This window comes from Micromonospora sonneratiae (assembly GCF_042679305.1).
In the GTDB taxonomy this organism is placed as follows: Bacteria; Actinomycetota; Actinomycetes; order Mycobacteriales; family Micromonosporaceae; genus Micromonospora_H; species Micromonospora_H sonneratiae.
Map to the genome: position 1 here is coordinate 1 of NZ_JBHTMP010000050.1, position 46415 is coordinate 46415.

The window sequence follows — 46415 nt, forward strand, 5'->3', positions numbered from 1 at the left end:
ACGACATCCTCGCCAAAGTCCAACTCGTTCAAACCAACATCAAGAAACTCGTGGCAAACAACTCAAAGTAAACCGATCAGGATCACGAAACACTAGGGGTTGGGCAACGACCTAACCCCCTTGCCGCGTTTGCCGTACCGTCGGCCTGGTGGAGGTGCTACTGCGGGGCGGTCCCGGTGCCGGCCAGGTGGTCAACGGCGGCAGTGAAACACTCGTGTGGCCTGCCTGCCTGTACGAGCGGACCCTGGAGTGGGAGCGGGTGGCCCGCCGGGAGTTGCGGGTGTACGCGCACCGGCCGGACTGCTGTGAGCCGTATGGGCGGGGCGCTGAGGACCGGTGCGAGTAACCGGATGTTCCGCACCGGGTTTGATGGAGACATCGCAACCTGCGAGGTACACCAGCGATGCCCGCACCGAAGAAGTACCCCGATGAGTTGCGTGAGCGTGCGACCCGGTTGGTCCCTGAGGCCCGCCGTGATCCAGCCAGCGCGGTAGGCGCGACGGCGACGCAGGGCCCGTTCGGTCTGCGTCGAGGCGGGGCCTCCCGGTGCGCGGGCGATGTGCTCGTCCAGCACCGATAGTGCCACGTTGCTCAGCAGTGGGGAGAGGATCGACCCTTGTGGGGTTCCGGTGTCGGTGTCTCGCAGCACACGGTCCTCACCGAGGATTCCCGCCTTGAGGAACGCCTTCACCAGTGCCAGGACGCGGTTGTCTGTGATCCGTTGCCGCACCCGGTCCATCAGCGCCGGGTGCGAAATCTCGTCGAAACAGGCCGTGATGTCGCCCTCCACGATCCACTCATACGATTTGGACGTGAAGTAGCGGACCTCGGCCACCGCATCATGGGCTCGCCGTCCGGGACGGAACCCGTAGCTGCACGGGTAGAAGTCCGTTTCCTAGATCGGTTCGAGCACCAGCTTCAAGGATTGCCTGGACCACCCGGTCGGTGATGGTGGCGATCCCCAACCGGCGGAACTTGCCGCCCGACTTGGGGATCATTCTCCCGCCATCTGACCTGCGTGTTCAACCTGAGATTGATCTTGCTCAAGGCGGTAAGTGGATCTTGTTCAAGGGTTACGCGCGTCGTCGGCATACGCCTTCCAGCCGCGCCCGTTTCCAATCCGGGGCTCGGATTTGTAATCCCCTAGTGTCAGCGCTCGTCGGCGGACGTGGCCCACACGCCCATGCCGAAGCCCAGTTCCACCGCCCCCGGTGACCGGCCCCAGCCGGCACCGGTCGGCCTGCTCCTTCCACGTACCCGCTTCCCACGCATGCCCCGACCGGAAGTGCCGGCCTGGCACGGGCTGTCCCCGAGCCACCTCGCCTACCTCATCCGCCGCTACACCCACGTCGGTGACGTGGTGCTCGACCTCGACGCGCACCCCGCCGCCATCGCCGCGAGCGCCTACCTGGACCGGGTACCGGCCCGGCTGTTCACCGGTCGCCACGGCCTGCACGTGCGGCTCCTGCCGCCCGCGCCCGAACGCCGGACACGCCACGCCCTGCGTCGTCCCGGCCCACGTGTCGACCTGATCCTGGCGACCTTGCCGAAGGGCGCGCAGCGCCTCACCCGGGACGACGCGGCCACAGCGATGAGCACCTGGCGGCCTCTGCTACGCCCCGGCGGGTTCCTGCTGGTCGGACTCACCGTGCCGCACCCGCAGCCGGGCGAGGTCAGCCTCCGCGCCACGGTCATCGCCGCCGCTCGCACCGCCGGACTCTTCTACCACCAGCACATTCCCGCCGTCCTCGTCCCGCTGCCCGAGCACGAGCCGCGCACCGCCCCGGAGCGCCCCGACGAGGCCGACGACGGCCGACGTCTGCGCGACGGCCGGCACCTGCCGGCCTTCCGAGACCTGCTCGTGTTCGCCACCACCGCCACCGGTGAGGAGAACGCCCGTGCCTGAGCCCCGCCTGCCGCTCCACACCTCCGAACCTCGCGACCTCGAACCGTCGTCCCCCGACACGTCTGACCTGGCCGCCCTGCTCGCCGAGGGCTACCTCGGTTCGGTCTGGCTCACCGGCCAGACCGCATCGCGCGACCTGCGGCGCGGCCGATACACCCCCGAGTCGCTGGCCCACCCCGGCAAGATGCTGCCGACCATCCCCCGGTACACCATCCGCACCTACACCAACCCCGGTGACATCGTGCTCGACCCCATGGCCGGCATCGGTACCACCGTCATCGAGGCCATGCACCTCGGCCGTCACGGCGTCGGCGTCGAGTACGAAGCTGAATGGGTCGGCAAGGCAGCCGACAACATCCGCCACACCATCGCGGCCGGGGCACCGGGCCGGGGCGAGATCTACCACGGCGACTCGACCGTGCTGCCGTCCCTGCTACCGGCAAGCCTGCACGGGCGAGTCTCTCTGGCCATCACCTCGCCGCCGTACGGGCCATCCACCCACGGCCACGTCCGCACCCCCGGACCGAGACGCGGCAAGGTCCGCAAGATCCACCACAAGTACGGCGGCGTGGACAACCTCGCCTACCGCAGCCCCGGCGAGCTGGCCGACGGCTTCACCGCGATCCTCGCCGGATGCCGCCAACTCCTGCGTCCCGGCGGACACGTCGTCGTCACCGCCCGGCCCTACCGCCGTCACCGCGAACTCATCGACATCCCCGGCATGGTCGTCGCCGCCGGCATCAACGCCGGCCTCGAACTGGTCGAGGAATGCATCGCCCTCATCTGCGGCGTCCGCGACGGCGTGATCATCCCCCGGGCCTCGTTCTTCCAGCAGAAGAACACCCGAGACGCCATCTCCACCGGCGACCCTCAATGGCTCGTCCAGCACGAAGACGTGGTGATTTTCAGGGGTTCCCGCTGATGAATGACCGCCCGCAGGACGAACCAGCCTACACGAACGCGACAAAACCCACACCAACGGTCGAGTTTCGTACCGAACCGGAGCTGACCGACACCGTGGCCCGCGCCCTGTTGACCTTGCTGCAACGCTCGTCAGTCAACCGTCGTCAAGGTCCGGGCGAGTCCGCCGACGCTTGATCCCTTCATGCCAGTATGCGTGGATCCGTGCAACAGCGCGTCCGCCGGCCACCCAACCCTGGGACGGCCGGTGGACGCGTACCTACTACACCCGGAAGGCACGTTCCGTGACCATCGACGTACCCCGCATCGAAGAGCCTGCCGCCGCCCTGCTCGCCCACCACAAATACCAGCGTTTCGCGTTCTACGGCCGCGTCTCCACAGAGGACCAACAGGATCCAGTGGCGTCGAGGAACTGGCAGCTCACCCGCGCTACCAGCCTCATCGAACCGGCGGGCGGCATTATCGTCACCGAGTTCTTCGACGTCGGCCTGTCCCGTTCCCTGCCGTGGAAGCGTAGGCCCCGCGCCGCCCGGGTGCTCGACGCCCTCGCTGACCCGAACCGTGGGTTCGACGCGGTCGTGATCGGTGAGCCCCAACGCGCGTTCTACGGCAACCAGTACAGCCTGACCATGCCCGTCTTTTCGCACTACGGCGTCGGCCTGTGGGTGCCCGAGGTCGGCGGCGCGATCGACCCCGAGTCCGAAGCCCACGACCTGATCATGAGCGTGTTCGGCGGCATGTCCAAGGGCGAGCGAACCCGCGTGAAGGTCCGTGTGCGCACGGCGATGACCTCGCAGGCGAAGATCGAGGGCCGGTTCCTCGGTGGGCGCCCGCCGTACGGCTACCGCCTCGCCGACGCCGGGCCGCACCCGAACCCGGGCAAGGCCGCTGACGGCCGTCGCCTGCATAAGCTGGAACCCGACCCGGCCACCGCGCCCGTTGTCCGGCGAATCTTCGCCATGTACCTCGCCAACAACGGCTACTTCGCCATCGCCGAGGCACTCACCCGCGACGGCATACCTTCCCCATCGGCCGCCGACCCCGCCCGCAACCCCCACCGCACCGGCGAAGGCTGGGCCAAGAGCGCCGTCAAAAACATCCTGTCCAACCCCCGCTACACCGGCCGCCAGGTGTGGAACAAACAGCGCAAGGACGAAGTACTACTCGATGTCAATGACGTCGCACTTGGCTACGAAACCCGGATGCGCTGGAACGACAAGGACTCCTGGGTGTGGTCCGACATAATCGCGCATCCGCCGCTTGTCACCGTCAACGACTTCGAGCTGGTTCAAACGATCATGGCGGCCAACGGCCGGGGCCGCACCGGCACCCGACAACGGAAGGTGCGCCACCACTACGTGCTTCGCGGTCTCATGCTCTGCGGGCTGTGCGGACGCAAAATGCAGAGCCACCAGGCACACGAAGTCGCCTACTACCGATGCCGCTACCCCAACGAGTACGCCCTCGCCAACCACGTCCAGCACCCACGCAACGTCTACGTCGCGGAACGAGACATCGTCCCCGCGCTCGACAGCTGGCTCCTCAAGGTGTTCGCCCCGCACCGGCTAACCGATACGATCCGCCGACTCCACGCCGCCCAACCCGACGCCGGACATGGTGGCACCGTCGCGCCGGAGATCGCCGCCGCAAACAAGATCATTGCCATGTGCGACGCCAAACTCGTTCAGTACCGCGCCATCGCAGACGCCGGAGGCGACCCCGCCACCGTCGCAACCTGGATGACCGAGGTCAACGCCCAACGCGCCGCCGCCGTCGCCCAACGCGACAAAGCAGCAGCACAAAAACACACTTCCCGTCGCCTCGCCGAGGACGATATCCGACGCCTCGTCGGCAGCTTCGATGACATCCGCAACACCTTGCGTGACGCCCGTAATGAGGGCAAAAGCAACGTCTACCGCGAACTACGGCTCGCCCTCACTTACGACCCTGGTCAAAACAAAATCAGCGTCGAGGCTACGCCTGACGCTGATTACTGTGGGGTAACTGTACGTGTCCGAGGGGGGACTTGAACCCCCACGCCCTATACGGGCACTAGCACCTCAAGCTAGCGCGTCTGCCATTCCGCCACCCGGACCTGCCTGTCTAACCCTACCCTGTGCCTCCGAACGATTTCTCGCCCGTCGGCACCCTCTCGGGCCGCACGGAGGATTACTGTACACGGCCCTCGTGGATCATGCACAACGCCCGGTCCCGGCCCTGCCTCAGTGTGTCTTCAGCCAGGTCAACTTGCCGGCGCCTGTCCCTGTACGACTCGAGAAACAGCAGGTGAGGCCGGGGGTACCGCACCTTGATCGAGGCGCAGGTCTCGGCGGGCGGACCGGGCCCTGCCGCCCGCCGTACGGTCGCCCGGAGCGCTGGTTCGAGGGTGGGTCGTCTGGGTGGGCGGGGCGGTGGCCGAGGAGGAGCCCGGCCGCCGCCACCGGTCGCCGCGTACGGCGAAATGCCTAGTATGTGACCTTCACTTGCATCTTGCCCCAAGTGAGCTTGCCGACGACGCCGTCAGCGGTCAGGCCCTGCATCCGCTGGTACCAGCGGACCCCGGCTTCGGTCTTGCTGCCGAACTTCCCGTCGGGCTTGCCGCACCGTCGCTCGCCGATGAAGCGCTGGACGAAGGCGACGTCCTCGCCGGTCATGTCGCGGCGCAGCGTACGGGAGCCGGGCTGGCGCTTGGCGGGGGAGGAGATGGGTACCGGGGCGGCTGTCGCCGCACGCAGGGCCGTCAGGGTCTTCGATCCGACCACGCCGTCGACGGTGAGCTTCTTCGACTTCTGGAACGTACGTACCCAGGCTTCGGTTTTGCTTCCGTAGGCTCCGTCGACGGTGAGCTTGGCGCCCAGCTTGTTCGCCAGGATCTGGAACTCCCGTACGTCGCTGCCGGTGCAGCCGTTGCTCAGGGTGCGATCGCCCAACTTCGGTACCTGTGCCGTGGCGATGCCCCAGGACCTGGTGCTCTTCTCCTGGGCCGAGCTGTGCCCGATGCTGACGTGCAGGTGCTTGTCGTGTGGGTTGGAGCCGGTGTACCGCGCGGACTTGAATCCCCGGGACCGACTCCAGATCGTCCGGTTGAAGATCACGTACTCGGTCGACGGGTGGGCGATGCACTTACGGATCACCAGCGACGGATCGATGCCGTCCTTGTCGACGTCGAGCGCGTTGACGGACCGGTTGTCCTTGTCCGGGTTGTGGTCCGACTTCCTGTTCTGGTGGGCGGCATCGCCGATCCAGCCGTCGGAGGCGCGGTCACGCTTCGGCCAGCGCGCGTTGATCTCGTCGCGCAGCAGCTTCAGGGCCGGTGCCAGGTGTACCGCCGGGACGAGGCCGGGCAGGAGGCTCGTCTGACCGTCGTCCGGTGCCTCCTCGTCCAGCCCCAGGTCGTACTCGACCTCCTCTCCGATCATGGTGCCCGCATCGTCGTCCTCGTCGGAGTGGGCGACCTCGGGTTCATCGACGCCGGGTGCGGGGTTCATACGTTCCTCCATGGTGGTTGCGGTTCGATCCCGGAACGGGGGCCCGGTCGAGAGTCGGGGTGGCTGTCGTCGACCGACCTCGCCGGCCACCGCAGGGCGTGTCCGGCTGCTACGAGGTGTGTCCGGCCACTGCGAGGTGGTGGTACGCGACATCCGCCGCCGGTTCCGGGTTGGGTGCCGGTCTCGACGACTGTCGACCGGGCTTGGAAAGCGGTTCTGTGAACCTGTCGAAAGGGTGATCCACCGAATTCCCCGTCGACAAGTAGCAGTCGGATTCCTTGCATCAGACCTGTCGGTCAGGCCGACCGCCGGCACCTGATCCGGCGAGGCCGCCGATGCGTTGGGCTGATGGTTGCCCCCCGATGAGGTGAAGTCCGCCGTCTTTCGCACGAGTCCACTGTCGAGGGTGCTCGTCACCGGCGGACGATGTCGTGTCAACCGGTTTGACCGCTGCCAGGGTGTCGTCCGTCACTCGTTCGCCCCCGCCACGAACGGCCTGTGAGCTGCGACTCAGCCTGTCCCAGGATGATGTCGGAAAGCTTCAACCGCTTGACCTGCGGCGGAAATTACCTTCCTGACCGTTTGTCTAAATCGGATAGTCGGGATCTTGCCAGGAAGAATGCCGAATCGTCCTGCCGGTCGCGCCGACCCGGCAGTCGATCAGCGCATTGTGGTACCGGTTGTCCAACGGGCAGCTGAAAAGATCTCGGCTTTCGCGCGATGCTGTCCGATCTCGTCTTCGCCTTCAATTGGGCTCCTGAAAAGTGGAGAACCTTGGAGTGGGTGGCGCGTGATCGGATCCGATGCGAAGGAAGCCTCAACCAGGAGCGCCCCGGGCGCGGCCGGTGCGGGCAGCTCGAATCTCTTGTGGAGGGTGGCATGAGCTGGCAGCCACGTCCGCTGGCCAGCCTGCCCCTGGTGCTGGCCGGTCCGCTGTTGCGGCGGGTCGACAACACGTCGGTCACCGTCTGGTTGGCGCTGCGCGAGGCACGCAAGGCGACCCTTCGGGTGTACGCCTCGGACGCCGACGGTGCCGGAGTCGACCAGGTCCTGGTGGGTACGCGTAACTCGGTTCAGGTGGCCGTGAACTGCCACCTGGTGGCGGTCACCGCGACGGGTACCGCCCCGCTGACCGCCGGCACCCTCTACCGGTACGACGTGTTCTTCGGCGACCCGGGTGACGAGACGGTGCCCGTACCGGCCACGGAAGCGCGGTTGTACAGCGAGAACGTGGTCGCCGCCACGCAGGCTGCCGCCCGGGCCGCCGTCACCTACGCCGGCACCGGAGCACCGAGCCTGCCGAGCTTCGCCACGCCGCCGGCCGACCTCAACCTGCTGCGCATCGTGCACTCGTCCAGCCGGAAGCCGCACGGCGGAGGCGAGGACGCCCTGGCGATCCTCGACGAGATCCTGCGTACCGATGTAGCCGACCCGGCGGCCCGACCACAACAACTGGTGCTCACCGGCAGCCAGATCTACGCCGACGACGTCGCCGACCCGGTCCTTGCCGTCATCAGGGAGATCGTCCCGACGCTCGGGGCCGACATCGAGACGCTGCCCGGCGTCGTGGACGCCACCGATCCCCAACTGTGGCCCGGCCGCCGTCAGGAACTGGTCGCGACCTCGGCTGGCCTCACCGCCCCGGCAGCCAAGAGCCATCTGCTGTCGCTGGCCGAGTTCTGGGCGATGCACCTGCTGGTCTGGTCCGACGTCCTCTGGCCGGAGGCGCTACCGGAGTTCGCCGACGTCTACCCGGACGACCACGCGCTGCTGGAGCGCCTACCGCTCGACATGAAGCTGTCCGAGACGTGGGAGACACTGACCGGGTACGGCCCGGCATCGGATCGGCGCGACGCGTTCCTCGACGAGCGCGCGGCCGTCGAGGAGTTCAAGACCAGCGTCGGTGCGGTACGTCGGGTGCTGGCCAACACCCCCACCTACATGACGCTGGGCGAGCACGAGGTCAGCGAGGACTGGTACTCGACCCAGGCCTGGACGGAGAAGGCGCTGGCCACCACCGGAACCGCCAGTGGACTCGGTCGCCGGGTGATCCAGAACGCGCTGACCGCGTACGCACTGTGCCAGGCATGGGGGAACACCCCGGAGCGGTTCGCCGCCACCGGCCCGGCCGGTGAACACGGACGGCAACTGCTGGCCGCCGTTGCCGCGTGGGACGGCACCGAGAACGCGCAAGCGGCCACCATCCGAGCCCGGGTCGGCCTGCCCACCGGCTTCAACAGCGGCGTGCCGGTACGCCCGGCAGAGGCGCTGAAGTGGCACTACGACGTCCGGTGGGCCGGTCACCAGCTCATCGTGCTGGACACCCGTACCACCCGGGTCTTCGTCGGCGGCAAGGAGGATCCGCCCGCCCTGCTGTGGGGGGACGCGGCGATGAAGGAACAGGTCGCCGACCCGCCGGACCTCGGACCAGAGGCGGCCACCTTCGTGGTCTCGGCCGCGCCGGTGGTCGGCTATCCGTTCCTCTCCGACGACGTGCAGAAGCTGCTCGGCAGATATCACCGGGGTCGGGCCAGCGCGGACGTCGAGGCATGGGGACGGCAACGCGCCGCGTACGAGAAGTTGCTGTCCAGGTTGTTGACCCGGGCGACCCCGCAGGAGGGTGTCCGCCGCCAGCGGATCATCCTGCTCTCCGGCGAGGTGGGCTACGGCTTCGCCGCCCGACTGCGATACCAGGGCGCGAAACCGTTCCGGGCGGTCACGCCGGGGCAGACCCGTGGAGTGATCGCGCAGTTCGTCTCCAGCGCGGCCAAGAACGAGGACGGACTGACCCTGTTCCTGCACGGCACCGGCTTCGACGTCACCGCCGACGCGCTGCCCCGGAGCCGCCGCATCGGCTGGGAGAACCCGGGCGGCGGCCAACTCGAGGTGGGTACGGAGATCGTCCAGACGCGCTTCGGCGGGGCGACGAGCGTCCCGTGGCGGGTGAGCGGTTCCCCGGCGACGGCGGAACCGAAGCCGCTGCGTACGGTGACCCGCACCCCGGACTGGTCCTACGACCTGACCTTCGTCAAGCACGACGCGGCGGACCCGACGATTCCGCCCCGGCCGGGGACGCCCCGGCCGGTCTTCCCGCCGACCGGGGACCGGTCGGCGGCGCTCGGGCAGTACCTGGCCGCCGCCGAGAACCACGACGACTACCTGGGAAAGTGGGGCGACGGCAAGGAGGTGGTGGGCCACGCCAACATTGGCGAGGTCACGCTCTCCTGGCAGCCGGGCGAGGCCAAGAAGGCGGTCCAGACGCTGTGGTGGCGCATTCCCGAGGCGGGCTCCGCGGCACCGCTGACCCGGTGTGTCGTGGACCTGTCGACCCGGGCGGTCAGCCCACCGCGTGACCCGGAGCACCTTGCCCTCATGACCGAGCGGGCCGATGCCGAGGACAGCGAACCGGCCATCAACCCCGCCGCCGACACCTGGGTCTACTGGCGCGCCGGTGGCACCACGCAACGGCTCCGCGGCGGCACCGATGGCTACCTGTACACCAGCACCGTCGCGAACTCCGCGGATCCCTGGGACTACACCGAGGCGTTCAAGCCGGCTGCCGGCACCACTGCCGAGGTCGCCTACAGCACCGGGGCGCGCCCGTTGCCGGATGCACAGCTGACCACCGAGGGCCTGTTCCAGCAGTGCAGCGTGCCCGCCGTACCGCCGGCCGGGGCCGAGCGGCCGAGGTCGGTCACCGTACCCGGCCGTCTGCTGCGGCTGGTCGCCCCGGAGGAACTGGCACTGTGGCCGGTGCTGTGGGAGCTGCCCGAGGAGTATTCGACCGCTGGACTCAACCAGGGTGCTGCGGTGTGGAACAACCCGGCGGCGAACCCGAGCGGGATGACCGTCAACGAGGGGGCGGCACCACCGGCCGTACCCGCCGAGCACCGGCCCCGGGAGCGGGGACTACGGGTCGAGGGGGAGGTGGACGGTGCCGCCACCGAGGTACGGCTGCGGCTACGGTCCGCCGCCGGTACCGATCTCACGCTGCGTACCGGTATTGCCGCCGACGCGCCCACCACCACGGAGCTGACCGCCGAACTGGGACCGGTCACGGCCGGCGTACGCAAGTTCACCGCGACCGTGTTCCTGGCCGACGCCGCTGCGGCATTCGGTCGGGTGGAGGTGGTCACGACCGCGGTGGGGCCGGCGGTTCCGCACGTCGACTCGTTCACCGTCCACCTGTGTGGCGCGCAACTGGCCCTGGTCGACGACCCGGAGCCGGCCGTGCGCGGCCCGCTGCTCGGTGCGGCGGACGAACGGGTGGTCGTGGACTTCCAACGCTCGCCGCAGGCCGCCCCCGCCGCCAACAACCTCAATGCACTGTCCCAGCAGACGCGGGTTCGCCGGATGGTCCGCTACTCGATCCGTAGCCGCCGCCGGCCGATGGTCGCCGGCGGAGACGACCTCCTGCAACCGCAGATGCCGATGTGGATGGGCGAGGTGCAGTTCGTCGGGGTCGCCGGGGACCAGTTGCAGGATCTGCTGCGCCGCCGGTACGCCCGCCGGGCGGTGGCCGACCCGCCGGACCCGGCGGTTTCGCCGCCCACGCCGCGGCAGCTGCGCATCGACTGGGACTGGCGACTGGGGTTGAGCTGGGATGGCCCGGACTCCAACTCCGGCGCCTTTCCCGACCCGATGCCCCGTCCGGCGGTCAGCCACTCCTACGCCCTGGACTTGACCGCCAACCCGATCGCGTTGCTGCACTACGGCGAGCGGGGACAGTTCACCGACGCCAACGGAGCGGACCTGACGCTGGACGACCAGGGTCGACTGCCGAACGCGTTCAACCCGGCCCCGACCCGGATCTCGTTCCCGGCCGACGATCGCCGGCTACCGGCGGTGGTGGTGACCGGGCAACAGCGACCGTGGGGGCGGGCGACCGGTGCCGTACCACGTCCGACGCTGGTGCTGGAGTTCCAGCCGGCGGTGACGGTGGCCGATGCCACTGCGGCCGGTGGTCGGCGGGAGGCCATCCGTGGTGGTAACGGGGAACTGCGGGTGCCGGCGCTGCGCTTCGACCGACAGCCGCTGGACCCGGGCCTGGTGGCCGATGACGAGGGGACGCTCGTGTCGCCCCCGGCCGCCGTGCCCCTGCTGCGGTTGCCGGGCTTCCGGGTGATCGGCGAGGATCCCACGCCGAATGCCGACATCGAGGCCGTGATCCTGGCCCTGGTGGACGAGTACTACACCGACCACCAGACCGTGCCGTCGGTCAACATCCTGAGCCAGGAGTGCTGGCGGCAGACGGTTCTGCTGATCTTCACGCACGAGAGCGGTATCCGGGGCGGCTACAGCCAGTTCGACAGCCGGGCCTCGGCCCGCCGCCGCTGGTCCCGGCAGGGCGGGGCCTGGGCGTACGGCAACGAGAAGGAGATGCCGCTGTTCGGCCCGCCGCACGGCTACGGCATCGGCCAGCTCGACGACATCTTCAACCGGGGAGCCAATCCCGACGAGGTCTGGAGTTGGTTGGAGAACATCCGCAGTGGCATCCGTCTGCTGATGGAGGAAAAAGCCGGTCTGGCCTACAACATGGTCGACGACCACCTGCCCAACCCGATCGACCAGCGCACCCGCGCGGTGTTCCAGCGTGAGGTGGTGCGCCGCTACAACGGCGGGCGGGAATTCCGCTGGATCGATGACGAATGGAAGATCCGCCCGCACCTGCAGTACGCCATCCCGTTGAGTGGCAACAACCCGAACTCCGGTCCACCGTCGGGTCCCCACCCCAACATGCGCTACCCGAACCAGGTGTTGAACACCAACATCACCTACTTCACCAACGCCGCCGGTGCACCGCACGTAGCCGACGCGGCCGCCACGGTGTACCCCTGGCCGATCGACTTCACCGAGGACGACTATGGACCGGAGACGGCATGACCGACCAACTGACCGGCGCTGACAACGGGAACTTCCAGGCGCAACTGCTCGGCGAGGTCGAGTCGATACTGTCCCCGATCACCATGGCCGCCACCAGTCCGTGGCGTCGAACCCAGATCCTCGACGCGCTCGGCTGGGACCTCGCCGCGCTGGCCGGCATGCCGGCCGAGGAGTTCGAACAGTGGCTGGCCTCCTGCGCCGAGGCCGTAGCGGGCATCCGCAACCTGGTCGAACAGGGACCACCGGAGACCCTCGACGACCTGACCTCCGCCCTGGACACCGCCGCCGCAGCGGTGGAGGCGGTCAGCGGCCTGCCGCCGGCGTTGGCCGCCGGGGGCGCGAACCTTCCGCCGGTCGACGTACTGGCCCGGGACCTGGTCACCTTCCTCACCGTCAACTACCTGCAACGCCAGCACCCGGTGGCGTACCAGGTGGCGATCCTGCTGGGGCTGGTCACCCCGGCCGGGGAGACACCGGTGAGCCCGCCGATGCCGGACGACGGCACCCCGGTACGGCTGCCCCGGTCCCGGCCCGAACTGCACCTGGACCGGATCGGTGACCTGCTGCGCGACCCGGTCGGCACACTGCGGGCCGAGTACTTCCCGGACGGGCTGGCCACCACCGCCGCAGCGGACGCCGCCTCGGCCAAACTGTTCCCCCGGATCGCCGCCGTACTCAAGGAACTCGGCGTGCCCGCGCTGTACGGCGTCAACCCCGCCGACGGACCGGATCTCGGCCCGGTGGGTACCGCGCTGGCCCGGAACATGCTCACCGTCGCCGCCCCGATCCGGATCGGCGACGCCCAGGTCACCGTCGGCGCGACGGCCGCGCTGTCCGCCGCCGACCAGGGCAACCTGGGCCTGGTCCTGGGGCTGCGGGGTGCCCTGGAACTTGAGCGGATCATCGCCGGCTGGGCGTTCCAGTTGGCGGTCTCCGGCGCGGCCGGCGGGTTCGCGATCGGCCCGGACGGGCTGACCCTGCCGGAGGGCCTGGCGGGCATGGTTCGCGTCGCCCTCACCGCCGACCGGGTGCCCGACGAGACCGGTGTGGCCCTACGGATAGGCAGCGCCACCGGAACCCGGCTGGAGGTACAGGGGCTCCGGCTGGGCATCGGCGCTGCCCTCGGGGGCGGCCTGGACGACATCGAGTTGTCGATCTCCGCAGCCCGGGCGGCCCTGGTGGTCGCCCCGGGCGACGGTGACGGGTTCCTCGCCCAGGTCCTGCCCGCCGACGGGCTACGGGCCGAGTTCGAACTCGCGTTGACCTGGTCACTGCGCAAGGGGCTGACCTTCCGGGGCGGGGCCGGGCTCGACGTCGACCTGCCGCTGCACGTCACCGCCGGGCCGATCGAGGTCTTCGGGGTGCACGCCGCCCTCGGTGCCGGCGAGAACGGGCTGTCCGCCGCCCTGGCCGCCTCGGCCACGCTGCGCCTCGGCCCGGTGAAGGCCGTCGCCGAACGGATCGGCATCACCGCCGGGCTGACCTTCCCACCGGAGGGGGGCAACCTCGGTCCGGCGCAGACCGCGCTGGCCTTCAAACCCCCGTCCGGGATCGGGCTGGCGATCGAGGCCGGCCCGCTGGTCGGTGGCGGATACCTGTTCATCGACGAGAAGGCCGGCCAGTACGCCGGTGCGCTGCACCTGCAGTTCCAGGCGATCGCGGTCACCGCGGTGGGTCTGCTGGCCACCCGCAACCCGGACGGCTCGTCGATCCGGATGCCGGACGGCAGTGAGGGCTTCTCGCTGCTGGTCATCATCTCGGCCGAGTTCACCCCGATCCAGCTCGGCTTCGGGTTCACCCTCAACGGCGTCGGCGGCCTGCTCGGCGTACACCGGACGGTCAATGTCGACGCACTGCGGGCCGGCGTACGCACCGGGTCGTTGAACTCCCTGATGTTCCCGACCGACCCGATCGGTCGGGCCGCCGAGGTGGTGGCCACCGCCGGCTCGGTCTTCCCGGTCGCCGTCGGCCGGTACGTCTTCGGACCGATGGCCCGCATCGGCTGGGGTACACCGACCCTGCTCACCTTCGACCTCGGTCTGGTGCTGGAACTGCCAGCGCCACTGCGGCTGGTGGTGCTGGGCCGGCTGCGGATGGTCCTGCCCGACGAGAAGACGCCGGTCGTCAAAATCAACATGGACGTGCTGGGTGTGGTCGACTTCGGTGCCCAGCAGGCCTCGATCGACGCCTCACTCTACGACTCCGAGGTTGCCGGCTTCCCGATCAGCGGTGACATGGCGATGCGCCTGTCCTGGGGCAGCGAGCCGACGTTCGCCCTGGCCGCCGGGGGGTTCAACCCCCGGTTCCAGCCACCGCCCAACTTCCCGACCCTGCGCCGCCTGGCCATCGCCCTCTCCGACCGGGACAACCCGCGCCTACGGCTCGAGTCGTACCTGGCGTTGACCTCGAACACCGTCCAGTTCGGTGCCCGCCTGGAGGTGTACGCCGAGGCAGCCGGATTCAACATCTCCGGCATGCTGTCGTTCGACGCACTGGTGCAGCTGGCACCGTTCGGCTTCGTCGTCGACATCGCCGCGGCCGTTGCCCTGCGCCGGCACAAGCGGGAGCTGATGGCGGTCTCGTTGAGCCTGACGCTCAGCGGCCCCCGGCCGTGGCGGGCGAAGGGGCGGGCCAAGTTCAAGATCCTGTTCGTCAGTGCCTCGGTCTCCTTCGACGTGTCGATCGGCTCGCGCAAGCCGCCACCGCTGCCGGCTGCGGTCGACGTCGGGGCCCTGCTCGACGACGCGTTGGCCGATCCGCGCAACTGGACGGCGCAGCTCCCGCCGCTGGGCGAGTCCCTGGTGACGTTGCGCCGGATCAAGGCCGCACCGGGTCAGCTCCTCGCCCACCCGCTCGGCGCGATCGCGGTCACCCAGCGGGTCGCGCCGCTCGGCGTGACCATCGAGCGGTACGGCAACGCGCCGGCGACCGAGAAGACCGAGTTCACGATCGACTCGGTCCGGTTCGGCGACGTCGAGGCCCGCGACGCGGGCAAGGTGACCTACGAGCACTTCGCCCGGGCGCAGTTCCAGGACATGACCGACGACGAGAAGCTCTCCACCCCGTCGTTCGAGCTGATGGAGGCCGGTCGCGGCTTCGCCTCGCCGGAAGTGGAGTACGACCTCGACGCGCCGCCGCCGGTGTCACTCGGCTACGAGGTCATAGTCATCGACGAACCGGACGTCGCCGCGCGTACCGGGGCCTCGGCCGGGTTCGTCAGGTCGGCCGGTTCGGCCGAGTCGCCCGGCTCGGTGCCGATGGACGGGGCGACGTTGAAGCGCCTGTCCCGGTCCAGCGCCGCGGCACTGGCCCCGACCCGGACCAGCGGCCCGGCCGCGTACCGCACCGGCCGGGCACCACTGGTGCGTTTCATCGAGCCGGTAGCCGGTTCGCGGACCCTTGAGGAGGCACGCCGGTGACGGCGCAACTGCATTTCCTGGCGTACGTACGTCAGGGGCTGGCCGCCGCCGGCGTGGCGGCGGACCCGCTGGACGAGGACATTCCAGCCCGTCAGCCGGTCAAGGTGGGCGTACGGCTCGCCGGTCGCGACGAGCACCAGTTCGACGTGCGGCTGTACGGTCCCGGCGACGTCCGGGGCATCGACACACGTCAGGTGATCCGGATGGACCCGCCGCCGGGTGCGAGTGACTTCGAACCGAACAACCTGGTCACCGTCGAGTTCGACCGACCGGACCTGCCCTGGCTGTTCACTCCCGCCGCGCCCGGCAGCCACCAACGGCTGCGCCCCTGGCTGTTCCTGGTGGTGGTGCCGGTGGCCGACTCCAACCTGCGTTCGGACACCGGAGCACCGCTGCCCGTGCTGGAGTGCGACCTGGCCGACCTGCCCAACCTGGCCGAGTCGTGGGCCTGGGCGCATGCCCAGGTCGCCACTGCGGGTGACGGCGAGTCGGTCGCCTCGGTGCTGGCCGGTGACCCGGCACGCACGCTGTCCCGACTGATCAGTCCGCGTCGGCTGGCTCCCGGCGTGGCGTATCGGGCGTGTCTGGTCCCGGCGTTCGAACCGGGCCGGCTGGCCGGGCTGGGCCTCACCGTCGACGAGGACGCCCCCCTCGCCCCGGCCTGGGTGGCGGGACAGGGGGCCGCGCCGCCGCTGCCGGTCTACCACAGTTGGGAGTTCTCCACCGGCGCCGACGGTGACTTCGAATCCCTGGTCCGGCGGCTGCGTCCCCGTTCCCTGCCCACCGACGCGGGGCTGCGTCCGGTGCTGCTCGGCCGGGTCGGGGTGCCCGAACTGGATCCCACCGTGCCGACCGTCTCCCTCGGGGCGGAGGGCGCACTGCGCGGCGCGCTCACCATGCCCACCCTTTGGCCGGCCGAGTCCCGCGAAGCGTACGAGGCACTGCTGCGCTCACTGATCGCCGGCACCGGCACCCGGCTCGGACCGCCGCTGTACGGTGGCCGCTACGCCGGTGTGGACCGGGTGCCCGACGACACCGGACTGCCCCGCTGGCTGCGTGAGCTGAACCTCGACCCTCGGCACCGGATCGCGGCGGCCCTCGGCACCCGGGTGGTACGCGAGCAGCAGGAAGCTCTGATGACGGCCGCCTGGGAGCAGGCGGCGGCCGTCCAGCGGGCCAACGAGGCACTGCGTCAGGCGCAGTTGGCCGCCGAGGCCAGCCGCTCGACGTACGAGCGCAGGATCGCCGGCAGTCCGACGGACGCCGCACTGGCGCTGGCCGCCGCTGACGCGACGGATGCCGGCGGCCCGATGGGCGCGGGCCGGTTGTTGCAGGTCTCGGCAGCGGTTCTGGGCGCGGTGACGGTGACGCCGCGCAGCAAGCGACTCGTCGGTAGCGAACTGGACCACAACCCGACCGCGTCGGCGACCCTGTCGACGACGTTCCGCCGGATGACCCGACCCGGGGGACCGTTGGCCCGCCGGCTCGGTTCGTCGGTGGACCTCGGCTCCGTGGTGGAGGCCGCCGCCCGCAACGAGATCACCGCGACGCCGCCGCCGAGCCCACCCGCCGGCACGGTGCTCTTCGACGACGTGGCCGGGGACGACATCTCGTTCAACCGGATCAACCGGCTGCGCATCGACGGTGCCGTGCCCTGGTGGCGTGGCACGACCACCGCTGCCACCGGCCTGGCCACGGATGCGGTAGCGGACGCACCGGAGGCAGCGGACACCCCGGACAACGCAGCTGGGGCGGACAACGCAGCTGGGGCGGACGTGGCTGCCGTCGAGCCGGCTCCGGCACCCGAGGCCGCCGTGGCCGGCAACGCCATCGTGGCTGACGATCTGGCCGCGCTGCTGGCCGAACAGAGTTCGCAGTTCAGCAACCTGCTGCCCAGGGAACCCAGGGATCCACCGACCGACCCGTGGCCGGAACCGGAGCCCGAGCCCGAACCCGAGCCGCCGGCTCCGGAGGAGCCGCTGCCGGTGTGGTACCCGGACACCAGCCCGCTGCCGGCCGGTGTCCCGAGCACCCCAACCGGAGTGCCAGGAACGCTGCTCAGTCCACCCAGCCCGGCGGTCGACGACCGCCGGATGTACGCCACCACCACCAACGGGCGGCTCTTCGAGCGTTACTTCGACGGCACCGGCTGGGTCTGGCTGGATCGGGGGGCACCGCCGGGCACCCAGGCTGCCGGCGTCGAGCCGGGCGGATTCATGGACGGCGGCAAGCGGATGTTCGTCGCCTCCATCTACGGGCGACTGTTCGAGCACTACTGGGAGGGTGACCGCTGGCTGTGGCGGGAGCACCCGATCCCGCCGAACAGCTACGGACTCGGCACCGCACCTGCCCTGGTGCTCAACAACCAGAGCCTGTTCCTGGCGACCACCACCAACGGCACGGCCAACGCCGGGCGGCTGTGGGAGCGTCGCCGCGACGGCGACAACTGGACGTGGATCGACCACGGCAACCCGGGTGGCACCGAGAAGATCACCGCAAACCCGGGAGCGGCGCACGGCAACACCCGGTTCTTCGTCAAGACCGACGCGGGCAAGCTGTGGGCCCGCCAGTGGAACGGCACCCGGTGGATCTGGGTCGACCACGGCCGACCGTCCGGTACCGGTATCCAGGACCTCGGCCCGGCGCTCGGGGACAGCGTGTTCGTCAAGACCTACGACGGGCGGCTGTTCGAACGGCCCGCGCTGGGTGCGTACGGGGTCTGGGTCGACCACGGAGTGCCGACGGGCAGCGCGATCGCCAACATGACCTACGGCCTCATGCGGGCCGGCAACGAGAACTCCCTGTTCGTCGGTGCCACCAACGGACGGCTCTACCAGCGGTTGTGGAACGGGAGCTTCTGGGCCTGGCACGACCGGGGGAGTCCGCCCGGCACCAACGTGATGCAGCCACCCGGTGCGGTGATGGCGTCCCGGGAGACGGTCTTCGTCACCGGTAGCACCGGCGAACTCTTCTCCCTGCGTAAGGAGGCCGGCACCTGGAAGTGGGAACCGCACGGCAATCCGCTGGATTCGCGGGGCACCGGCCTGGCCAACGCGGAACCGGTGGCCAACACCAGGTGGGCGCTGCCGTTGGGGTTCCTGTCCAACCTGGTCACCGCGCACGTCGACAACGGGGCCACCGACAACTACGTCTACCACCGCATCGGTCGGAACCTCGGGTTCGAGGCCGAGGTCCGGGGCGGCTGGTCCGGGCAGATCAGGAAGCCCGGCGCGATCGGGTGGGAGACCCAGGGGCTCGGTATCGCCGTCGCCGACATCGACGGCAGCGGCCGGCCCGACCTGATCACGATGTGGGTGGACAACCCGGGTGGGGCCAACGCCATCCACTACCAGATCGGGTGGAACCTCGACGCCACCGGTGCGGTGACCGGTGATTGGAGCAGCCCGATCCGCCTGCCCGCCGACGTCGCCAGCGAGGTGCAGGGCGCGGACCTGGCCATAGCGGACCTCGACGGCGACGGCCGGCCGGAGCTGATCCTGGTCTACGTCACCGCCGGGGCCGACCCGACCATCTACTACCGGATCGGCTGGGGGCTCAACTCGCAGGGCCTGGTCACCGCTGGCTGGTCCGATTCCGTACCGGTGCCCTGGACCCTGTCCGGTCCGGTGCAGGGGGTCGGGGTGGCCGTCGCCGACCTCAACGACGACATGAAGCCGGACATCGCCGTACTGGTCATCGAGCAGCAGGGGGCCAGTAGCCAGGCGCTCTACCGGATCGGTTGGCAGATCAACCCGCGCGGTCGGGTCGTCGGTACCTGGACACCGGTCAAGACCGTCGGCGGCGGGCCCCTGCCGGCCGGGCACCAGGGCGCGGGACTCGCCGTCATGGACGTCACCGGCACCCGCAGGGCCGACCTGGTGCTGTTCCACGTCGCCAATCCGGTCAACGACAACCGCGGCTACTACCGCGTCGGTTGGGACCTCGACGGCTACGGCATCGCCAGCCACTGGTCGGCCGACGCCGAGGTCACCGGCTGGTTTGGCTGGGAGGGGCAGGGTGCTGCGGTCACCATCGCCGACCTGAACCCGGCGCTGGCCAACGTACGCGCCGAAATGGGCAACCAGTTCGTCGCCGCCGCCGGACGGCACCAGGACAAGGTCCTGGCCGCCCAGGAGCTGGTCAGGCCCCGGGGCCTCGTCTCGGTGGACGCGGACGCGCTGGCCGCCCGGGTGAGCGTCGCGCTGCAACCGGTCGACGGCATCACCGAGCGCATGGTCAGCCGGCTCGAACTGCCCGGTACACAATCCGTGGAGACGCTGCGCCAGCTTGTGGTCGTACCCCGGTTCCCGCAGCCGATGTACGAGGCGCTGCGGGACCTGTCCCAGGACCTGCTGTTCCCCGGGGTGTCCCAGATCCCGCCGGACACCGTCACGTTGCTGCGGGTCAACGCGTCCTTCGTGGAGGCGTTCATGGTGGGACTCAACTCCGAACTGGGTCGGGAGATGCTGTGGCGGCGGTATCCGACCGACCTGCGGGCCACCTTCTTCCAGCAGTTCTGGGACGTCCGCTCCGCCGAGGCGTCCGCCGGCCCGCTGTCGGACCTTCCACCGATCGCGAACTGGCAGGCCGATCGGGAACTCGGTGGGAACGCCACCGCCGTGGGTACCGGGGACATGCTGGTGGTGCTGGTCCGAGGGGAACTGCTGCGCCGCTATCCGGGTACCGAGATCTACGTCCAGAAGGCGGGGTTCGGTCCCGGGGGCAGCAGGATCCCGGTCGGGGAGACCCGGCAGCCGCAGTTCAGCGGCCGGCTCCAACCGGACATCCAGTTCTTCGGTCTGCCGTTGAGCGTCGCCGAGGCCCGCGGTGTCCCGATGGTCGACGCCGGTTGGTTCGTCGTACTGCGTCAGCCCCCCATCGACGCCCGGTTCGGGCTGGACGCCCCACCCGACGATGCACCGTACGGTGGCACTCCCGATCGGTGGGCGGACGTGCACTGGCGGCATCTGCTGGCCGGTGCGGCCGACGAACAGCACCTGCGGCACGTTCCGGCCCGGGGCAGCCTGACCAGCCTGCGCCTGGGCGGTCTGGAGTGGGGCTACAACAGCGCCCACCAGGCACAGATCGTGTTGCAACGGCCCGCCATGGTGGCGGTGCACGCCAGCGAAATGGTGCCGGCGATCGACGACACCTGGCAGGTCGAGGCGACCGTCCAACGGGCCGGTGGGGTGGACCAGCACCGGATCGTGGCTCTGGCCGGTCGGCGTAGCGACGGCACGCTCTGGCGGATGAGCACCGAAGAGGTGATCGCCGCGATCAGCCGACACGAACGCTTCCTGGTCGAACGTCCCGCCGGTGACCAGGTGAAGGTCCGGGTCTCCCGAACCGGAGCCGGCCGTCCCTACCTGACCACCGAAGCCGACGGCGACATCCCCAACAACCTGCTAGCCCTGCCCGAACTGGCCGAGGAAGCGTGATGAGCACACCCCCCAACCCAACGTGGCAACTGCCGACCGAGTGGCCGATCGCCATGTTGCCGGTACGCGTCGAGACCCGGTTCGTCGAGGGCGGTCCGACCGGCACCGAACTGTGGCTGCGGGTGCTGCCCGACGTCCTGCACGTCGACACCCACGAACCGGAGTTGACCGACGACGAGGTGACCTGGGGCAAGCAGTACTGGATCGACGTGTGGCGGGCGGGCCGCAGGGCCGAGGACGAGGTCGTCGCCTGGCGTCGCCTGTGTCAGCTCGTCGACCCGCCCCGGGCCGCCTGGATCGCCCGGGTGCTCGAACCGGACGAGACCGCCCGGCCGACCAAGCCGGTACCGCCGGACGTGTCGATGCCGGAGCCGCCCTTCCCACCGGTGGAAGGGGGCGCGGATCCGTGGAGCCGGGCACCGTTGGCCCGGGCGCTGCCGAGCCAGTGGGAGGTGACCCTGTGGCAGGCCGGTGTCGAGCCGGTGTACTGGCAGTCCGCGCCGGTACTCCGACCGCTGGTCGTCGGGCCGCCGCCCAACCTCGACCTGTCCACGGTCGACGACGACGAGCCGCCGGTCGACGACGCCAGCCGATGGCTGGTCGACTTCCAGGCCGCCGTCGACGCCGGGATGGCGATGCGGATCCCGTTGCCGCCGGCCATGGCGCAGGGCGGTATCGACCGGCTGGTGGTGTTCGGCGTCGACACCGATCCGGTGGCGGCCGACGACACCCACGCCGCCCGGGGCGGGCGGATCCTCGCCGAACTGATGGATGCCCACTTCCACACCCATGGTCTCGGGTTCGTCGCGCCGGGCACCCCGACCAACAACACCGCCGGGGCCCGCTCCGGCTACGACACCACCGATCAGGAGCCCACCGACCGGCTGCTGGTCAGGCACGGCCAGGCTGCGCTCCGGGAGGGGGAGGACGACTCCCCGGTCATCTCCCGGGCCCTGGGCGTGGTGCCGGCTGCCCTGCCCGGGGACGCGTTGCATGCGGTTCGTGGTGGGACGACGTCGTTCTCCCCCCGGGCTCTGGCCCGTGCCGGATACCGTCCGGCCGAGCCGGCCCCCGGTGTCACGGTCTCCCAGTCCGCCGGTGCCCGGCACATGAACACCGTCACCTGGGCGGCCACCTGGGGATACTTCCTCAGCGACATGCTCACCGACACGGTGTCCGAGGATGCCGTTCGGCACGGCCGGCAGCACTTCATCAACTACGTACGGGCTGCCGGCCCGGTGCCGACGTTGCGGATCGCCGAGCAGCCGTACGGTGTGCTGCCGGTGATCGCCCTGGACCGCTGGACCAGCACCAACACCCGCGACAACGAGTTGGTCACCTTCCTGCGGCTGTTGCGGGACCGGGTGTGGCGGCCGTCGGTCGACGAGATCGAACCCGAGACCGGCCTGCCCGGGGTGCCCCGGATCGGTGGGCCGGGCAACCCGGGACAGGTGCTGCTGCGGATCCTGGGGCAGGGGCCGCTGGGCCAGCAGTGGGAAGCCCGCAGCCTGCTCGGCATGGAGTACGTCACGCACCTGTGGCGGTTCCTGCGGCTACGCCTGGACGCGAACTGGCGCGAGCAGCAGGCCTTCGAACCGAACCAACTGCTGGCGCTGCTCAACCTCGCCTGGAATCCCCGGGTGGCCAGGGCGGTGTTCGCCGAGGGGGCGTACCCGATCGGCGGTCCCCTGGTCGTCCCGCCGTCGCCGTCGAGCGCGGCCGACTACCTCAACTGGCTCGGCGACCGGGCCCGTACCTGGACGGACCTGCGTGACCGGCCGGAGACCGATGGCACCGCGACCCCGCTGCTCTACCGGATGCTGCGCCAGTCGATGCTGGCCGAGTACGGCACCGGTGCCCGCCGGCTACAGGCGGCCCGGGCTCCGTTGCCCGCCGACGCCTACCGGGACGCCGAACTCGTCGACATCAAGCCCGACCGGACGAGTTGGACCCTGTGGGACCAGCTCGAACGGGTGATCACACTGCCCAACGAGAACCCCGGCCCGATCGGGGAGTACCTGCGTACCGCAGTTCCGGGCGTCGAACCGGCCGCTGCCCAGATCGAGGCGTTCCGGACCAGTGCCAAGGCGCTGGCCGCGTACCCGGCTGCCGACCTGGAGCGGCTGCTGGCCGAGGCGATGGACCTGTCCGCGTACCGGCTGGACGCCTGGATCACCTCGTTCGCGACCAAGAAGCTCGACGTGCTGCGGGCGGCCCAGTCGACCGGGGTGCACATCGGCGGCTACGGCTGGGTGGAGAACCTGCGTCGTCGCACCCACTCGCCGGTGACCGTCACCAACCTGCCGACCGGGGAGTCGGGGCAGCTGTGGGAGGGGGCGCCCAACGCGGGGTTCATCCACGCCCCGTCCCTGCCCCAGGCGACGACCGCCGCGGTGCTGCGGGCCGGCTACCGCGCCCATGCCAGCGGCGGGGACAATCCGCTGGCCATCGATCTCACCTCCGACCGGGTACGACTGGCCGCCTGGCTGCTCGACGGGGTACGCCAGGGCCAGCCCCTCACCGAACTGCTCGGCTACCGGTTCGAGCGCCAGTTGCAGGACCACCCGTTGGTCCTGGAGCAGTACCTGCCCAGGCTGCGGGAGATCGCACCGGTCATGGTCACCCGGATCGGGCCGGACCCGGACACCGAGCCCCGGGGGGTCGTCGCGGCCACCAGCGTGGTGGACGGCCTCGACCTGCACCAGCGCTGGCGGGCCGGTGGTATCGACTGGACCGGCGACCGGGAACTGCCGGACGTCGGTACCCCCGAACAGGCGGCGCTGGTGGCGGTGCTCACCTCGCTCGGGGAGGCCATCGACTCGGTCGCCGACGCGCTACTGGCCGAGAGCGTGCACCACGCGGCGCAGGGCAACCCGATGCGGACCGGGGCGACACTCGACGCCGCCTCGCGAGGCGACGTGCCCGCCAGCGAACTGGAGTTCACCCGTACGCCGCGGACCGGCCTGGCCATCACCCACCGGGTGGCGCTGCTGGCCAACGAGTGGGTGCTGGACGTCAACGCCTGGCCGACCACCGGCCCGAACCCGAGGGCGGAGGCGGAACCCCGGCTCAACGAGTTGGTCAGTGGTCTGTTGCCGGTGCCCGCGTCCGTGCAGTGCCAGGTCGAGTGGGCCGGGGTGGACGGTCCGGTGCCCGGCACCGTCACCCTCGATCTGCTGGGCTGCTCTCCGTTGGACCTACTGGCGTTGACCGACGTGGCGGAGGTGACCGCCGACTGCGAACTGGTCGCCCGCATCCTGGACGCGGCTGTCGCGGCCGGTCCGCCGGCCGGTGCGACCGGATCACGACCCGAGCGGGTGCTGCTCGACCGTGGTACGGACTGGCCCGCCGACCTGGTGGCGGTGGACGAGTTGGTCGAGGTCGCCCGGGCGGTCCGTGGCCTGTTGCGGTCGGCCCGTCCGCTCGCCCCGGCTGATCTGCAGTTCGGTGAGGTGGACCCGCCGGAGGGGGTCGCCGACATTTCGCTCGGTGAGCGGGCCGACGTGGCGGCTGCCCTGCTCGGACAACTCGTCACCGATCTGACCAGCGACGTGCCGTCGGTGCTGGCCTCGGCGCTGGCAACCGCCTCCGGTATCGGGGTGCTCGGGGCGTACGTCGGGCCGGATGCCAGCCCGGCGGTGTGGCAGGCGCGGGCCCGTGCCGTCAGCACCGAGGTGGCCACCCGTCACGCGGCCCTGGCCGAGCTGACCATCGACCGGTCGACGGCAACCGCCGAGCAACTGCGGGACCACGACGTGGCCCGGTTGCAGGCCGTGTTCGGTGCGGACTTCCGCGTCCTGCCCCGGTTCACGCTGGCCCAGCCCGCAGGGCTGGCTGCGGCGCTGACGGCCAGCACCGAGCTACAGGGCGGCAACCCGCACGCCGTCGAGGACTGGTTGGCCGACGGGGCGCTGGTGCGGCCCGGGGTCGAACGCCTCGACACCGTACGTGGTTACGGCCAGGCGCTCTCGCCTCGCCGGCAGCCGCCGCTACGGGTGGCGCAACTGCCCTATGCGGCCGGCGATCGCTGGCTGGGGCTGCCGTTCGACGGGGCTCGACCGAACGCACCCCGGTTGTCACTGGTCGTCGAGGCGGTGAGCAGTGTCGACCTTGGGCTGCCGTTGTGCGGGCTGATGGTGGACGAGTGGGTGGAGGTGCTGCCCAACGACGAGGAGACGACCGGGGTGGCCTTCCACGCCGAGACCCCCGGGCAGAGCGCACCGCAGTCGATCCTGCTGGCCGTGCCGGCCGACGACGCACCGTTGTGGACGCGGGATGCGGTGGAGCGCACGCTGGTGGAGACGCTCGAGCTTGCCCCGGTGCGGGCGGTCGACGTGGCGACCCTCGGCGAGGTCGGCCAGTTCCTGCCCGCCCTGTACTTCCCGCTCAACGTCGACAACGAGACCGCGTCGACCGACTTCACCCGAACCGTTTCGGCCGGCTAAGGAAACCCAGATGTCCTCTGTAACCTCGTGGACCCGGCTCGAACCGGGTGCCCGTAGCGACGATCTCGCCCCCGGCCTCCAGGCCCGGGTGCACGACCCGCTCTGGCTGTTGGCCCGGCAGTGGCAGTTGGGGGAGTTCAACGGCGAGGACGCCGGTTCGCCGGCGTCGGTGCGGATTCGGGCGCAGGCCGCGCCGGTGACCACCTACCGGCCGTACGGCGGCTCGGCGCAGCCGTACCACGGCAACCGGCCGCTGGAGGTGGTCGTCGAGGCCGGCGCCGCCGGTCGCCTCACCGACCTGCGGGTGGCGGCCCGGACCGGCCAGCATTTCCTGCGGCTGCTGGCGGGAGATCCGGTGTTGAGCCGGTACCGTGGCGGTTTCGTCAGCGGGTATCCGTTGACCGTGGACGGGGCGTCGGCCGAGACGTTGGACCCGCAGAGCCGGCGATGGCTGGCGGTGATGGGGAACCGGACCGCCAGCGGCGCCCGGTTGCTGCCCGTGCTGCGCGCGCTGGTCGACAACGGCACGCCACCGCCCGGGGTGTTGGTACCGAGAAACAGCCTGGGGAGCCTGACCCTGCACGCCCAGAACTGGCTGACCTGGCTGGAGTCACTGGGGATCGACCTGGCCGGTGCGGTGGAGGGTCCGGCGGGGCAACTTGCCGGGTCGCGGTCGGTGTCGACGGCACCGGCGGCTCCGGGGGCCTGGCAGCCGTCCCGGATGGAGTACCGGTTCGACATCTCGGCCCGCTTCGGTGACAACGACACGGTGCTCTCCGCCGCCGAGTACGACGGCGCGCACCTCGACTGGTACTCGTTCACCGTCGACACGGCGACTTCGTTGCCGGCCCACAACCAGCTCAGCGACATCGTCCGTACGGTCCTGCCGGCCCCGGCGGCATACCCCGGGATGCCGGCATCCCGGTGGTGGGAGTTCGAGGATGCGCGGGTGGACTTCGGGCGGGTCGAGGCGGAACCGACGGACCTGGCCCGGCTGCTGCTGGTCGAGTACGCCACGGTCTACGGCAATGACTGGTATCTGTTGCCGCTGACCGTGCCGGTGGCCACCGTCGTGAAGATCAACTCGCTGGTGGTCACCGATACGTTCGGCTTCCGTACGCTGGTCCGGGTCGCCGGTGCGCTGCCCGGCGACGGCCAGGACTGGAGCCTGTTCCGGCACACCGTGACCGGGCCCCGGGCCGCCGAGGCCGGTGGACGTTCCGACCGGCTCCTCGTTGCGCCGGCCCTCGCCGACACGCAGGAGGGTGAGCCGGTCGAGGAGGTCCGGATGTTCCGCGACGAGCAGGCCAATGTCGCGTGGGCGGTGGAGACGGTGGTCGAGGGGGCGACCGGCGGGCGGGTACGCCGGCACGAGACGGCGAAGCTGGCCGAGGACGAGCCGACGACCGAGGGACCGGCCGAGCCCTACTACCGGCTGGCCACCTCGGTGCCGGAGCACTGGTTCCCCCTGCTTCCGATGGAGCCCACCCGGGGGGCCTACCGGCTGCGTCGGGCGACCGTGCCACGTCGGCGGGATGGGCAGACGGTCGATCCGCAACCACTCGGCCAGCTCCTCGAACCCGGAACCGACCTGCTCGTGCACGAGGAGGAGGTGCCCCGCGAGGGGGTACACGTCACCCGGGTACACCAGCGTGCCCGCTGGTGGGACGGGTCGACCCACTCCTGGACCGGCCGGCGCAAGCGGCCCGGGCTCGGCGAGGGATCCAGCGGTCTGCTCTTCGACACCGTCGTCGAGGTCGAGGACCGGTAGCGGGTCTGGCGAGGGGTGGTGCCCGTACGGGCCCCACCCCTCGTGGTCTTCCCGCCGCGCTGGCTCCAGGCCCGGTCTCTCCGAAGTTGCAGCCGGGTTCGACCGGTGGCGGGCCTCAGAAGGGGGGCGGGCGGTGCCCCGGGGTGTGGAAGAGGCGGCTGCCACTGCGTCGGGTACCTCTGCCGGGCTCGTACTCCCGGGCGAAGGCGCGTACGAGACCGGGTATGCGGCACTGGCCGGTGGACAGCATCTCAGCCAGGCCGGTACCGACCAGGCGTTCGGCGATTGCCTCGGCTCGTGCGGCCGGCGTGTTCAGCAGGGTGGCCAGCACCTCGACGGTGACGACCGGCAGGTCGGCGTCGCTGATCAGGCGCAGCGCCCGTAGCGACGAGTTCGGTAGCAGCCGGGCGCCGGCCGCCAGCCGATCGCGCATCGACAGGTCGTCGCAGACCAGCACGTCGAGGCGGGAGCCGGGGTCGGCCAGCCGGTCGACGAACGACGCGATGGTCCAGGTGGGGTTGGCGGCCAGCCGCGCGGCCGCGATCCGTAGCGCGGCGGGCAGGCCGTCACATCGGTGGGTGAGGACCTCGACGGCCTCGCGCTCGGCGTCGACCCGGGCGGTGCCCAGGTGTGCACGCAGCATGTGCCGGGCCGCGTCGGAGGTCAGGGTGCCGACGTGCACCCGGGCGGCGTTGTCCAGGGTGGTCAGGCCGGACCGGCAGGTGACGATCACCGCGCATCCGGTCGGGATCCGGCCCAGCGCCCGGATGGGGGCGGCGTTGCCGACGTCGTCGAGGACGACCAGGATCCGCCGGCCGGTGAGCAGGGCCCGCCAGTCGGCGGCGATGGTCTCGCCACCGATCCCGTTCGACGCGTCGATGAACACCGGACCGTCCGGATAGTCGTCGGCGATCTGCCGTGCCACGTGGATGGCCAGCGCCGTCTTGCCCACCCCGACCAGGCCGTGGACCACCCCGAGGTGACCGGTACGCACGGCTTCGATCAGTTGGCTGGCCTCGTGGCTGCGGCTGGCCAGGATGAGCGGTTCCGGTGGTAGCCATGGGCGTTGGGGACCGGACCACGGCGGTGGCGCGGCGCGCTGCGCCGAGATCGTGCTCCTGGCGTGGGTGCCGAGCAGTGCCGGGTCCTTGCGGAGGATCCGTTGCTGCAACTCCCGTAGTGCCGTACTCGGTTCGATGCCGAGTTCGTTGACCAGGAACTGCCGTAGGTCCCGGTACGCGACCAGGGCCAGCGCCTGCTGTCCGTCGCGGTAGAGAGCGAGCATGAGATGCGCATGCAACCGCTCCCGCAGCGGATGCTGCGAGACCAGGAGTTTGAGTTCGGGTAGCACCGATCCGTGCCGGCCGAGTTCCAACTCGGCACCGATCCGGGCTTCCAACGCGGCGATCCGCGATTCCTCCAGTCGGGTCATCTCGGCCAGTACCAGCGGGGTCGGCCGTACGTCGGCAAGCGGGGTCCCCCGCCACAACGCCAGTGCGTCGGTGAATCCGGCGACGGCGGCCTCGGCCTGTCCGGCGGCCAGATCGGCGTGTGCGGCCGCCACCTTCGTCTCGTACTGGTCGATGTCCAGACTGCCCGGTGGTGCCTGCAACTGGTATCCGGGGGCGCGCGTGACGATGGTCTCGCCGTCCCGGTCACCGAGCATGCGGCGCAGTCGCCACACATAGCCCGCCAGCAGCGTGTTCGCCGATGCCGGTGGCGTCTCCTCCCACAGTTCCTCGAAGAGTTGCTCCGTGGGCACGACCCGGTTGGCCTTGAGGATGAGGGCGGCCAGCAGCGCCCGTTGCTTTCCCGATCTGATGCCGTGCCAGCCCGTACGACTGTGGAACTCGACCGGGCCGATCACACGGAACCTCAGTCGGTGCGGCATGCGGACCACGCTCCAGCGGGCAATACGACTCGCCCAAACCAATTACCGACGATTCCCTGCTTCCGTCGTTTGCTGTGTCGTGCTTACACGTTGAACCTGATCCATCGCTGGCACGCTTGGGCAGTGAGTCCAATGAAGGGGACAGGGGGTAAATGTAGCTACATGGACGCGCAATGTCTATGTCGGCATAACGACTTCGGCGGATGGGCTCTTGACGGTAAAGCCGTTTAGGAATAAACGCTGGTCGGCAGGGGTGATCCAATAACTTGCTGACCCAAGGGCGGTGTTATGTCGGAATCGGGCTGTGCTGCTGGGGTTGTCCGGACTGACCGTGCGTTACGGTCGCCCCATCGGCGGGCTTCGTCGGCGGTGTCGTGCTTGTGCGGTGATGCCGCACTCGTTGACTGATCCTTGTTCCGGTGTGGCCGGTCAGGTCCCCGACGACACTCGGGGCTGGTGCGTCGCCGGGCCGGAACGCGCGGCAGTGGGCGACCTGGTGGCTGCGGCCGGCTCGCGGTCCGGTGTCCGGCGGGGGCGGGGCTTGCGGGTCGTCGGCGTCCGCCTTCTCCGGTGGCCGGTTCTGCTGGCCATCGTCCCAGGTCGACCAGGGGTGATGGGGGCCGGCGCCGGCCCGGCTTCGGTGCGGATCCGAGCGGCGGGGGCCGGGTTCGCGACCGTCCGGCGGGCGGGTCGACCGATCGGTTTCCCGTCGGTGGAGGTGGCGGCGACCGGTGGGCCCGCTGTCCGTCGACGGGCGGCCGGGCATTCTAGGTGGATCACGTCCGGTGCGCCAAGTCCATTGACGCTAATCGTCATGTATTAGTTGGAGTCCACGACTTGTGCCGTCCGGTGGGGGTCGCCGGTCGCCCTCGGTCGGTATGCCCTTGTTGTCGGAGCGGTTCGTGGCGACCGTGGCTGACATCGGCGGGTCGCAAACATCAAGGGTCGTGAACGTTACAAACATGGGATGGATGGCTTGACGTTTGCTTCTACCCCGGATTTGACCCGCCTCCAATGGCGTTCCATCTAGAAAACATCGAAAAGATATCCGGCGCGGTGATGCTGTTTGGCGGCGCGGCGTAGCGGGGGACGGCAGCGGACTCGGTGTCTATATGTACTCGCGAGAGTGCGCTGAGTAACCGACCGTATGGGGGAGAAAACGATATGCCCGTATCTGCGGATCTTGATGCGGCGATCGCGAGGTACGCCACCGAGGGTTTCACGGATGCCACGCCGCTGCTGGAGGCCGGCATCGAGTCGTTGTCACTGCTCCGACTGGCCGTCGAGATCGCCGCGGACGACGACGCGGAGATCGACGCCACCAGGCTCGTGGACCTGCAGACGATCGGTGACCTCAAGGCGTGGCTGACGGATCTGGCTGGTGGGGCATGCTGACCGAACCGCAGTCGCAGACAACACCGGCAGCGCAGCCCGAGATGCTGCCCATCACCGGTTCCCAACAGGGACTCCTGGTCGTCCACGGCCGGGCGGCCGGCCAACCGGTCTACAACATGCTCGTCCGGTTCGACCTCGATCCCGGCTACCCCGCGGCAACGGTGGAAGCCGCGCTGGCCGCCATGGTCAACATGCAGCCGGCGATGCGTCAGGTCTTCGGCGTACTGCCGACGATGCACGCCCGGCTCACCCCACTGGTGGACGCCCTGCCGGTGGACCGGGTCGTCGTCCCGGCCACCGAGTTCGAGGACGCGGTGGCCGCCGCCGCCCGACGGATCGGACGTCCCGAGTTCGACCTCGAGAACGGGCCGGCCTACCGGTTCGCCACCGTACGGGCCGAGGACGACAGCGCATCGGCGATCCTGCTGGCGGACCACCACATCATCCTCGACGGGATCTCCCTGGGACCGATGGTCGGTGACCTGGAACAGATGCTCACCGCGCCGTTGAGCGCCGACGAGATCGTCGCCAAGGCCGTGATGCGCGAGCAGGCGTACGTCAAGGAACTGCACGCCCAGCACCGGGCCGCGACGGCCGAGAGCGTCGCCGGTCGGTCGGCGGCGTGGGCCGCGCAGCTGCGTGAGGTGCCGCCGCTGGAACTGGCCCCCCGGCCGGGGCGGCCCACCCAGACGTCGTTCACCGGAGCCCGGGTGCAGTGGCTGCTCGACGACGCGGAGACCTCGGCGGTCACCGAGCTCTGCCAGCGGCTCAACATCAACCCGTTCGTCCTGTTCTCCGGCGTGTACGGGGCGGTGCTGGCGCGGCACGGCAACGTACCGAGGGTGCTCGTCGGCAGCCCGTTCCTGGCCCGACGCACGGTACGCGCGTTCGACCTCTGTGGCTTCTTCGTCAACACCCTCCCGGTGACCATCGACGTCGAGTGGAGCAGCGGAGTCGAGGACTACCTGTCCCGGGTGGTACGCGGGGCGGTGGACTTCTGCCGTACCAACGTCGACATCAGCTTCAACCAGCTCGTCGCCGACGTACAGCCGGACCGGACCAGCAACCGCAACCCGCTGTTCTCGGCGATGCTGGCCATGCAGGACACGTTCACCCCGAGGTCCGGCGGACCGATCCGCCGACTCAGCGAGCCGGGCAACGACACCGCCAAGTTCGACCTCTGGCTCGGCGTCACCCCGGTCGACGGGCGCTGGCTGCTGGAGCTGGAGTACGACCGCGAGCTGATCGCCCCGGCGATCGCCGACGGGCTGCTGACCTCACTGCGTACCGCCCTGCGCCGGGTCCTGCGGGACAGCTCGTGTCGCCTCGGCGACCTCTTCAGCGACGCGTCGGCGGCGGTCAGCCGCCGCTCCGACGGCTGGAACTCCCGACTGCCGGAACCCACCCTGCTCGACTCCATCGAGGCGGTGGCCCGGCGGCGACCGGAGGCGGTGGCCATCGAGGACCCCGCCCGCCGGTTGACCTACGCCGACCTGGTCGCCGGTGCGGCCCGGGTCGCTGGTGGACTGGCCGCCCGCGGCGTCGGCCCCGGCGACGTGGTGGGACTGGCCGCCGACAACCTGTGTGACACCGTCGTCGCGATCCTGGCGATCATGCGCCGGGGCGGCACCTTCCTGCCCCTCGACGAGAGCCTCCCGGCGGACCGCCTGACCTACATGGCACAGAAGGCGGCCTGTCCGCTCGTGGTCGGCCGACAGCTCGTGCCGGGAGTGCCGGCCGTTTCGGTGAAGGACCTGGAGGAGGGGGAGCCGGGCGAGTCGACGGCGGACCCCGACGCGTCGATGTACGTCATGTTCACCTCCGGCTCCACCGGCGTGCCCAAGGGGGTGCGCATGGGGCAGCGCTGGCTGGCCCACCTGGCCGCGTGGCAGATCGACGTCATGAAGATGGACGGCGACAGCCGCTTCCTGCAGTACGCCCCGCTCGGCTTCGACGTGTGCTTCCAGGAGATCATGCCCACGTTGGCCAGTGGGGGCACCGTCGTGTCCCGGGAGCCGGCCGACCGGCGCGACTTCCCGGCCGTGCTCCGCCGCATCGCCGAGAGCGAAGCCACCCACGTCTACCTGCCGGTGGCCGCGCTGCGCCCGGTGGTGCAACTGGCCCTCGACCGGGGACTGCGCCTACCGGCCCTGCGCCACCTGTGCGTCTCCGGTGAGCAGCTACTGGTGGACGAGCAGATCCGGGAGTTCTTCGTACAGCACCCGCACTGCGTGCTGATCAACCACTACGGCCCGACCGAGACCCAGGCCGCCACCACCTACCAGCTCTCCGGTGCCGACGCGCACTGGCCGGCCCACGTACCGATCGGGGTGCCGCTGCCGCATGTGGCCGCGTACGTGGTGGACGGCACCGGCCACCTCGCCCCACCCGGGGTACCCGGTGAGCTCTACCTGGGTGGGCGCTGCCCGGCCGACGGTTACATCAACGACGCCGAGCTGACGGCTTCTCGGTTCGTCGAGGATTCCTTCACCCCGGCCGACGAACGGGAACGCGGAATCATGTACCGCACCGGTGACCTCGTGGTCCGTAACGAGCGCGACGAGCTGATCTTCCTTGGCCGGTTGGACACCCAGGTGAAGATCCGGGGCAACCGGGTCGAGCTCGGCGAGATCGAGGTGGTGGCCAACCGGGTGCTCGGTGTCCGCCAGGCCGTCGCCGTGGTCCGGGGCGACGGCGCGGACAAGGAGATAGCACTGTTCCTGCTTCCGCACGCCGGTGCCACGCCGGATCCCGACCGGGTACGCGAACACCTGGCCGCGACCCTGCCCGCGTACATGCGGCCACTGTGGATCCTGACGGTCGACGCCATCCCCACCACGAGCAGCGGCAAGACCGACCGGGCCGCGCTGCTGCGCCGGGTCGACGAGCTGCTGGCCACGCAACAGCAGGAGCAGGCCGACCAGCCGGTCGAGTACGCCGACGAACTGGAGCGGGAACTGGCCGCGATGTGGTCCCGGATCCTCGGCACCGACGGCATCGCCCGGGACCGGCCGGTGCTGGAGTACGGCGCGCACTCGCTGAACATCTTCACCGCCTTCGCCGAGGTCCAGCAGACGTACGGCGTACCGGTGGCGATGGGTGAGTTCTTCGCCTCGCCGACGATCGCCACGCTGGCCGGACTGGTACGCGCCGCGCGGGGTGGTGCCTGATGGCGAGGGCGACGTTGGGACGGCTGATCCCGTTGCTGCGTCGGGGACAGCGTCCGGTCTGCGTGATGCTGCCCGGTGCCGGCGGCGGTCTACAGCCCTACCTGCGACTGGCCGGGTTCTTCGGGCAGACCCACAACGTGTACGCCGTCCGTGCGGCGGGGCTGATTCCCGACGAGGAGCCCGAGGACCGCGTCCAGGTCATGGCGGATTCGGCGGTCCGGGCACTGGACGAGGCGGGCATCGTCCCGGATCTGGTGTTCGGCTGGTCGATGGGTGGGGTGATCGGCTGGGAGACCTGCGTCCGGCTGGCCGATCGCGGGGTCCGACCCGCTCTGGTGCTGCTGGACAGCTCGCCGCTGCCGAGGAAGGCGACCGGGGAGGGTGACACCTGGTTGCTCGACCGGGTCGTGCAGATGCTCGGCCCGCGCCCGGACCGGGCGACCGTGGAACGGGTACGCCGTACCCTGCTGGCCCAGATGGCCGCCCTGTCCGACTACCGGACCGAACGTCCGTACGCGGGCCGGGTCCTGCTGGTCACCTGCTCGGATCCGGACCCGATGCGTCAGCCGTCCGTGCAGGCCTGGCGGACGTTGGCGTCGGACCTGCGGGAAGGGCACCTGGACGTGGACCACTTCGAGGTCTTCGACCAGGTCCATCTGCCGGGACTGGTCGACGCCCTCACCCCGTTCCTCGATCGCGACGCGGGCCAGCCGACGACCCGGGCAGCGGGGTCCGCCGTATGAGGACCGCGGTGGTCAGCGGCGGCACCCGGGGGATGGGCCTGGCCTTCAGCCTGCGGCTGATCAAGCTCGGCTACCGGGTGGTGGCCCTCTATCGCGCCGACGAGACTGCGGCGGCTGCGGCAGCCGCCGCGGGGGTCGTGCCGATGATGGTCGACGTGGCCGATGCGGCTGCGGTCACCGAGGTGGCCGAGCGGATCGTCGCCAGCTACGGCCCGCCGACCGTGCTGGTCAACAACGCCGGAGTGAACGTGGACCGGCCGTTCCTGGAGATGTCCGTCGACGACTGGCGTCGGGTGCTCGACACCAACCTCTCCGGTGCGTTCTATCTGACCCGGGCGCTGGTGCCGGCGATGCTCGGGGCGCAGCTCGACGGCGTCGTCGTGAACGTGGGGGCGACCACCGGTATCCGACCCCGGCGGGACGGCGTCAACTACTGCGCCAGCAAGGCCGGGCTGTTGCAACTGACCAAGTGCCTGGCCCTCGAACTGGCGCCACGGATCCGGGTCAACTGCCTGATCCCCGGAAACACCGAGACAGAGGAACTTGTCACCCGCTTCCGGCTGGACGGCCCGGCGGACCGGGCGGCGTTCGTCGCCGACGTCCCACAGCGTCGCATCGGTACGCCGGAGGAGATCTCCGACGCGCTGGAGTTCCTGGTCGGCCCCGGCAGCAGCTTCATGACCGGGCAGAAGCTGATCGTGGACGGTGGGCAGTTCATGTGGTGACTTCGACAACTGATACGGCACAGGGGGAGTTATGACAACCCGCTCGCTCTTCGACTGGTTCCGCGCGTCCGCGCAGACCTACCCGGAAAACGTGGCGCTGGAACTCGGCGCTGACACGTTCACCTACGCCGAGCTGATGGGCGCGGTGGAGCGGGTGTCGGCGGCCATGTACGAGGCGCACGGCGGCGCGCCGAAGCGGGTGGGGCTGATGACGACGCGCCACCTCCCCGGCTACATCGCCTACCTGGCCATTCTGCGGCTGGGGGCGACGGTGGTGCCGCTGAACCCGGCGAACCCGGTGGCCCGCAACCTCGCCATCACGGCCGAGGCGCACCTGGACCTCACCGAGCTGGACGACTCGTCCGGTGACGGGGCAGCCGAGTACCGGGAGCGGGCCGGTGTCGGCATCTTCGACCTGACCGGCGAGCAGTGGCGGGACTTCCTACGGCCGGACCCCTCGGTGAAGGTCCCCGAGGTGGTCGAACCCGACCCGGACGAGCCGTCGTACATCATCTTCACCAGCGGCACCACGGGCCGGCCGAAGGGCGTGCCGATCACCCACCGGAACGTCTCGTCGTTCCTCAGCGAGGTGATGAAGCGGTACCGGTTCACCCCGGACTCCCGGGCGGCGCAGACCTTCGAGATGTGCTTCGACGGGTCGATCCTGGCGATGTTCGGTGCCTGGGGCGCGGGCAGCGCGCTGTGCGTGGCGCAGCGCGGGGACGTGCTGGCCCCGGTCAAGTTCATCAAGAACCGGCGGATCACCCACTGGCTGTCCGTACCTTCGCTGATCTGGTTCGCCAAGCGGCTGCGGGCGCTGGGGCCGGGCGGCATGCCCTCACTGCGCCTGAGCTCCTTCGGCGGGGAACCACTGACGGTGGAACACGTCGAGGCGTGGACCACCGCGGCACCCAACACCGCAGTGATCAACTGCTACGGGCCGAGCGAGTGCGCCTGCATCGTCACCGCGTACGAGGTCCCGTCCGACCCGGCGGCCTGGGTGGAGACCTCGAACCGTTCGGCGCCGATCGGTGACGTCTTCTCGCACCTGGAGTACCTGCTTCTCGACGCCGACCTGCGGCCGACCGACGACGGCGAGTTGTGTGTCCGTGGCGACCAGCGGTTCCCGGGCTACCTGGATCCGGCCGACAACATCGGCCGCTTCGTCTCCTTCGACGGCCAGCAGGCGGTGCTGTACGACGGCAGCGAGCCACTGACCACCGAGCACTGGTACCGCACCGGTGACCGGGTACGCCGGGAATCGGGCGAGCTGGTGCACCAAGGCCGCGTCGACCACCAGGTGAAGGTGCTCGGCAACCGCGTCGAACTGGGCGAGATCGAGAGTGCCCTGCGTCAGCACCCGTCCATCACGGAGGCGGTGGTGGTCACGGTCCCGTCGGACGACGGCGAGGTCGACCTGCACGCGTTCTACGCCGGCGAGACGCTGACCGAGGAGACGCTCAACCGGCTGGTCGCCGACCTGCCGAGGTACATGCATCCACGGGGCTTCCACCACCGGGCGGAGATCCCGTTGACCGAACTGGACAAGGTCGACCGCAAGCGCCTGATCGAGGAGTTCCTCGCCAGTCGCTAGCAGCCGATGGTCGGCCGACAGTCAACCGCACCGCTACGGAAAAGGGGAGCCGTATCGTGCCTACCGATCTGGAACGCGACACCATCACCATCCCGGCCACTCCAATGCAGGAGTCGCTGTGGTGGGTGCACCAGCGCGCGAGGAACAAGTCGGTCTACAACATCACCTGGCGGTTGACGGGTGACCGCGCGATCGATCCGGACGCGTTGGGTGTCGCGTGGCAGACGCTGGTGGACCGGCACGAGGCGCTGCGTACCTCGGTGGTGCGACCCGGGGACGACGTACAGATGGTGGTGCACCCATCGGTTCGGGCCCAGGTACGGCGGATCGAGGTGGACGATCCCGGCGCGGTGGAGGTCGACGCGTTGCTGCGGCTGATCGCCGAGGAGGTGCAGGAGCAGGAGACCGCCCTGGACGGTGAGTCGCTGGCCCGGCTCACCGTGGTCCGGGTCGCCGACCGGCAAGAGTTGCTGTTGACCGTGCATCACCTGGTTCTCGACGGCTGGGGAATGCAGTTGGTGACCGACGAGCTGTCCACGGCGTACGCGGCGGCGCTCGCCGGTAGGTCGCCGGAGTTCGCCGCCGAACCGGTGCCGTTCCGGGTCTACGCGGCCGAGCAGAACACGCAGGAGGCCCGGGACCGCTGGCGGGCCAGCGTGGATCACTGGCGTACGACGCTCGAGGGCACGGTGGCGACCACGGTGGCGGCTGCCAACGGTGGTGAGTTCCTGCCGGGTGCGCCGGGTCGGGTGATCCGGTACACGTTCAGCGCCGAGGCCTGTACCGCGATCGCCAAGCTTGCGGCCCGTACCTATGCCACGCCGTTCGCGATCTTCCAGGGTGCCATGCACATCGTGCTGGCCCGGGGCGGAGCCGGAGCGGACGTGGCCATCGGCGCGGTGTTGGCCAACCGGATGAGTCCCCGGGACCAGGCCCTGGTGGGATACACGGCCAACCTGTGCATCTCCCGGGCGAACGTGCCCGACACCGACCGCGTCGTCGACGTCGTCACCCGGGCACGGGACAACGTGTGGGCGATGCTGACGCACCAGGCCGTGCCGTACCCGGTGATGTTCGCCGTGCTGTCGGAGAGCACCCGGCGGGCGTTGACCGACGACTCCCCGATGGGGCTGAGCCACCTCGGCCCGATCGGCACCGGTCTGCGTCTCGGTGACGTCGAGTTGACGCTGCAACCGAGCCCGAACCGGGCGGCCCGGGCCGACGTCTCGATCTCGACGTGGGAAGCCGACGACCGGTACTACGCGGAGATCGAGTTCAACACCAGCCGGTACTCCCAGGAGACCGTGGAACTGCTGCTGTCCGACCTGGACGAGGTGCTGGTGATGTGCGGTGAGGACCCGGACCGGGTGGTCGGCACCATCGACGTGCGCTCGCGTTCCGCGCCGGCCTACGTCGACCATGCGCAGGCCGGTCGGCCGACCGCGGCGCAGCAACTGCCGGAGTCGGCGGGGTGGCAGCGGGTGACCGCGCTCTGGTCGGAGCTGCTGGGTGAGCCGCCGGCCGACGCCGACGCGGACTTCTTCGGATCCGGCGGAAACTCGTTGGTCCTGATCCGCCTAGCGAGCGAGCTCGAGGCGGCCACCGGCGTGGAGATCGACGTGGTCGACTGGCTGGCCGAGCCGACGCCCAGTCGGCTGGTGGCCCAGTTGGGCGGGGACCCGGCCGCCACCCAGGCCAAGCCGGCGGCCACGACGCTGGTCACGCTGCGCGACGGCAGCGGGCCCCACGTGCACATGTTGCACGGTGCCGGCGGCGACCCCAACGACTTCCGGGAGGTGGCCGCCGCGCTTCCCGGGCACTGGCGGATCACGGCTTCCCGGGAGTACGAGCCGTTGGCGTCGGTGCCGGCCATGGCGCGGCGGTACCGGGACGATCTCGACGCGGCCGGGCTGCGGCCGGACATCCTGTGCGGGTGGTCGATGGGTGGCCTGGTGGCCTACCAGATGGCCGCCGAGGACCCGAAGCCGCCGGCTGTGGTCCTGCTGGACTCGCCCCCGCCGACCGGCTACGAGCCGGGGCCGGAGGAGGAAATGTTCGCCACGTTCGCCGGGGCGTTCGTGGGATCGGTCGGTGGGGCAGCCGGGTTGGTGCCCCGGACCGTTGGTGACCCGGAACTGCGTACCAGGGCACTGGCGGCGTGTCTGGCCGCCGGTGGGCACGCGGTGTCAGCCGGGGTGCTGGGCGAACGGTGGCGTGCCTACGCCCGGCACGCCCGGATGGGTGAAGCGTACGTGGGACCGGAGCACGTACGGGTACCGGCGCTGGTCGTCGGTGCGGATCTGCGCGATACCGACATGCGGGAGTGGGCGCAGCGGCTCGATACGTCGCGGCTGCTGCGGGTGGACGCGGATCACTACGGGGTCCTGCGAGCCGGGACTGCGGCTCAGGTCGCCGAGGAAATTGTTCAGTTCGAAAGCGAGAGTGTGGCACGAACCTAGGCGGGGAGGAATGGATGTTCGACACGAGCGTTCTGCTGAAGGACTTGAAGAGACACGTCGACAACGACATCTCACCGGTCGCGGTGGAAGCCGCCCGGAGACAATACTCGTATCTCGGCCACGCGAAGGTGAGCTTTCTGGCCCCGCCTTCCGTCAAGGAAGCGGTGGCCGCCGAGGTGCAGGCGGTCATCGACGCGGCCGGGGTACGGCGGGATCTGGAGATCGCCCAGACCGACAACTCGCCGCGCCGTATGCGAAACGTCGGCCAGGCGGACATTTTCGAGTTCAGCAAGATAATCCCGCAGGTGTACGCGGCGGAGCCGTTGCTCCAGGCGATCTCGGCGGTGGCCGGTGAGTCGGTGCATCCGTGCCCGTGGGAGCCCGAGCAGTACATCATCACCTGCCTGGAAAAGGATGGCGACACCCACGGCTGGCACTGGGACGACTACACGTTCGCCCTGGTGTGGGTGGTGGAGGCGCCACCTGTCAGCGACGGCGGATTCGTACAGTGCGTGCCGGGAACGAGCTGGAACAAGGACCATCCGGACGTCAACCGGCAACTGGTGAACCGGCCGATCTATTCGTTGGAACTGTTCCCCGGTGACATCTACCTGATGAAGACGAACACCACCATGCATCGGGTCTATCCGGTGAAGAGCGGGCGCCGGAAGATCATCAACATGAGCTACGCCTCCACGTCGGATCTGAGCCTGACGGTCGACCATCGGACCATGAGCTACTTCCGGGGCGTCGTCCCCGAGGAGGTGTAGAAAATGAAGCGGATCGTACTCGCCTTCTCCGGCGGACTGGACACTTCGGTGGCCCTGGTGTGGTTGCGTGAGACCTACCAGTGCCCGGTGACCGCATTCATCGCCGACGTCGGCCAGAACGAGGATCTGGAGGCGATCGGACGCCGTGCGGAGCAGCTCGGTGCCGATGGCGTACACATTCTCGACCTGCGCGAGGAGTTCGCCCGGGACTACGTGTTCCCGATGCACCGGGCCGACGCGCGTTACGAGGGGCAGTACCTGCTCGGCTCACCGATCGCCCGGCCGCTGATCGCGGCGGCGCAGATCCGGGTGGCCGAGGAGGTGGGCGCCGACGCGGTGGCCCACGGCTGTACCGGCAAGGGCAACTGCCAGGCCCGGTTCGAGTTGGCCTACGCCGCGCTCCGTCCGGACATCAAGATCATTGTGCCGTGGCGGGAGTGGGACCTGGGCGGGCGTACCGACCTGCTGGCCTACGCCGACAAGCGTGGTATCGAGCTGGACTTCAGTAGCGGCGAGCGGCCGTACTCGATCGACGCGAACCTCCTGCACACCTGCTACGAGGGCGAGGTGCTGGAGGACCCGGCGGTGGCCCCGCCGGCCGGACTGCGCCAGCGGGTACGCGACATCGCCGACACCCCGGAGGAGCCGGAGATCCTGCGGATCGGCTTCGAACGGGGTGACCCGGTCACGGTCAACGACGACCGGTTGGCACCGGCGGAGCTGCTGTACGTGCTGGGCGAGATCGGCAGCCGGCACGGTATCGGCCGGCTGGACATGGTGGAGAACCGGATCAACGGCATCAAGACCCGTACCGTCTCCGAGGCTCCCGCCGGAACCCTGCTGTGGCATGCCCACCGGGCGGTGCAGACGTTGGTACTCGACCCCGAGGTGTCCGCGCTCAAGGAGGAGCTGGCGCCCCGGTACGCCCGGTACGTCTACAACGGACTCTGGTTCGCGCCGGAACGGCAGATGCTGCAGGCCGCGATCGACTTCAGTCAGCAGGACGTGACCGGTGAGGTGACCCTGGAACTGCACCGGGGCAACGTCCAGGTGCTCGGCCGCACCTCGCCGAACAGCCGGTACGACACGTCGTACGCCACCTTCGAGGCGGACAACGTGTTCGACCAGCGGGACTCCTCGGGCTGGCTGCGGGTCAACATGGTCCGGTTCCGGCTGGGGCGTAGCACATGAGGATCCTCTTCATGGGGTACGGCGACCTCGGGGCCACCGTCCTGCGCGGCATCCAACCGCACCACGAGGTGCTCCGGGTGCTCACCCATCGGACCGAGTTCAGCGGGCTGGGTGAGCCACACGTCGAACAGTTGGCCGCCGAGTTGGGCCTGGCCGTGTCGTACTCGGCGCACGCCGGGGAGCCGGAACTGCACCAGCAGATCCGTGACCTGGAACCGGAGCTGATCGTCTCCACGAACTGGCGTACCAGGGTGCCGGCCGAGCTGTTGGCGATCCCCAGGCTGGGCGCGATCAACGTGCACGACGCACTGCTGCCGGCGTACTCCGGGTTCGGGGCGGTCAACTGGGCGATCCGTAACGGCGAGGACGCGACCGGGGTCACCGTCCACTTCATGGACGAGGAACTGGACACCGGCCCGATCCTCACCCGTGCCGTGGTGAAGATCGGGCCGCACGACACCGCCGGCTATGTGTTGAGCAAGGTGGTGGCCGAGTACGTTCCCTCGACCCTGCGTGCCCTGCAACTCGTCGAGCAGGGGCACCGCGGCGAGCCACAGGACAGCCAGGGGGCGTCGTTCTACCACCGGATCGGGGTGGACGACACCCGTATCGACTGGAACGACAGCACCACGACGATCTACAACCTCGTCCGGGGCCAGTCGGACCCGTTCGTCAACGCCTGGACGATGCACGACGGGCAGCGCCTCTGGGTCAAGGCTGCCGCCCCGCCCAGCCGCTGCTACGGCGGCACCGGCGGCCGGATCGTCAAGGCCGGCGACGGCGGGGTCGTGATCGCCACCGGGCGGCCGGAACACGGCGACAACCGGGGAATCGTGTTGTTGCAGGTCGCGCTCGACGGAGGGCCCCCGGTACGGGCCGTCGACTACTTCGTCAAGTTCGGTGGATACCTGCGGTGAACACCGACAACCGGGTCGTACTCAAGATCGGGACGACCTCCCTGGTGACCGACGGCAGGTTGGACCCGGACAAGGTCGACCGGCTGTGTGAGGCGGTGTGCCGGGGGATCGAGGCCGGTCTGGCGCCGGTGGTCGTCACCTCGGGTGCGATCGCCATCGGTCGGACCCGGCACCAGGCACTGTCCGGTTCGAGCGCCGCGGCCCAGCAGGTCGCCGCGGCGCTCGGCCAGGGCCTGCTCTACTCCGCGCTGCGGGAGTGCTTCGCCGCACGGGGGCTGGAGACCGGCCAGGTGCTGCTCACCCCGCACGACCTGATCGAGCCGGGCCGGGGCGACCGGGTGCGGGCCACCTTCGACGAGATGCGCACCCTCGGCTTCGTCCCGATCGTCAACGAGAACGACGCACTGGGGGTACGCAACAACGACGTACTGGCCGCGTTGCTCAGTGGGTTCCTGCGGGCCAGGCTGCTGTTGCTGCTGACCAACGTGCCCGGTCTCTACGACAGCAATCCGCTGTTGGGCGGCACCGCCCGCCGAATCGGGCACGTGCCGAGACTGACCCCGGAAGTGGAGGCGATGGCCGGCGGCTCGGTGGGCGACGGTGGCACCGGCGGCATGCTGATGAAGCTGTCGGCCTGCTGGATCGCCACCTACTCCGGGGTGCGTACGGTCATCGCCGACACCTCGGATCCGGCCGTACTCATCGCCGCCGACCAGGGCGCCGACGTCGGCACGGACTTCGCCCCCCGTCCGACGCGTGGGGCGCCGCCCGAGGCGGGACGACTGTGGCGGGCGTTCCGTACCCCGCCGTGCGGCGTCGTCACCTGTGCCCCGGCCGGGCTGCTGGCCATCGAGCATCGTCAGCCGCTGCGGCGGATCCAGGTCACCACGGCACGGGGGCAGTTCCGTGCCGGTGACGTCGTCGACATCACCGGGCCGGACACCAGGTTGTTGGCCCGGGGCAGCATCCGCTACGCCGCTGCGGCGGTCGAGTTCGGGTGCGAGCCGAGCACCGCGCTGCTTGTCAGCTCCGACTACGTACGGATCAGGGAGGACTGACCATGACCGTGAGCAAGGTCTGCCAGGATGCGGCCGAGGCCTCCGCTGTCGTCACGCAACTGACCACGGAACAGAAGGACCGCTTGCTGCTGGACATGGCCTCGGCCATCGAGCAGCACCAGGACGCCATCATCGAGGCGAACGCCCGCGACGTCGCCGCAGCGCGGGAGGCCGGTGTCTCGGCGACGCTGGTCGACCGGCTGACGATGACCGAACGCCGGATGGCGGGACTGACCCGGGCCATCCGTACCATCGTTGACCTGCCTGACCCGGTCGGTCAGGTGGTGAACGGTTGGACCCGCCCGAACGGTCTGCTCATCGAGCGGGTACGCGAGCCCCTCGGCGTCGTCGCGGTGATCTACGAGGCCCGGCCGAACGTGACCGCGGAGGTGGCCGCGCTGTGCCTGAAGTCCGGTAACTGTGCGGTCCTGCGCGGGTCCTCGATGGCCATGGAGACCAACCGCGCGATCATGGCGGCGCTGGACACCGCGATCGCCGAGCATCCCGACGTGCCGGCCGCCGCGGTGCAGCTCATCGACGATCCGTCGCGGGAGGCCGCGCTCGAGTTGATGCGGGCGAAGGGCTACGTCGACCTGCTGGTACCCCGGGGCGGGGCGGAACTGATCGCCTCGGTGGAGCAGAACGCCACCGTGCCCACCGTGATCGACGGGGCGGGCAACTGCCACCTCTACATCGACGGGACCGCCGACCGGGACATCGCCACGGCGGTGACGGTCAACGCCAAGACGTCCCGGCCGAGTGTGTGCAACGCGATCGAGACCCTGCTGGTGCACCGGGACCTGGCTGCGGACTGGCTGCCCGGGGTGCTCGACGCCCTCGCCGAGGCAGGCGTGGAGATCCGGGGCTGTGCCGCCGTACGCGAGGTCTGGCCGAAGGCGGTCGCCGCCCGTGAGGAGGACTGGGGCACCGAGTACCTGGACCTGGTGCTGGCGGTACGCGTGGTGGCCGACGCGGACGAGGCAATCGCGCACATCCGCCGCTGGGGTACGTCCAACGCCGAGGGGATCGTTGCCCGGGACATCGACATCGCCCGACGGTTCGTCCGTCAGGTCGACTCCGGGAGCGTCTTCGTCAACACCTCCACCCGCTACTCCGACGGCGGTGAGTTCGGCTACGGCGTGGAGATCGGTGTCTCCACACAGAAGCTGCACGTCCGTGGCCCGATGGGGTTGGAGGCGCTGACCACGGTGAAGAACGTGGTCTGGGGTACCGGCCAGACGAGGGTCGTGGCCTGATGGGCATCCCTGAGCCGATCCGGCACAGCCGGCTGATGGATGGCATCGACCAGGCGATCTCCATCAAGTACAACAACCTCGTCTACGAGCTGAAGGCCACCGGGCACGACATCGTCACGCTCTCCCTCGGCGAGGCGTTCTTCGACGTCCCGGCCCCGGACTTCGCCGGGTTCGACACCGCGCAGCTGCACCACTATTCGCACTCCCGGGGCCTGCCGGAGCTGCGTCGGCGGCTGGCCAAGTACTACGAGGACCAGTTCGGGCTGCCGGTCGACCCGGACCACGAACTGCTTGTCACGGCCGGGTCGAAGGCCGCCATCTACATGGCGCTGCTGGCGACCGTGGAGCCCGGTGACGAGGTCGTCGTGCTGGAGCCGTTCTGGCTGAGCTATCCCGCGCAGGTCCGCCTCTGCCGGGGCAAGCCGGTCATGGTCCCGCACGACGTGAGCGTGTTCGACCTGGAGCGGTACGTGACCCCGCGTACCCGGGCGATCATCATCAACAATCCGAACAACCCGAGTGGCTGGGTCTACTCCGAGGCCGAGTTGACCTTCCTGCACGAGTTGGCCGACCGGCACGGTCTGTTGCTGGTGGGCGACGAGGCGTACAACGAATTCGTGACGCCGGAGACGAAGTTCGTTACCTGCGGTGCCGCCGACCCGGAGAAGCTGCACACCATCACGGTCAACTCGATGTCCAAGAACTACGGCATCTCCGGGTGGCGGATCGGCTACCTCATCGCGCACCGCAACCTGGTGGACCAGATCCTGAAGGTCAACCAACACCTGGTCACCTGTGCACCCACCATCCTGGCCTGCTACCTCGCCGAGCGCTTCGACGAACTGATCGAGCACACCCGACCGCAGATCCAGCAGACGGTGGCGATGCGCAACGAGGTCGCCGGCTGGCTGGCCGAGGAGGGGATCGCCACGCTGCCCGGCTCGGCGACGTTCTACCTGTTCGCCTCGCTGGGCTCCTCGACGCTGGGGTCGGACGAGTTCGCCACCCGGCTGCTGCGCGAAAGCGGCGTCTGTGTGGTGCCCGGCATCGCCTACGGGGATTCCTGCGACCGCCACATCCGCATCTCGGTGGGCACCGAGTCACCGGAGCGGATCCGGCGCGGGATCGCCGCGATCCGCCGTCTCATCGACGCTACGAAGGGGTGATGCGTGGCACCGATGGTAGATCTGTTGGCGGATCTGGGGGAGAGCTTCGGCGCCTACCGGATGGGTGACGACGCGGCCCTGCTCGACGTCGTCACCTCCGCCAACGTCGCCTGCGGCTTCCACGCCGGCGACCCACGCGTCATGGATGCCACGGTGGCCGCCTGCGCCCGCCGTGGCATCGGCGTGGGCGCGCATCCCGGCTTCCCGGACCTGGTCGGGTTCGGCCGCCGCACCATGGAACTGACCCCGCACGAGGTACGCACCGACGTGCTCTACCAGATCGGGGCGCTCGACGCCTTCGCCCGGGCACACGGCACCCGGCTGCGTCACGTCACCCCGCACGGCCGGCTGGGCAACCTGGCGATGAGCGAGCGCGGCTACGCGGACGCCGTCGCCGGGGCGGTCGCCGCCTACGATCCGTCCCTGGTCATGGTCACCCAGGACGGCGTGCTGGCCGAGGCGGCCGAGCGGCTCGGCCTGCCGGTGGCGATCCTGGGCCTGGCCGACCGCGCCTATGACGACGACGGCACCCTGGTACGCCGCAACCGGCCGGGTGCGGTGATCACCGACCCGGACCAGGTGGCCGCCCGGGTGGTGCGGATGGTCACCGAGCAGGTGATCAGCACGGTCAGCGGTCGTGACCTGCCGATCAGGTGCGACACGGTGCTGCTGCACGGCGACACCCCGGGTGCGGTGGCACTGGCCCGGACCGTACGCGCCGAACTGACCGCCGCCGGGGTGCGGATCGAGCCGCTGGCCCAGTTCCTGACCGACCGCGACGCGGCCGGCGGTGCCGGGGGTGCGCCATG

At 69.9% G+C, this 46415-nt stretch carries 25 protein-coding genes, 1 tRNA gene and 1 pseudogene; 22 read left to right on the top strand and 5 right to left on the bottom strand.

The window, feature by feature from the left end; genetic code table 11:
- The first annotated feature begins 148 nt into the window (after positions 1–148).
- Positions 149–346, top strand: a complete 198-nt coding sequence (locus ACFQ4H_RS25835) for a hypothetical protein (protein ID WP_377575273.1) — start codon at positions 149–151, stop codon at positions 344–346.
- Positions 347–610: 264 nt separating this feature from the next.
- Here ACFQ4H_RS25835 and ACFQ4H_RS25840 read toward each other — a convergent pair.
- Positions 611–835 (bottom strand): annotated as a pseudogene (locus ACFQ4H_RS25840) (group II intron reverse transcriptase/maturase); the annotation flags it as partial.
- Between the two features lie 314 nt (positions 836–1149).
- A complete protein-coding gene (locus ACFQ4H_RS25845) occupies positions 1150–1272 on the bottom strand; it encodes a hypothetical protein (RefSeq protein ID WP_377575276.1) in 123 nt (40 codons plus the stop codon).
- Here ACFQ4H_RS25845 and ACFQ4H_RS25850 point away from each other — a divergent pair.
- From ACFQ4H_RS25850 to ACFQ4H_RS25860, 3 genes are all read left to right on the top strand, one after another.
- Positions 1271–1906 (top strand): hypothetical protein, encoded by a 636-nt coding sequence (locus ACFQ4H_RS25850; protein ID WP_377575279.1) that lies wholly within the window; start codon positions 1271–1273, stop codon positions 1904–1906. The two genes, ACFQ4H_RS25845 and ACFQ4H_RS25850, sit on opposite strands and share 2 nt — an antisense overlap.
- Positions 1899–2828, top strand: a complete 930-nt coding sequence (locus ACFQ4H_RS25855; protein ID WP_377575282.1) for a TRM11 family SAM-dependent methyltransferase — start codon at positions 1899–1901, stop codon at positions 2826–2828. The genes ACFQ4H_RS25850 and ACFQ4H_RS25855 overlap by 8 nt, the downstream gene beginning before the upstream one ends.
- A gap of 283 nt (positions 2829–3111) precedes the next feature.
- Positions 3112–4857, top strand: a complete 1746-nt coding sequence (locus ACFQ4H_RS25860) for a recombinase family protein (protein ID WP_377575284.1) — start codon at positions 3112–3114, stop codon at positions 4855–4857.
- Here ACFQ4H_RS25860 and ACFQ4H_RS25865 read toward each other — a convergent pair.
- Positions 4839–4922 (bottom strand) — tRNA-Leu (locus ACFQ4H_RS25865). The two genes, ACFQ4H_RS25860 and ACFQ4H_RS25865, sit on opposite strands and share 19 nt — an antisense overlap.
- A gap of 370 nt (positions 4923–5292) precedes the next feature.
- Entirely contained in the window at positions 5293–6315 is a 1023-nt protein-coding gene (locus ACFQ4H_RS25870; RefSeq protein WP_377575287.1) for a peptidoglycan-binding domain-containing protein, read from the bottom strand.
- Between the two features lie 879 nt (positions 6316–7194).
- On the opposite strand from ACFQ4H_RS25870, the gene ACFQ4H_RS25875 reads away from it, so the two are divergent.
- Genes ACFQ4H_RS25875 through ACFQ4H_RS25895 form a run of 5 tightly spaced genes read left to right on the top strand, consistent with a single transcriptional unit; the run spans position 7195 to position 27271 of the window.
- Positions 7195–12198: a hypothetical protein gene (locus ACFQ4H_RS25875; RefSeq protein ID WP_377575289.1), complete on the top strand. Its 5004-nt coding sequence runs from the start codon at positions 7195–7197 to the stop codon at positions 12196–12198.
- The gene (locus ACFQ4H_RS25880) at positions 12195–15617 is read left to right on the top strand and encodes a DUF6603 domain-containing protein (protein WP_377575291.1); all 3423 of its coding nucleotides are present in this window, start codon (positions 12195–12197) and stop codon (positions 15615–15617) included. Before ACFQ4H_RS25875 ends, ACFQ4H_RS25880 begins: the two co-directional genes overlap by 4 nt.
- A complete protein-coding gene (locus ACFQ4H_RS25885) occupies positions 15614–21055 on the top strand; it encodes a DUF3892 domain-containing protein (protein WP_377575293.1) in 5442 nt (1813 codons plus the stop codon). The genes ACFQ4H_RS25880 and ACFQ4H_RS25885 overlap by 4 nt, the downstream gene beginning before the upstream one ends.
- The gene (locus tag ACFQ4H_RS25890; protein ID WP_377575296.1) at positions 21055–25500 is read left to right on the top strand and encodes a hypothetical protein; all 4446 of its coding nucleotides are present in this window, start codon (positions 21055–21057) and stop codon (positions 25498–25500) included. Before ACFQ4H_RS25885 ends, ACFQ4H_RS25890 begins: the two co-directional genes overlap by 1 nt.
- Before the next feature lie 10 nt (positions 25501–25510).
- The gene (locus tag ACFQ4H_RS25895; protein WP_377575299.1) at positions 25511–27271 is read left to right on the top strand and encodes a hypothetical protein; all 1761 of its coding nucleotides are present in this window, start codon (positions 25511–25513) and stop codon (positions 27269–27271) included.
- A gap of 115 nt (positions 27272–27386) precedes the next feature.
- Here ACFQ4H_RS25895 and ACFQ4H_RS25900 read toward each other — a convergent pair whose 3' ends face one another.
- Positions 27387–29162, bottom strand: a complete 1776-nt coding sequence (locus tag ACFQ4H_RS25900) for an AfsR/SARP family transcriptional regulator (RefSeq protein WP_377575302.1) — start codon at positions 29160–29162, stop codon at positions 27387–27389.
- 1164 nt (positions 29163–30326) lie between these two features.
- Here ACFQ4H_RS25900 and ACFQ4H_RS25905 point away from each other — a divergent pair.
- The 13 genes from ACFQ4H_RS25905 to ACFQ4H_RS25965 form a co-directional block, all read left to right on the top strand.
- On the top strand, positions 30327–30557 hold the full coding sequence (locus ACFQ4H_RS25905; protein WP_377575304.1) for a phosphopantetheine-binding protein: 231 nt from the start codon (positions 30327–30329) through the stop codon (positions 30555–30557).
- A complete protein-coding gene (locus ACFQ4H_RS25910) occupies positions 30524–33727 on the top strand; it encodes a non-ribosomal peptide synthetase (RefSeq protein WP_377575307.1) in 3204 nt (1067 codons plus the stop codon). Before ACFQ4H_RS25905 ends, ACFQ4H_RS25910 begins: the two co-directional genes overlap by 34 nt.
- Entirely contained in the window at positions 33727–34470 is a 744-nt protein-coding gene (locus ACFQ4H_RS25915) for an alpha/beta fold hydrolase (RefSeq protein WP_377575310.1), read from the top strand. Before ACFQ4H_RS25910 ends, ACFQ4H_RS25915 begins: the two co-directional genes overlap by 1 nt.
- Entirely contained in the window at positions 34467–35195 is a 729-nt protein-coding gene (locus ACFQ4H_RS25920; RefSeq protein WP_377575313.1) for an SDR family NAD(P)-dependent oxidoreductase, read from the top strand. Before ACFQ4H_RS25915 ends, ACFQ4H_RS25920 begins: the two co-directional genes overlap by 4 nt.
- Positions 35196–35226: 31 nt before the next feature.
- Positions 35227–36789 (top strand): AMP-binding protein, encoded by a 1563-nt coding sequence (locus ACFQ4H_RS25925; protein WP_377575316.1) that lies wholly within the window; start codon positions 35227–35229, stop codon positions 36787–36789.
- A 56-nt stretch (positions 36790–36845) separates the two neighbouring features.
- Entirely contained in the window at positions 36846–39248 is a 2403-nt protein-coding gene (locus ACFQ4H_RS25930; protein WP_377575319.1) for a condensation domain-containing protein, read from the top strand.
- A gap of 14 nt (positions 39249–39262) precedes the next feature.
- Entirely contained in the window at positions 39263–40018 is a 756-nt protein-coding gene (locus ACFQ4H_RS25935; protein WP_377575321.1) for a HalD/BesD family halogenase, read from the top strand.
- Between the two features lie 3 nt (positions 40019–40021).
- Positions 40022–41209, top strand: coding sequence for an argininosuccinate synthase (locus ACFQ4H_RS25940; RefSeq protein WP_377575323.1), 1188 nt, complete (start codon positions 40022–40024; stop codon positions 41207–41209).
- A complete protein-coding gene (locus ACFQ4H_RS25945; RefSeq protein WP_377575326.1) occupies positions 41206–42126 on the top strand; it encodes a methionyl-tRNA formyltransferase in 921 nt (306 codons plus the stop codon). Before ACFQ4H_RS25940 ends, ACFQ4H_RS25945 begins: the two co-directional genes overlap by 4 nt.
- Positions 42123–43184 (top strand): glutamate 5-kinase, encoded by a 1062-nt coding sequence (gene proB, locus ACFQ4H_RS25950; RefSeq protein ID WP_377575328.1) that lies wholly within the window; start codon positions 42123–42125, stop codon positions 43182–43184. Before ACFQ4H_RS25945 ends, proB begins: the two co-directional genes overlap by 4 nt.
- A 2-nt stretch (positions 43185–43186) precedes the next feature.
- Positions 43187–44440 carry a glutamate-5-semialdehyde dehydrogenase gene (locus tag ACFQ4H_RS25955; protein ID WP_377575331.1) on the top strand — a complete coding sequence of 418 codons (1254 nt, stop codon included), beginning with the start codon at positions 43187–43189 and terminating at the stop codon, positions 44438–44440.
- The gene (locus tag ACFQ4H_RS25960; RefSeq protein ID WP_377575334.1) at positions 44440–45606 is read left to right on the top strand and encodes a pyridoxal phosphate-dependent aminotransferase; all 1167 of its coding nucleotides are present in this window, start codon (positions 44440–44442) and stop codon (positions 45604–45606) included. Before ACFQ4H_RS25955 ends, ACFQ4H_RS25960 begins: the two co-directional genes overlap by 1 nt.
- A gap of 12 nt (positions 45607–45618) precedes the next feature.
- The coding region (locus ACFQ4H_RS25965) for a LamB/YcsF family protein (protein ID WP_377575337.1) at positions 45619–46415 on the top strand (797 nt) is incomplete at its 3' end.

Excerpts from the sequence above, each read along its gene's own strand:
- ACFQ4H_RS25915 (WP_377575310.1), top strand. The coding sequence starts at position 33,727 with ATGGCGAGGGCGACGTTGGGACGGCTGATCCCGTTGCTGCGTCGGGGA.
- ACFQ4H_RS25880 (WP_377575291.1), top strand. The coding sequence starts at position 12,195 with ATGACCGACCAACTGACCGGCGCTGACAACGGGAACTTCCAGGCGCAA.
- ACFQ4H_RS25900 (WP_377575302.1), bottom strand. The coding sequence starts at position 29,162 with ATGCCGCACCGACTGAGGTTCCGTGTGATCGGCCCGGTCGAGTTCCAC.
- ACFQ4H_RS25845 (WP_377575276.1), bottom strand. The coding sequence starts at position 1,272 with ATGCGTGGGAAGCGGGTACGTGGAAGGAGCAGGCCGACCGGTGCCGGC.
- ACFQ4H_RS25955 (WP_377575331.1), top strand. The coding sequence starts at position 43,187 with ATGACCGTGAGCAAGGTCTGCCAGGATGCGGCCGAGGCCTCCGCTGTC.
- ACFQ4H_RS25890 (WP_377575296.1), top strand. The coding sequence starts at position 21,055 with ATGAGCACACCCCCCAACCCAACGTGGCAACTGCCGACCGAGTGGCCG.
- ACFQ4H_RS25925 (WP_377575316.1), top strand. The coding sequence starts at position 35,227 with ATGACAACCCGCTCGCTCTTCGACTGGTTCCGCGCGTCCGCGCAGACC.
- ACFQ4H_RS25935 (WP_377575321.1), top strand. The coding sequence starts at position 39,263 with ATGTTCGACACGAGCGTTCTGCTGAAGGACTTGAAGAGACACGTCGAC.
- ACFQ4H_RS25920 (WP_377575313.1), top strand. The coding sequence starts at position 34,467 with ATGAGGACCGCGGTGGTCAGCGGCGGCACCCGGGGGATGGGCCTGGCC.
- ACFQ4H_RS25850 (WP_377575279.1), top strand. The coding sequence starts at position 1,271 with ATGCCCCGACCGGAAGTGCCGGCCTGGCACGGGCTGTCCCCGAGCCAC.
- ACFQ4H_RS25875 (WP_377575289.1), top strand. The coding sequence starts at position 7,195 with ATGAGCTGGCAGCCACGTCCGCTGGCCAGCCTGCCCCTGGTGCTGGCC.
- ACFQ4H_RS25960 (WP_377575334.1), top strand. The coding sequence starts at position 44,440 with ATGGGCATCCCTGAGCCGATCCGGCACAGCCGGCTGATGGATGGCATC.
- ACFQ4H_RS25940 (WP_377575323.1), top strand. The coding sequence starts at position 40,022 with ATGAAGCGGATCGTACTCGCCTTCTCCGGCGGACTGGACACTTCGGTG.
- ACFQ4H_RS25870 (WP_377575287.1), bottom strand. The coding sequence starts at position 6,315 with ATGAACCCCGCACCCGGCGTCGATGAACCCGAGGTCGCCCACTCCGAC.
- ACFQ4H_RS25945 (WP_377575326.1), top strand. The coding sequence starts at position 41,206 with ATGAGGATCCTCTTCATGGGGTACGGCGACCTCGGGGCCACCGTCCTG.
- ACFQ4H_RS25905 (WP_377575304.1), top strand. The coding sequence starts at position 30,327 with ATGCCCGTATCTGCGGATCTTGATGCGGCGATCGCGAGGTACGCCACC.
- ACFQ4H_RS25895 (WP_377575299.1), top strand. The coding sequence starts at position 25,511 with ATGTCCTCTGTAACCTCGTGGACCCGGCTCGAACCGGGTGCCCGTAGC.